Annotated in this window: 58 protein-coding genes and 1 other annotated feature (2 of these 59 cut by a window edge); of the genes, 11 read left to right on the plus strand and 47 right to left on the minus strand. The window is 37.8% G+C overall.

Annotated features, from left to right (window positions below; genetic code table 11):
- Positions 1-242, minus strand: the 5' portion of a protein-coding gene (gene zapA / locus C7B89_RS20240; protein ID WP_016991554.1) for a cell division protein ZapA. The gene continues 19 nt to the left of window position 1, outside the view; 242 of the gene's 261 nt are visible here — the first part of the coding sequence; its start codon is at positions 240-242; its stop codon lies off the left edge, out of view.
- Between the two features lie 135 nt (positions 243-377).
- Between zapA and rnhC the strand changes: the two genes are divergently transcribed.
- Positions 378-1,301, plus strand: coding sequence for a ribonuclease HIII (rnhC, locus tag C7B89_RS20245; RefSeq protein WP_115674477.1), 924 nt, complete (start codon positions 378-380; stop codon positions 1,299-1,301).
- A gap of 182 nt (positions 1,302-1,483) precedes the next feature.
- Here the strand turns inward: rnhC and pheT are convergent, their stop codons facing one another.
- The 3 genes from pheT to C7B89_RS20260 form a co-directional block, all read right to left on the minus strand.
- Complete coding sequence (gene pheT / locus C7B89_RS20250; protein ID WP_115674478.1) at positions 1,484-3,901, minus strand: phenylalanine--tRNA ligase subunit beta; 2,418 nt, start codon at positions 3,899-3,901, stop codon at positions 1,484-1,486.
- A 12-nt stretch (positions 3,902-3,913) separates the two neighbouring features.
- Positions 3,914-4,951 carry a phenylalanine--tRNA ligase subunit alpha gene (gene pheS / locus C7B89_RS20255; protein ID WP_004226385.1) on the minus strand — a complete coding sequence of 346 codons (1,038 nt, stop codon included), beginning with the start codon at positions 4,949-4,951 and terminating at the stop codon, positions 3,914-3,916.
- Positions 4,952-5,010: 59 nt separating this feature from the next.
- Positions 5,011-5,251, minus strand: a binding site (T-box leader).
- 90 nt (positions 5,252-5,341) lie between these two features.
- Entirely contained in the window at positions 5,342-6,106 is a 765-nt protein-coding gene (locus C7B89_RS20260) for a TrmH family RNA methyltransferase (RefSeq protein WP_048393656.1), read from the minus strand.
- A 172-nt stretch (positions 6,107-6,278) separates the two neighbouring features.
- Here C7B89_RS20260 and C7B89_RS20265 point away from each other — a divergent pair, with 172 nt between their 5' ends.
- Complete coding sequence (locus C7B89_RS20265) at positions 6,279-6,674, plus strand: (deoxy)nucleoside triphosphate pyrophosphohydrolase (RefSeq protein ID WP_048393654.1); 396 nt, start codon at positions 6,279-6,281, stop codon at positions 6,672-6,674.
- Positions 6,675-6,681: 7 nt separating this feature from the next.
- Here C7B89_RS20265 and C7B89_RS20270 read toward each other — a convergent pair whose 3' ends face one another.
- From C7B89_RS20270 to C7B89_RS20280, 3 genes are all read right to left on the minus strand, one after another.
- A complete protein-coding gene (locus C7B89_RS20270; RefSeq protein ID WP_115674479.1) occupies positions 6,682-7,659 on the minus strand; it encodes a sensor domain-containing diguanylate cyclase in 978 nt (325 codons plus the stop codon).
- Between the two features lie 24 nt (positions 7,660-7,683).
- On the minus strand, positions 7,684-8,475 hold the full coding sequence (locus C7B89_RS20275) for an alpha/beta fold hydrolase (RefSeq protein ID WP_048393651.1): 792 nt from the start codon (positions 8,473-8,475) through the stop codon (positions 7,684-7,686).
- A gap of 125 nt (positions 8,476-8,600) precedes the next feature.
- The gene (locus C7B89_RS20280; RefSeq protein ID WP_054549973.1) at positions 8,601-9,950 is read right to left on the minus strand and encodes an FAD-binding oxidoreductase; all 1,350 of its coding nucleotides are present in this window, start codon (positions 9,948-9,950) and stop codon (positions 8,601-8,603) included.
- A gap of 154 nt (positions 9,951-10,104) precedes the next feature.
- On the opposite strand from C7B89_RS20280, the gene C7B89_RS20285 reads away from it, so the two are divergent.
- From C7B89_RS20285 to C7B89_RS20295, 3 genes are all read left to right on the plus strand, one after another.
- A complete protein-coding gene (locus tag C7B89_RS20285) occupies positions 10,105-11,514 on the plus strand; it encodes a glycoside hydrolase family 18 protein (protein WP_066037533.1) in 1,410 nt (469 codons plus the stop codon).
- A 131-nt stretch (positions 11,515-11,645) separates the two neighbouring features.
- A complete protein-coding gene (locus C7B89_RS20290; protein ID WP_004226371.1) occupies positions 11,646-11,810 on the plus strand; it encodes a YfhD family protein in 165 nt (54 codons plus the stop codon).
- Between the two features lie 12 nt (positions 11,811-11,822).
- Positions 11,823-12,014: an H-type small acid-soluble spore protein gene (locus tag C7B89_RS20295; protein ID WP_004226369.1), complete on the plus strand. Its 192-nt coding sequence runs from the start codon at positions 11,823-11,825 to the stop codon at positions 12,012-12,014.
- Positions 12,015-12,059: 45 nt separating this feature from the next.
- On the opposite strand, the gene C7B89_RS20300 is transcribed toward C7B89_RS20295, so the two are convergent.
- Both C7B89_RS20300 and C7B89_RS20305 read right to left on the minus strand, forming a co-directional pair.
- The gene (locus C7B89_RS20300; protein WP_244205736.1) at positions 12,060-14,204 is read right to left on the minus strand and encodes a bifunctional diguanylate cyclase/phosphodiesterase; all 2,145 of its coding nucleotides are present in this window, start codon (positions 14,202-14,204) and stop codon (positions 12,060-12,062) included.
- A gap of 198 nt (positions 14,205-14,402) precedes the next feature.
- Positions 14,403-14,930, minus strand: a complete 528-nt coding sequence (locus tag C7B89_RS20305) for an RNA polymerase sigma factor (RefSeq protein WP_115674480.1) — start codon at positions 14,928-14,930, stop codon at positions 14,403-14,405.
- A gap of 238 nt (positions 14,931-15,168) precedes the next feature.
- Between C7B89_RS20305 and sspI the strand changes: the two genes are divergently transcribed.
- Positions 15,169-15,378 (plus strand): small acid-soluble spore protein SspI, encoded by a 210-nt coding sequence (sspI, locus tag C7B89_RS20310; protein WP_004226361.1) that lies wholly within the window; start codon positions 15,169-15,171, stop codon positions 15,376-15,378.
- A gap of 78 nt (positions 15,379-15,456) precedes the next feature.
- The gene (locus C7B89_RS20315; RefSeq protein ID WP_115674481.1) at positions 15,457-16,836 is read left to right on the plus strand and encodes an FAD-binding oxidoreductase; all 1,380 of its coding nucleotides are present in this window, start codon (positions 15,457-15,459) and stop codon (positions 16,834-16,836) included.
- A gap of 47 nt (positions 16,837-16,883) precedes the next feature.
- Here C7B89_RS20315 and C7B89_RS20320 read toward each other — a convergent pair whose 3' ends face one another.
- The 9 genes from C7B89_RS20320 to argF all read right to left on the minus strand — a co-directional run bounded on the left by C7B89_RS20320 (position 16,884) and on the right by argF (position 24,694).
- Entirely contained in the window at positions 16,884-17,396 is a 513-nt protein-coding gene (locus tag C7B89_RS20320; protein WP_009373866.1) for a GNAT family N-acetyltransferase, read from the minus strand.
- 15 nt (positions 17,397-17,411) lie between these two features.
- Positions 17,412-18,125, minus strand: a complete 714-nt coding sequence (locus C7B89_RS20325) for an amino acid ABC transporter permease (RefSeq protein ID WP_115674482.1) — start codon at positions 18,123-18,125, stop codon at positions 17,412-17,414.
- Positions 18,126-18,137: 12 nt separating this feature from the next.
- Positions 18,138-18,842 (minus strand): amino acid ABC transporter permease, encoded by a 705-nt coding sequence (locus C7B89_RS20330; RefSeq protein WP_048393635.1) that lies wholly within the window; start codon positions 18,840-18,842, stop codon positions 18,138-18,140.
- Positions 18,843-18,866: 24 nt separating this feature from the next.
- Entirely contained in the window at positions 18,867-19,691 is an 825-nt protein-coding gene (locus C7B89_RS20335) for a transporter substrate-binding domain-containing protein (RefSeq protein WP_115674483.1), read from the minus strand.
- 20 nt (positions 19,692-19,711) lie between these two features.
- Entirely contained in the window at positions 19,712-19,990 is a 279-nt protein-coding gene (locus tag C7B89_RS20340; protein ID WP_004226351.1) for a glutaredoxin family protein, read from the minus strand.
- 13 nt (positions 19,991-20,003) lie between these two features.
- Complete coding sequence (locus C7B89_RS20345) at positions 20,004-21,017, minus strand: LLM class flavin-dependent oxidoreductase (RefSeq protein WP_112116317.1); 1,014 nt, start codon at positions 21,015-21,017, stop codon at positions 20,004-20,006.
- A 45-nt stretch (positions 21,018-21,062) separates the two neighbouring features.
- Positions 21,063-22,391 carry an LLM class flavin-dependent oxidoreductase gene (locus tag C7B89_RS20350; protein WP_115674484.1) on the minus strand — a complete coding sequence of 443 codons (1,329 nt, stop codon included), beginning with the start codon at positions 22,389-22,391 and terminating at the stop codon, positions 21,063-21,065.
- 143 nt (positions 22,392-22,534) lie between these two features.
- Positions 22,535-23,431: a LysR family transcriptional regulator gene (locus C7B89_RS20355; protein ID WP_048393626.1), complete on the minus strand. Its 897-nt coding sequence runs from the start codon at positions 23,429-23,431 to the stop codon at positions 22,535-22,537.
- 297 nt (positions 23,432-23,728) lie between these two features.
- Entirely contained in the window at positions 23,729-24,694 is a 966-nt protein-coding gene (gene argF, locus C7B89_RS20360) for an ornithine carbamoyltransferase (RefSeq protein WP_048393624.1), read from the minus strand.
- A gap of 242 nt (positions 24,695-24,936) precedes the next feature.
- On the opposite strand from argF, the gene C7B89_RS20365 reads away from it, so the two are divergent.
- The gene (locus C7B89_RS20365) at positions 24,937-25,383 is read left to right on the plus strand and encodes a MarR family winged helix-turn-helix transcriptional regulator (RefSeq protein WP_115674485.1); all 447 of its coding nucleotides are present in this window, start codon (positions 24,937-24,939) and stop codon (positions 25,381-25,383) included.
- Between the two features lie 22 nt (positions 25,384-25,405).
- Positions 25,406-26,404: a serine hydrolase domain-containing protein gene (locus C7B89_RS20370; RefSeq protein ID WP_115674486.1), complete on the plus strand. Its 999-nt coding sequence runs from the start codon at positions 25,406-25,408 to the stop codon at positions 26,402-26,404.
- Positions 26,405-26,815: 411 nt separating this feature from the next.
- On the opposite strand, the gene C7B89_RS20375 is transcribed toward C7B89_RS20370, so the two are convergent.
- Positions 26,816-27,904, minus strand: a complete 1,089-nt coding sequence (locus C7B89_RS20375) for a M42 family metallopeptidase (protein ID WP_016994857.1) — start codon at positions 27,902-27,904, stop codon at positions 26,816-26,818.
- Between the two features lie 94 nt (positions 27,905-27,998).
- The gene (locus C7B89_RS20380; RefSeq protein ID WP_048393617.1) at positions 27,999-28,484 is read right to left on the minus strand and encodes a dUTP diphosphatase; all 486 of its coding nucleotides are present in this window, start codon (positions 28,482-28,484) and stop codon (positions 27,999-28,001) included.
- A 105-nt stretch (positions 28,485-28,589) separates the two neighbouring features.
- Here C7B89_RS20380 and C7B89_RS20385 point away from each other — a divergent pair, with 105 nt between their 5' ends.
- Positions 28,590-28,985, plus strand: coding sequence for a hypothetical protein (locus tag C7B89_RS20385; protein ID WP_004226335.1), 396 nt, complete (start codon positions 28,590-28,592; stop codon positions 28,983-28,985).
- A gap of 23 nt (positions 28,986-29,008) precedes the next feature.
- Here the strand turns inward: C7B89_RS20385 and C7B89_RS20390 are convergent, their stop codons facing one another.
- The 24 genes from C7B89_RS20390 to citZ all read right to left on the minus strand — a co-directional run bounded on the left by C7B89_RS20390 (position 29,009) and on the right by citZ (position 53,295).
- Complete coding sequence (locus C7B89_RS20390) at positions 29,009-29,272, minus strand: DUF1294 domain-containing protein (protein ID WP_048393614.1); 264 nt, start codon at positions 29,270-29,272, stop codon at positions 29,009-29,011.
- Positions 29,273-29,418: 146 nt separating this feature from the next.
- Entirely contained in the window at positions 29,419-29,778 is a 360-nt protein-coding gene (rplT, locus tag C7B89_RS20395) for a 50S ribosomal protein L20 (protein ID WP_004226314.1), read from the minus strand.
- 57 nt (positions 29,779-29,835) lie between these two features.
- Complete coding sequence (gene rpmI / locus C7B89_RS20400; protein WP_004226312.1) at positions 29,836-30,036, minus strand: 50S ribosomal protein L35; 201 nt, start codon at positions 30,034-30,036, stop codon at positions 29,836-29,838.
- Between the two features lie 31 nt (positions 30,037-30,067).
- Positions 30,068-30,571, minus strand: a complete 504-nt coding sequence (gene infC / locus C7B89_RS20405) for a translation initiation factor IF-3 (RefSeq protein ID WP_016994853.1) — start codon at positions 30,569-30,571, stop codon at positions 30,068-30,070.
- A gap of 415 nt (positions 30,572-30,986) precedes the next feature.
- Positions 30,987-32,918, minus strand: a complete 1,932-nt coding sequence (gene thrS / locus C7B89_RS20410; RefSeq protein WP_115674487.1) for a threonine--tRNA ligase — start codon at positions 32,916-32,918, stop codon at positions 30,987-30,989.
- Positions 32,919-33,472: 554 nt separating this feature from the next.
- Positions 33,473-34,402, minus strand: coding sequence for a primosomal protein DnaI (gene dnaI / locus C7B89_RS20415; protein ID WP_255349866.1), 930 nt, complete (start codon positions 34,400-34,402; stop codon positions 33,473-33,475).
- Positions 34,403-34,429: 27 nt separating this feature from the next.
- A complete protein-coding gene (locus C7B89_RS20420; RefSeq protein WP_244205738.1) occupies positions 34,430-35,794 on the minus strand; it encodes a replication initiation and membrane attachment family protein in 1,365 nt (454 codons plus the stop codon).
- 16 nt (positions 35,795-35,810) lie between these two features.
- A complete protein-coding gene (nrdR, locus tag C7B89_RS20425; protein WP_004226277.1) occupies positions 35,811-36,281 on the minus strand; it encodes a transcriptional regulator NrdR in 471 nt (156 codons plus the stop codon).
- 187 nt (positions 36,282-36,468) lie between these two features.
- Positions 36,469-37,491, minus strand: a complete 1,023-nt coding sequence (locus tag C7B89_RS20430) for a glyceraldehyde-3-phosphate dehydrogenase (RefSeq protein WP_004226274.1) — start codon at positions 37,489-37,491, stop codon at positions 36,469-36,471.
- A gap of 204 nt (positions 37,492-37,695) precedes the next feature.
- Positions 37,696-38,292: a dephospho-CoA kinase gene (coaE, locus tag C7B89_RS20435; RefSeq protein WP_115674489.1), complete on the minus strand. Its 597-nt coding sequence runs from the start codon at positions 38,290-38,292 to the stop codon at positions 37,696-37,698.
- Positions 38,293-38,305: 13 nt separating this feature from the next.
- On the minus strand, positions 38,306-39,178 hold the full coding sequence (gene mutM / locus C7B89_RS20440; protein ID WP_115674490.1) for a bifunctional DNA-formamidopyrimidine glycosylase/DNA-(apurinic or apyrimidinic site) lyase: 873 nt from the start codon (positions 39,176-39,178) through the stop codon (positions 38,306-38,308).
- A 12-nt stretch (positions 39,179-39,190) separates the two neighbouring features.
- On the minus strand, positions 39,191-41,818 hold the full coding sequence (polA, locus tag C7B89_RS20445) for a DNA polymerase I (RefSeq protein WP_115674491.1): 2,628 nt from the start codon (positions 41,816-41,818) through the stop codon (positions 39,191-39,193).
- 208 nt (positions 41,819-42,026) lie between these two features.
- Positions 42,027-42,386 carry a hypothetical protein gene (locus C7B89_RS20450; protein ID WP_048393597.1) on the minus strand — a complete coding sequence of 120 codons (360 nt, stop codon included), beginning with the start codon at positions 42,384-42,386 and terminating at the stop codon, positions 42,027-42,029.
- Between the two features lie 280 nt (positions 42,387-42,666).
- Entirely contained in the window at positions 42,667-43,083 is a 417-nt protein-coding gene (locus tag C7B89_RS20455; protein WP_048393595.1) for a hypothetical protein, read from the minus strand.
- A 185-nt stretch (positions 43,084-43,268) separates the two neighbouring features.
- Positions 43,269-44,279 carry a protease modulator HflC gene (gene hflC / locus C7B89_RS20460; RefSeq protein WP_048393593.1) on the minus strand — a complete coding sequence of 337 codons (1,011 nt, stop codon included), beginning with the start codon at positions 44,277-44,279 and terminating at the stop codon, positions 43,269-43,271.
- On the minus strand, positions 44,279-45,241 hold the full coding sequence (hflK, locus tag C7B89_RS20465; RefSeq protein WP_054549957.1) for an FtsH protease activity modulator HflK: 963 nt from the start codon (positions 45,239-45,241) through the stop codon (positions 44,279-44,281). The genes hflC and hflK overlap by 1 nt, the downstream gene beginning before the upstream one ends.
- A 150-nt stretch (positions 45,242-45,391) precedes the next feature.
- Entirely contained in the window at positions 45,392-46,105 is a 714-nt protein-coding gene (locus C7B89_RS20470) for an LrgB family protein (protein ID WP_004226253.1), read from the minus strand.
- A complete protein-coding gene (locus tag C7B89_RS20475) occupies positions 46,102-46,470 on the minus strand; it encodes a CidA/LrgA family holin-like protein (protein ID WP_048393586.1) in 369 nt (122 codons plus the stop codon). The genes C7B89_RS20470 and C7B89_RS20475 overlap by 4 nt, the downstream gene beginning before the upstream one ends.
- A 351-nt stretch (positions 46,471-46,821) precedes the next feature.
- On the minus strand, positions 46,822-48,357 hold the full coding sequence (gene pnpS / locus C7B89_RS20480; RefSeq protein ID WP_048393584.1) for a two-component system histidine kinase PnpS: 1,536 nt from the start codon (positions 48,355-48,357) through the stop codon (positions 46,822-46,824).
- Positions 48,354-49,070 carry a response regulator transcription factor gene (locus C7B89_RS20485; RefSeq protein WP_016993215.1) on the minus strand — a complete coding sequence of 239 codons (717 nt, stop codon included), beginning with the start codon at positions 49,068-49,070 and terminating at the stop codon, positions 48,354-48,356. The genes pnpS and C7B89_RS20485 overlap by 4 nt, the downstream gene beginning before the upstream one ends.
- 52 nt (positions 49,071-49,122) lie before the next feature.
- Entirely contained in the window at positions 49,123-49,563 is a 441-nt protein-coding gene (locus tag C7B89_RS20490) for a MaoC/PaaZ C-terminal domain-containing protein (RefSeq protein ID WP_115674492.1), read from the minus strand.
- Between the two features lie 157 nt (positions 49,564-49,720).
- Positions 49,721-50,659 (minus strand): malate dehydrogenase, encoded by a 939-nt coding sequence (gene mdh / locus C7B89_RS20495; RefSeq protein WP_048393582.1) that lies wholly within the window; start codon positions 50,657-50,659, stop codon positions 49,721-49,723.
- A 178-nt stretch (positions 50,660-50,837) separates the two neighbouring features.
- A complete protein-coding gene (gene icd, locus C7B89_RS20500; RefSeq protein WP_048393581.1) occupies positions 50,838-52,100 on the minus strand; it encodes an NADP-dependent isocitrate dehydrogenase in 1,263 nt (420 codons plus the stop codon).
- Between the two features lie 79 nt (positions 52,101-52,179).
- On the minus strand, positions 52,180-53,295 hold the full coding sequence (gene citZ, locus C7B89_RS20505; protein WP_048393579.1) for a citrate synthase: 1,116 nt from the start codon (positions 53,293-53,295) through the stop codon (positions 52,180-52,182).
- 250 nt (positions 53,296-53,545) lie between these two features.
- On the opposite strand from citZ, the gene C7B89_RS20510 reads away from it, so the two are divergent.
- Positions 53,546-54,511 carry an AI-2E family transporter gene (locus tag C7B89_RS20510; protein ID WP_208644746.1) on the plus strand — a complete coding sequence of 322 codons (966 nt, stop codon included), beginning with the start codon at positions 53,546-53,548 and terminating at the stop codon, positions 54,509-54,511.
- On the opposite strand, the gene C7B89_RS20515 is transcribed toward C7B89_RS20510, so the two are convergent.
- The 3 genes from C7B89_RS20515 to pfkA all read right to left on the minus strand — a co-directional run.
- Positions 54,495-54,884, minus strand: coding sequence for an FxsA family protein (locus tag C7B89_RS20515; RefSeq protein WP_048393577.1), 390 nt, complete (start codon positions 54,882-54,884; stop codon positions 54,495-54,497). The genes C7B89_RS20510 and C7B89_RS20515 overlap by 17 nt on opposite strands.
- A 202-nt stretch (positions 54,885-55,086) precedes the next feature.
- A complete protein-coding gene (pyk, locus tag C7B89_RS20520) occupies positions 55,087-56,847 on the minus strand; it encodes a pyruvate kinase (protein WP_048393575.1) in 1,761 nt (586 codons plus the stop codon).
- A gap of 26 nt (positions 56,848-56,873) precedes the next feature.
- A protein-coding gene (gene pfkA, locus C7B89_RS20525; RefSeq protein ID WP_048393573.1) for a 6-phosphofructokinase crosses the window boundary here: on the minus strand, positions 56,874-57,671 show its 3' portion. It continues 162 nt past the right edge of the window; only the last 798 of its 960 coding nucleotides appear in the window; the start codon falls outside the window, past its right edge; the stop codon is at positions 56,874-56,876.

Raw genomic sequence — 57,671 nt, forward strand, 5'->3', positions numbered from 1 at the left:
AATTCTTCTTCTAATTGCTCCATTCGTTCTTTTAATAGTAAATAATCATGAACTGTATTTACTGCTGTCAGAACAGCAAGTTTTGTGCTATCAAGTGAGGGATTATGTACGTTCATCTCGCGCATACGGTCATCAACAATCGAAGCAACAAGTCGCATATGGCCAATGGATTCAGAGCCGACCATTTTATATGTATGACCATATATTTCAACAGAAATTTTATTCTTTTCTTGTTTTTCCATAGTCGCACCCTCCTATAAATTCGATGCACACACGATTTTAGAGGCTTGTGAGCACCATCACACAAAAAAGCTATTTATTATCATACCATGAAAGGTATAAAATTGTGAACAACGAGGACAGAAAGGAACGATTAAATGGCAAATATTGTGCTTTCCATTTCAACAAATATTCAAAAAGAGGTGATGGCTTACTATGCATCGCACTTTATAGAACGAAAGGCTCCGGGAGTCATTTTTGCGGCAAAACTACCAGATACAGCCATAACTATGTATAAATCAGGCAAATTAATGTTTCAGGGGGGCGGTGCTGAACGTGAGGCAGCACGTTGGGGAACTGTTGAAAAAACTGCTACTCCACTCTCCACTATCGGGGCAAAAGGGGATGTACTGCCTAACAATTTCGCAACCATGTCTGTCTTAGGCTCAGACGAAACAGGCACAGGTGATTATTTTGGTCCAATCACTGTAGCAGCAGTATATGTGCCTCCTTCCAAAATCGAACTCATGAATGAGCTTGGCGTAAAAGATTCAAAAATGCTAACAGATGACTATATGAGGAAAATTGCACCTGATTTGCGTGCAGCCTGTGTCCATAGTGTTCTCGTCTTACGCAACGAGAAATATAACAACTTACAAGCGAAAGGCTATTCCCAAGGTAAAATGAAAGCCATGATGCATAACAAGGCACTACAAAACACACTATCAAAAATGGCACCTGAAAAACCTGAATTTATCTTAATCGACCAGTTTGCTGAACGTGGTGTCTATTACAATTATTTAAAAAATGAACGTGAACTTGTACAAGAGAATGTCTACTTTTCTACTAAAGCAGAACAATTACATGTAGCTGTGGCTACAGCATCTATTTTAGCTCGTGCTGCCTTTTTAAAGGAAATGGACCGTTTGAGTGACATTACAGGGCTTACATTAATGAAGGGCGCCTCTAACAAGGTAGATGTGCAAGCAGCCCGAATCTGGCGTAATCAGGGCGAAGAATTTCTACGCTCCATCACAAAATGGCATTTCGCCAACACTGATAAAGCACGGAAGATGAAGTAAATCATACTATTGGTTGCTTAAAAAAGCTTTTTTGGGGTTCCTGATGAGCGTGAGACGCATTAGGAACCTTTTTGAACGCTTTCCTCATTTTTTGGATCATTCTTTCTTCACCTTTTGGATCATCATCTTCACCATTCTCAAACAAAAAAAGACTGCCTCGTAAGACAGTCTTTTTTCATATATTAGCGTACTTCTGTGCCTGCAATCGTAGCAATGGCTTTTAACACTTTGTTATGTGCGGCCACTACTTCTTCGTCTGTTAAAGTACGTTCTGGATCAAAGTATGTGAGTGAGAAGGCAACCGATTTTTTACCTGCTTCCATTTTCTCCCCTTCGTAAACATCGAATACGCGGATATCTTTTAATAGTTTCACACCCGCTGCATCAATAGCTTCCATTACTTCGCCCGCTGTTGTTGTACGGTCCATTATAAGAGCGATATCGCGAGACATAGCTGGGAAACGAGGTACTGGTGTATAGGCAAGTGGTGCTTCTTGTGCCGTTGCACTTAATAGCGCCACTAAATTCATTTCCATTACATACGTGTCTTTTACACCCCATGCTTTTTGCTCTGCTGGGTGAAGTCCACCAATGATGCCGACTTGCTTGCCATCCAATAAAATGCTAGCCGTACGACCTGGATGTAAGCCATCCACTTGTGATTTCACAAATGTCATGCGATTTGCTAAGCCAAGTTTGCCAATGACACCTTCGATGATACCTTTTAGCACAAAGAAATCTACAGCTTTTTTCTCACCTTGCCAAGCATGGTCTAGCCATTTGCCAGTTAGTACTGCTGCCACATGCTCTTCCTCATATGGTTGCCCCTCATCTGATTGACCAAGGAACACGGAACCAATTTCATATAAAGCCACGCCTTCAGCTTGACGTGCAACATTATAAGCCGCCGCTTCGATTAAATGTGGAATAAGGCTTTGACGTAATGTAGAACGCTCCTCACTCATTGGCATAAGCAAGCGAGTTACCGGCTCTGCTTTCAAAGCAAAACGTTGTGACAATGCATCCGACGTTAACGAATAAGTTACCGCTTGATACAGGCCAGCCCCTTCCATGTAATGACGAACAACACGTCGATTTGCTTGGTAAGGTGATAAATTACCTACTTGTGTTGCACCCTCTGGTAATGTCATTGGAATTTCATCATAACCATAAAGACGAGCAATTTCCTCCACGATATCCTCTTCAATTTTAATATCTTGGCGACGTGTTGGTGCATCAATAATTAATAAACCATTTGCTGCCTCTACACCAAATTTTAAACGCTCTAAAATAGAAAGCATATCTTCTAATGCAATCTTCATACCTAAACGTTCATTAATAAAATCTGGGGAAACGACTACTCGCGCTGGTGTTTTATCTAACTCATCTACTAAACATGTACCTTCTAATACTTCGCCTCCTGCTAATTCAGCAAGTAGAGCGGCAGCACGTTCAGCAGCTGGTAAGACACGATTTGGGTCTACCCCTTTTTCGAAACGAGCCGATGCATCTGAACGTAGGCCAAGATGACGAGACGTTTGACGCACTGTTAAACCATCAAAATAGGCTGATTCAATGACTACAGTCGTTGTTGAATCTGTTACCTCTGAATTAGCACCACCCATTACACCAGCAATGGCTACTGGCTCTTTGCCATTTGTAATGACTAAATCTGAAGCTTTTAATGTACGTTCTTGGTCATCTAATGTTGTAATTTTTTCACCTTCTGTTGCTTTACGAACAACGATTTCATCCGTTGCTAGGCTATCATAGTCAAAAGCATGTAGAGGTTGACCATATTCCATTAATACATAGTTCGTTACATCTACGACATTATTGTGTGGACGTACTCCCGCAGCCATTAGACGATTTTGTAGCCACATTGGTGATTCACCGATTTTTACGTTTTTCACAACTTTTGCTACATACATAGGATTTGCTTGTAAATCTTCTACATGAAGCTTCAGGTAATCCTGTGCTTTTTCACTAGCAGTTTGATAGGAAATTTCTGGATATTTAATTTCCTCTGAAAGAATAGCACCTACTTCATACGCTACACCTAGCATTGAAAGAGCATCTGAGCGGTTTGGTGTTAGTCCTAACTCCAGCACTGTATCACGTAGGCCCAATATAGCCAGTGCATCTGCCCCTACTTCTGCATCTGCTGGTAGGACGAAGATACCTTCTGAATACGCCTTAGGAACAAGCTTTCCTTCGATTCCAAGCTCTTGTAAGGAACAAATCATTCCGTTCGATTCATGACCGCGAAGTTTTGCTTTTTTGATTTTAATGCCACCTGGTAAATGTGCACCTGGACGAGCAACAATGACTTTCTGACCAGCATCAACATTCGGTGCACCACAAATTATTTGTTGAGGCTCTGCTTCGCCAACGTCAACTTGGCAAATATTTAACTTATCAGCCTCTGGATGTTTCTCCTTAGAAACTACATAACCAACTACAACTTTATCCATAGCATTAGCACGATCAATTACTGCATCTACTTCGATCCCAGAGCGTGTAATTTTTTCTGCTAATAGCTCAGGTGCTAAGTCCTGCGTATTGATATAATCTTTTAACCATTCTAATGATACTAACATGTTTTATCCCCCTTACGCTTCTGTTCGCTCGAATTGTGATAAGAAGCGAGTGTCACTTGTATAGAAATGACGAATATCGTCAACACCATATTTCAACATCGCAATACGTTCTGCACCAATACCAAATGCAAATCCAGAAACTTTCTTTGGATCATAGCCAGCCATTTCTAATACGTTTGGATGCACCATACCTGCTCCTAGAATCTCAATCCAGCCAGTGCCCTTACATACGTTACAGCCTGCTCCACCACATTTGAAACAAGAGATATCCATCTCTACAGATGGCTCAGTAAATGGGAAGAAGCTCGGACGTAGTCGAATTTCGCGGTCTGCACCAAACATTTTTTTCGCTAACGTATCTAATGTTCCTTTTAGGTCACTCATGCGAATATTTTCGCCAATGACTAAACCTTCAATTTGCATAAACTGATGTGAATGTGTTGCATCATCATTATCACGTCGGAATACTTTACCAGGACAAATTATGCGAATCGATTCACCTTTTTTGGCTTCCATCGTACGAGCCTGTACTGGTGAAGTATGGGTACGTAATAATATTTCCTCGGAAATATAGAACGAATCTTGCATATCACGAGCTGGATGACCTTTTGGTAAATTTAGTGCTTCAAAGTTATAGTAATCCTTCTCCACTTCTGGACCTTCAGCAATTTCATAGCCCATTCCAATAAATAAATCTTCAATTTCTTCAATGACACGTGTTAAAGGGTGACGGTTCCCCACTTTAATTTCACGACCTGGTAAAGTGACATCAATCGACTCACTCGCTAATTTTTCAGCAATGGCTGCCTCTTCCAACACGGTAATCTTTGTTTCTAATACTGCCGTTACATTTTCACGAACATTATTCACTAAAGCACCCATTTTCGGACGTTCTTCAGCTGATAATTTGCCCATCCCTTTTAGTAAATCAGTGATAGGTCCTTTTTTTCCTAAATACGCAACACGTACTTCATTCAATTCTTTTAAATTTGCAGCTGCTTCAATTTTAGCAAGTGCTTCTTGCTCTAATTGTTTTAATTGCTCTTCCATGTTATAACCTCCTCAGAAAATAAATGCCTGCTTTTTAGGCATAAAAAAACTCGCCCCTAAAAAGGGACGAGGACATTTTCGCGGTACCACCCTAGTTATTGCAAAGCAAAGCCTTACAATCACTTCATTGACATAACGACTTGATAAAGCCGGCTTACCTTTACAGCAGTACACTGGTCCCGGTAGCTGCTCGCGGGCTGAATTCAAAACTGCATTGATACGGCGTTGGCTCTCAATCTCTGGCCTACGCTCCCTGTCGTCCATTCACAATCTTTACTACTTCCCGGTCAAAGCATTTATTATTTAAACATACATTTTAGAATAAATTATACAATAATGGACTGTAGCAAATCAAGAGACAACTGCCTCAATCCCACAATGAGCAATTAATTATTTGGCAAAGCCATATAAAACAATACCTGTTGCTACTGCGACGTTTAATGATTCGGCCTGTCCAAAAAGAGGAATGATCATATTTTGATCTGTCATCGCTAATAACTGAGGCTGAATGCCACTTCCTTCATTCCCCATAATAATCGCAAATGCACCCGTATGCTGAATATCACTATACGGCACCGCTTCCTCATCTAATGCAGTACCAAATACTGGTACACCTTGATCCTGTAATATATCTATCCATTCTGCTAAATCTCCACGCACTACCGGAATATGGAAATGCGAACCTTGAGCAGCACGTAGTGTTTTAGGGTTATAAAGATCGGCACAGCCTTTTCCTAAAATTACAGCATCTAAACCTGCAGCATCTGCTGTACGAATCATTGTTCCAATGTTACCAGGATCTTGGACAGCATCAATTAATAACACTTTTCGCCAAGTAGTCATCACATTATCCTCTAAGACGGGCTGTTTACATACAGCAAAAACACCTTGGGAAGTTTCTGTCTCCGCAAATTCCTTCGCTACCGCAGTCGATACCTCTACAATAGCTATATCATCGATTGGCCATAACATTGGCAAATCGATACCTTCACGCACTATAATTTGTAATACTTGGTTTTTATTTTTTAATGCTTCTTCAACAAGATGAAAGCCCTCTACTAGGAATTCACCCGAACGTTCACGCTCTTTTCTTGTTGTCGCTAACTTTTTCCAATATTTCACTAATGCATTTTGCGTAGATTCAATTCTCTTCATCGCTACCTCTTACCGCCTTTTTCCTATATATTGACCACTATTATACCCTACGAAATAGCAAATTTCATAACTAAGTAAGAAAACTGTTATTTTCCTGTGGTGGCAAGTGGCGTACAACTTAAACATGCTATAATCATACATATCTAACGAAGACACAAAGTGAGGTATATAAATGAAAAAAACAATACATGTAGTAGGGGCTATAATTGAAAATGAGCAACAAGAAATTTTCTGTGCTTTAAGAAACCCCCAAATGGTATTAGCAAATTATTGGGAATTCCCTGGCGGTAAAATAGAGCAGGGTGAAACACCAAAACAGGCACTTTCTCGAGAAATTCTTGAGGAATTTAACTGTACGATTCAAGTAGGTAAACAAGTGGCTGTAACACTCCATGAATACGAACAATTTTTCGTTCATTTAGAAACATACAAAGCTTCAATTATTAAAGGCACACCCCAAATTCTAGAACATGCTGAAGCAAGATGGGTTCCCCGCAACCAATTGCTTGACCTTCCATTTGCTCCAGCAGATCTTCCTTCTATTCAAAAATTAATGGCGGAATTGTAAAGGCTAGTCACTTTATCTCATGAAAATGAGTGACTTTGTTTCGTCCGTGCTCTTTCGATCCATACAATGCTTTATCTGCTTTTTTTATCAATGTCGTCTCTGTATCTTCTGAAGTTACTGTGGCAATTCCCATACTGATCGTAAGACTGCCTGTTGGCCAACCATCCTGCTCCACGGTGTGTCTAATTTTTTCGCCGATTTCTTTTGCCGCAGGTATCTCGGTCTCAGGTAGGATGATAATAAACTCCTCCCCACCATAACGAGCGACGATATCTTCTAGACGTACTTGTATTTGTAATAGTTGTGCCAATTGTACGAGGACATCGTCTCCAACTTGATGACCATATGTATCATTGACCTTTTTGAAATGATCGATATCTAAAATGCATAACGAAAAAGTTTCTGCTGTCTCATGAAAATGATTAAAATGTTTTTCGAGTTGTTCCTGGAAAAATCTCCTGTTTTTCAAGCCGGTCAGTTTATCAGTCATTGATAATTCTACTAAAGCAGCATTCATTTCCAATAATTTCGCCTGCTGATGTTCTATTTCTACATGAATTTGCTCCAAATTAGCTAATGCACGATCCTTTTCTTGATAGGCAGCCTCAAGTAGTTTTTTGGCTGATCGTAATTCTTGTTCATAATCTATGCGCTTTTTCATCTTTACTAAAATACAATCAATGCGCTCTACCAAATCCTCTTTGTACAATTTGGCATTCATTAAAAACGGAACCGACATTCCGTCCTTCTGTTTGAGATGAATGAATAATTCCTCTACTTGCCCCTCTAGATTAATCATAGGATAAAAATAAGAGTGAAAAATCATCTTATTGGGCGTAGATAGAAGAATTTCTAGATGCATATGTAATAATTCCTCTTGCTCATAGCCGATCCAATCTAGCAGGGTTCGATTGATTTCTGAAATAAGCCCTTCATGTGTGATGGAAAGAAATCCAAATGTTGCATTGTTGAGTCGTTTTTCCATTGTTGAAAATCCTTTCATTTTTCCCTACAAAAAATCTGCAATACATTGTATCGTTTCATTTGGGTGACTAATATGTGGATAATGACCTTTTGCTTCCATTAATTGTAACGTGCTATTTTTGAGATGCTGATGCAAATAATCTCCAACACTACTTGGCACAATACTATCTTCCGAGCATTGGATAATTAACGAAGGAACAGAGACCTTTGGTAATTCACTTCGATGATCAGATAAAAATGTGACCTCAGCAAATTCCTTTGCAATGATAGGGTCTGCTGCTATAAAGGTTTGCTTCAATTCCTGTGTTAATGCTGGCTGTTCAGGATTACTCATTGCAATAGGTGCCATATAGCTAGCCCAACCTGTAAAGTTCATTTCCATCATGTCTAGTAACTCTGCTATATCACTTCGCTCAAATCCCCCTCGATAACCATCATCATTTAAATAACAGGGAGAAGGACCAATCATAATCAATTTCTTAAAATAGTCAGGGTGCTGGATAGATGCGAGCAGTCCTATCATGGCACTAATGGAATGCCCTACAAAAATACTATTTTGTAATGATAGCGTTTCAATAATGTCCAATAAATCTTGTACATAGCCCTGTAACGATTGATATTTCTCTGATGAATAGGCATTTATATCTGAGTTACCTGAGCCTACATAATCGAATAATATAATCTTATATTTGTCCATAAATGCAGGCGTAATGAAACGCCACATATTTTGATCACAGCCAAATCCATGTGCAAAAATAAGCGGTTGGTCCCCTTGTCCGAGTATTGTTACATTATTACGAACAACAATATTTTCCATTCCAATCAATCCTTTTAGAAATATATGTAATAGTTTTATTGTGACCCCTTAAACAGTATTTATCAAGCTAAAACGTGAAAATCAAAAAGGAGCAGGAGTGCCGCTTCACCTGCTCCATTCTCCAGCTACAACCACTTCCTAATAGGTGGGATACTCTGCTGAAATTGAAATACATTATACGGATCATATTTTGTTTTCACTTCACGAAGCCTTCTAAAATTACGTCCGTAATAGGCTGTATGCCAGTCCTTAATATATCGATCTGGAAAATTCACATAATCACCAGACGTATAAGGTGATAAAGCTTGACGTAAATTTTCTACCCACTTAATATTTTGTTCTTCCTCTTTCGGTTTTTTCCAGGAAGTATTATATTCTTGAGCTATTATCGCATTGCGATAGTAATAGGCTGTATGCTGGGGAGCAATTTCACCTACTGCTCCTCTTAAAGACTGTTGCCATATTGTTGTATTTGAATTAGGTGCATGGGCTAAAAATTCTTTCATCCTCTGAATCGCCTTATATGGAAACGGTCTCTCCAAAAATGACCCTGATCTTTTTCGATAGGCAGGCTGATTACCGCTTGGTAAATCAAAAAATTCTATTGCCTTGCTATATGGCACTTCCTTTATCCAAATACTTGTTGGCAAGCCTGTTTTTCTAAGAGGGCGAAGCAATTTCTTTAATTCAGCTGCTGTTCCTATAAACTCACCTTGTGCGACTATCTCACCTACTTCCTTTGTTTTTAGCTCAATCTGTGAGGTTAGACGCTTATCTGTATAGGGAGCCCATTTTTGCCATGCATCAAAGGCCACTTCAAAGTCATCCCATCCCCATGTAATAGAGAACAGTGATACCTCATTAATCGCATGAAGCTTGAATGTCAAAGAAGTGACTATACCAAAATTGCCTCCTCCTCCACCACGACTTGCCCAAAACAAATCATGATGTTGTTGCTTATTCGCTCTGATTACCTGAGCACCCTCATGTTCACTAGCTACCACCGTTTCGATTTCAATAAGATTGTCACAAGTTAATCCAAATGGTCGTGATAGCATCCCAATCCCACCACCAAGGGTCAAACCGACCACCCCAACACTACTTTCTGTACCAGCAGGAATGGTAACACCATGCTCCCATAATGTACGGTATACGTTTCCCATATTAGCTCCAGCATCAATTCTAGCCGTCATTTCTGATAGATTTACCGAAATATCATTCATATCACTTACATCAATGACAAGCCCTTTATTTACTAAAGAAAAATTTTCATAGCTATGACGACCGCTTCGAATTCTGAAAGGCTCATTGTTTTCTCTAGCCCATTTTAAGGCATTAACCACATCTTTCGTTTTTTGACAAAACACAATGACACTCGGATATTTGGGATTATTTAAATTATTATTCGTTCTCGCTTGTTCATAATCCGAATCTTCAGGCGTGACGATTCTTCCTGTGAGCTTCGCCTTTTTCAACATCAAGCCCCTTTCTCACAATGATACTTATCCTATGCAACTCATTGAGAAAGAATTTGAAATTTCAGCTTTTTTCTAGAATCACACTAAAATACTCTTTTTCACACTTGAAACATATGATGCACTAATAACAACAACGTGTTGGAGGTGTTCTATGCTTATCCATGTGGTAAGTGCTGGCGAAACACTGTGGCAAATCGCTAATCGTTATGCTGTACCCGTTCAATCTATTAGCCAATTAAATGCATTAGCTACTCCTGATCAATTAGCCATCGGACAATCACTGGTTATCCCTTCTCCTTATACAATTTATACCGTTCAAAAAGGAGATACGTTATGGTCAATCGCACAGAAATTTAGCGTTCCCTTGCAATCTATCATATTAGAAAATCATCTAACGAATCCCGATCAATTAACACCAGGAACGAAATTAATTATTCCACCCATTGTTCATATCGTGCAGCCAGGAGAAACTTTATGGCAAATAGCACAGCGCTATGGTACGACCGTTCAAGCCATTGCTATAGAAAATAAACTAAACAATCCCAATATGCTTTATGTTGGTTCACAATTGATGATTCCAAGAAAATTACCAACGATTGAAGTCAATGCTTATTCCTACCAACCTTCAGATGAAGCTGTAGACTCCATTAATGCTATTGGTCATCTACTAACTTATTTTAGTCCTTTTGCTTATAAGATGAAGGAAGATGGGACATTACAGCCCATTAATGATGAAAATATGATAGCGGCAGCAAAGGCTAAACAAATTATCCCAATGTTAACGCTCACTAATTTTACTTCTACAGAAGAAGGCTCTAATTTAGCACATGTCGTCTTGTCCAGTCCAGAGTTAAGTAAAAAGGTCATGAATAATGTATTACAGGTGATGCAAGATAAAGGTTATCAAGTATTAAATATTGATTTTGAAAATGTTTTACCTGCTGATCGCGAAAATTTCAATGCCTTTATTCAATTGGCTGTGGATACCCTTCATCCAAAAGGCTATTTAGTTTCAACAGCGCTCGCACCTAAAACAAGTGCTTCACAAACTGGGACATTATATGAAGCGCATGATTACGAAGCACATGGGAGAATAGCAGATTTTGTTGTATTAATGACATATGAATGGGGCTATCGTCTTGGCCCTCCACAAGCTATTTCCCCAATTAATGAAATGCGAAGAGTCGTGGAGTATGCTTTAACTGAAATACCAGCTGATAAAATCTTATTGGGTTTTGAGTTGTATGCGCGTGATTGGCTCTTGCCTCATGTCAAAGGCCAAGAAGCCGAAACGTTTAGCCCGCAGGAAGCGCTCAATAGGGCCATCAAGTACGGGGCAACAATCCAATATGATCCAACGGCCCAATCTCCTTTTTATCGATATGTTGATGAGCAAGGAAGGCAACACGAGGTATGGTTTGAAGATGCGAGAAGTGCACAAGCCAAATTTGACATGACTAAACATTACAACTTACGTGGCATTAGTTATTGGGCATTAGGATTCCCGTTTCCTCAAAATTGGGTTTTATTAAACGATAATTTTTCTGTTAAAAAATCTTAATACTCATTATTGTTCGCAATAAACAAAGAGCTATGCGAATTTTTCCTTGTGAAGTGCGATCTGTGCTGACGGGATAAAAAGTTCATTTCAAAGCCATATTAATTTATATCAACAGGAAAGGAGCAACTCACATGGGAAGAGACAATAAACAAGGTCAAAGCAATAATAAAGGCTCATTACCTCAAACGCCAAAAAACCAAAAGATTGCACCAAACAAGGTGAGTGAGGAATTTTCTCAAGAGTTTATGGAGCTAATTAACACAGTCACACAAAATAAGAATAAGCAGAAAAAATAAGGGGGGCTTCAGTTGGATTTTCAACGTGCACAAGAAATTGTCGCCTCACCTTTAGAATTTGAAGTGAGCTATAATGGTGTTTCCATCTGGATCGATCAGCTCCACGATGATGAAAAAACAGCGACAGTTCACCTACGCCGTTCTTTAGAAGAGCGATCTGAAGTAGCTATATCCGAATTAAAAGAAGAATATCTCGTTCACTAAACAGCAAGAACCTGCTTACTCAATAGCAATAAGCAGGTTCTTTTTTTAAATACTATAATCTTCAATATATTGAAGTTGTGTTAATACTTCCTCCACACGATGATGTAAATCTTTATAGGTTTCCGTAATTTGCTGTGGGGATATTGGCTTACTGAATAGATAGCCCTGAATATAATCACAGCCACCATCTATTAGAAAAGATAATTGCTCCACTTCTTCAATGCCCTCTGCCACAACCTTCAAACGTAAATGTTTAGCCATCGAAATAATCATGGAAACAAGTGCTTCATCATTCGGATTATGTGGCACGTTTCTCACAAATGTTCGGTCAATTTTTAAACAATCAATTGGGAATTCCTTTAAATAAGATAGAGAGGAATAACCTGTTCCAAAATCATCTACAGCAATTTGGATGCCTAATGCCTTTAACTCATGTAATAGCTGTGTCATTTGATCAATATTCATCGTCATACTTTCTGTAATTTCTAATTGTAAAAATGACGGATCTAAATTGGTACGATGTAAAATATCTTGTACCATTTCTACTAAATCCTGTTGAAATAACTGGCCAAGTGATAAATTCACTGCCACTTTCATCGGAGGTAAGCCTTGTTTCTCCCATATTTTCGCTTGAGTGCATGCGTTTTCTAAAATCCATTTACCTAGCGGGATAATAAGGCCACATTCTTCAGCAATAGGAATAAAGATATCAGGTGGAACAAATCCCCGAGTTGGATGACGCCAACGAACCAAAGCTTCGACCGATTCAATGGTGCCTGTTTTTAAGTTGACCTGTGGTTGATAGTCTAAATAAAATTCATTATTGGCTAACGCATTATGTAAGTCTTGCTCTAACAATATTCGATCTGCAATACCTTTAGACATGTATGGTTTATAAAAAAGAAATCTTTGAGGTATTTGTCTAGCTTCTCGCATCGCTAACTGTGCATGCATTAATAGCTCTTCACCAGTCCATTGCTCCTCATAGAGAGCAATCCCAATATTTAGACTGCCATTCAATGAAAATAATTGGACCTGTAAAGGATCTGTCATGGCACTTTTAAGATTTAAGCAAAATTGTAGTAGTTCCTCAATCGTCTTTACATGGTCAATATAAATAACAAATTGTCCTTCACGCAGTTTAGTTGCAAAATAATGTGGAGGTACAATCGATTGAATTCGCTCTGCAACAAGCTTCATCATTTTATTAGAGTTACTAATCCCAATGGACGAACGAATCGCCGCAAAGCGATCAATTTCTATGGCAATGATAGCCTTTTGCGCTTTATGTTCATGTAAATTTTCTTTTAACGTCTTAAGTAAAAAATGTTCATTTGGCAACAATGTAATATCATCATGATAAGCTTGAAATCGAAGCTCCTGTTGAGATTGTTCAAGATCCTTTTTTATTTTCAACAGCTGCTGAAAGGGTTTTTCCACAGATGTATAATAAATCGCCTTTAGGAAAAAATAGAATGCTAAAAACTGATAGATCAGTGCTGAGAAATCCCATATCGCATTTTGATCTTGACTAACAATAAAGAAGACATCACTCACAATAAGGGAAATAGCTGCGCTAATTAGCCACATGGAACGTTTTGGTAATTTTTTTACATATGTACTAACAATAGCAATGGTTAAAATTTGAAGAATAATAGCAATTAAGTGTACCATATTATCAATCGTATCTAACCAATTTTTAGGCAATACTTTGGGCGAATAATAAGCCAGAAAAACGCTTCCTAGAACGAAAAGCATCGAACAACCATATGTCAGTATCCGATGATTCATGGTTAATCGCTTTTTAGGGTTTAAAATAATAAGTATAAATCCAATGGCTAAGTATAAACGTATTAATATATGTAGGGGCTCGTTCATAAAGTTCCATTCTCTAGATTGGCTAAAAAACAAGCTAACTAATTCTAATAAGGCAATAATGAAAAACATGTTTCCTATGTATAAAGTTTGATTGGATAATAAGTGTGAAAATACTAAATAGGATTGGATCGCAATTGCCATTGTAAAAACAATGATTAATATTTGTATCACCAATTTTATATCTTGATACATGTTACCTTGGAAAACACCATATATTTGATTGCTAAAGCTCAGTAATGGTATGACAAGTAATAAGGGTAATACCATGTACCAAATTTCTTTTTTCTCTATCTGATTAAACCATCTCTCCACTCCAAACCCTCCATACTACTATATAAACATTCACTAGGAAATTTTATCTATCTATATCGATTATTTAAATTTGAATTGTATATTTCTTTGACTTCTTACAAATCATAACACTTTTATCGGAATTTGTATGCACCTATGTGAAGTATGCTAATATTCATTTTATTTCAATATTAGCATACTTTTGATATTTTTAGTTCTTTATTCCACCCTGGAAAGTTGATGTTTCAATCTCTGGATGATTCTACCTCTTCTTTTTTTAATAGCAACAGCGGATAAGCCTAATGCATTAGCTATTTCTTGATCACTGTAACCTTCTACATAATAAAGTAGTAATATTTCTCTTTCTATCTGCTTAAGCTGAGACAACTTAATTTCAAGTAAGCTAGGATTTTTTTGATTGTCCCATCCCTCCAAGTCACTAAGAATAAAATTGAGTGTTTCACCATCAACAACCGTTATTCGCTCTGAATAGTTTTTTTCCTTAGATAATTCATTTAGAATCTCACCTTTTATCGAAGAATAAAGATAAGCAGAAAATTGTCCCTTTGCTGGATCTGCTTTTAGCCATGCCCTCCATACCGCAGTAGAAGCAATATGACGATAGTAATCAAAATCCTTGTAAATATGAAGCTGCGTAAAAATGGCTGTAATCATTGGTTGCACAGCCTCTAAAATTTCTTCAAACGATTGTGTTAATGAAAGTTTGCGATTGTTGCGAATGGACATACCACTCTTCCTGTCAACTGTGCACAGTTTAATATTCCTAGGTAACACAATCTTAGACTGTCATGTTGTTTGAGAGCTAATGCCCATTTTCAACATTTCAGCGCGCAGAAAGAATAAAATGCCTGGCATATTTAGTCATAATTCCTCCAAAGTTATTGCAAAAATTATCTATTTTCTTTGGTATTTCATACATATTTAAACGATAGTTGGACAAATTACTACTAAGGAGGCGATATAGATGAATTTTCAAATAAGAGATGCAATTACAGCGAATGTACATGGTCAATCTGCCGCAGAATTCAAAGACATTGTGGAAGATGCTATTAATCGTGGAGAAGAGCATTTACTACCAGGGCTTGGGGTGTTTTTTGAAAAATGGTGGAAGCAATCCAGTCCATCAGAACAAGATGAATTTGTTCAAAAACTAGAAAAAGTATTTGCTAACTGATTTTTAATGAACTGTGCATTCCATTTCCAATAAATGCGTGATAAAGTTTTACTTATCAGAAAATTTGGAGGGATTGGAATGACTGTTGCAGTAGAATTACTTGTCAATCAACTCAAACAGGTTTTATTAGAAGAACAAGTGTCAACAAACGAAACGGTACGACAGCTACATGGAAAGGATGAATCTCATCATATGATGAGATTACCTGATATCGTTGTCTTTCCCCGTTCCACAGCTGATGTCAGTGCCATCTTAAAAATTGCACATGCACAACGTGTACCAGTTGTACCATTCGGTGTTGGCTCCAGCTTAGAAGGAAACGCGATTCCTATTGCACATGGTATTTCTATTGATTTCTCTGAAATGAATAAGATTTTAGAAGTTCGACCTGACGACCTTCTTGTAAAAGTTCAGCCTGGCGTCACGCGCTCTCAACTGAATAAGGAGTTAAAAAAACACGGTCTACAATTCACAGTGGATCCAGGTGCAGATGCAACACTAGGTGGCATGGCTGCGACGAATGCTAGTGGTACGACTGCTGTGCGTTACGGTGTTATGCGTGATCAGGTTCGTGATTTAGAGGTTGTCCTTGCAGATGGCTCTGTCATCCATACAGGTAATTTAGCCGCGAAATCCTCTTCTGGTTATCATTTAAATGGTCTATTTGTCGGCTCTGAAGGAACACTTGGCTGCTTTACGGAGTTAACGTTAAAAGTGTATGGTATACCTGAATTTGTGACAGCGGGGCAAGCTGTTTTTGACACAGTTGGAGATGCTGTTAGTGCTGTTACCGCCTTATTACAGGCTGGTATTTCAATTGGTCGAGTGGAATTGGTCGATGAATCCTCTATGAAGCAGGCCAATGTCTATAACGATACATCCTTTAGCGAAAAACCAACATTGTTTTTAGAATTCCACGGAAACGAAGCGGGTATGCATGCGGACATCGCATTTGCTACAGAAATTTTTGAGGACTACAGCTGTCTATCCGTCGAATTCGAGCAAGATAATGCTGCTCGTAATAAGCTTTGGGAAGCACGACATTCTTTAGCCTATGCATATATTCATGCTTATCCTGGTAAGAAGCTCATGTCAACGGATGTCTGTGTACCAATCTCTGTGCTTGCTGAAACCATTTTATATGCACGAGAACAGCTTGATCATGTTGGACTCGCAGGTGGGCTTGTGGGCCACGTGGGCGATGGAAATTTCCATGCACTTTTAATGTTAAATCCAAATGACGCCGAGGAACAGGCAAAAGCGGATCGCTTCAATGAACAAATCGTGCAATATGCATTACTTCGAGGTGGCACATGTACGGGCGAGCATGGTGTTGGCATTGGCAAAATGAAATACCAAGCCACTGAGCATGGTACCTCTTTAGTCATCATGAAAAGCATAAAAGCAGCGCTTGATCCACTTAACATTATGAATCCAGGAAAGATTTTCACACTATAATTAACATTAAAACCCGCTGATTGACTAGAGCATCAGCGGGTTTATCATTATAAATCATAACGGAAGCTCTTGACTAATATATCTCCCTTGTAAAATTCCTTCGACTCATCTCGCACAAAACCTAATGATAAGTAAAGATTTATGGCAGCCTGCATCATATCACCTGAGTGTAAATAAAGTGCCTGATCCTGTCTCTTTCTAGCAAAGGCAAAACTTTCATTTAATAATTTCTTAGCAACCCCTTGTCCTCTTCCTTTTGGATGCACACCTAATAAGCGCACAATCGTCGATTGAATATTTAGCTCTGGCAAGCCATACGCTTTCCCTGCATCTGTAAATAGTTGTAATCCACCTAATATGTCATCTCCGCGTTTTGCAATTAGAATTGTTTCTGCATTCGGATTACCAACCGAAGCACGGATATCACTTAAATATGATTGCCAGCGCTCTGGGTCTTCATAGTCCTTTTCATATTGCGCATAGCTCTCAACTAAAACTTCAAGATAGCTTGCATAATCTTCCTCTTGTAAATGTTCAATCACAATGTTCGCTACTGTCACTCTAATTTCCCCTTTCTATGATGAAAAACCGCCTTTACTATAGGCTGTTACTCTTTTTTCAATACGGTGTGAAACCCATTCTACTATGATTGAAATTCCCCAATAAATAAGACCAACAGCAATAAATGACTCTAAAAACTTTAAGTTCATGGAAGCAATAATATTTGCCACACCGGTCAATTCTTTAATGGATAAGAAAAATGCTAATGATGTAGCATGTAAAAAACCAATAAAAACATTCGTCAAGTTGGGAATAGATTGCCCAAATGCTTGTGGTAAAATATAACGTCGCATCGCTTGAGGAAATGTTAATCCAATCGCATATGCTGCTTCTAATTGTCCTTTAGGTACAGCTAATATCCCTGAACGAATAATTTCTGAGACATAAGCCCCTGCACTAAGTGTTAAGGCTAGTATGACAAAAAATAAAATAGGAATAGAATTTGATTGTATCTTTAAATGAAGCAAATTAGCTACACTATCAACTAGCATTGGCAAGCCAAAATAAACGAGCATGATATGCATAATGATAGGTGTTCCTCTGAAAAATGAAACATAAAAATTAAGTACAGATGAGACTATTTTTATCTGTTGAATGCGCACGAAAGCTACAATTATGCCAATAACGATTCCTAATAAAACAGGTGTAATAGTCATGAATAAGGTTAACGGTATTACTTTACTAATTTCTCGTAATGCTTCTACTATAAAAGCGATATCAATGGTCATAGCATATTCCCCCTATTGTGAAGCAAGCTCCTTTGGCATATAGCGATTAAAATAGCGTTCATTAAATTTAAATACTTTTTCAAGGATTATCACGATGACATAGTAAACAATTGACAAAGCTACATAGATTTCAAACGCTCGTGTCGTAGAAGCAATCAAGGTTTCTCCCCTCCCCACCATATCCATTACACCGATGGAGAATGCTAACGATGTATCTTTTAATGAACTAATCATTGTATTTGCTATATTTGGAAAAGCAACACGTATTGCCTGTGGAAAAACAATTCGCATAAAAGCCTGTGATCCACTTAAGCCTACTGAATAGGCCGCCTCCATTTGACCCCGATCAACGGTTAAAATTGCTGCACGAAATATTTCGGCAAAGGCTGCCGCATTGCTGAATGTGTACGTAATAATAACAAAATACATTGCATCCATTCGTGTCACATCAATATGAATGAGCTTTAACAATGCGGGTATACCGTAAAATACTAAGAACAACTGCACTAAAATGGGTGTACCACGAATAAAGGATATATAGATTGTAATAATTTGCTTCAATATCGGTATGTGAAGTAGCTTTGGTATGGCTAGCACAATCCCAAGCATCATACCAAAAAGTATGGAGAATACTAGAATCTCGAAAGTTATGGGTAAATACTGAAGCAATGTTGGAAGTACTCTCGCAATTAGCACGACATCAAAGTTATTTTCCATACTGCCATCTTCCTTTCCTGTTCATTAGAAGTCTACTGTATAATCATCACCCAACCACTTTTTACTAAGCTCACTCACTACCCCCTCATTCTTTAATTCAACGATCGCTTCATCTAAGCGCTCCTGTAACTTCACTTCATCTTTATTGAGTAAAAAGTAGACCTTTGAATTTAATAATGCATCACCTACAACCTTTTGCTGCGCCTCATTGCTTTCGTTATAGTATCGAACAGCAAACGGTGTGGTAATAATGGCATCAATTCGTCCCGTTGCAAGTTGATTATTAACATCGACAGAGCCAGAAGAATAAACGATATTTGCTCCTAAATTATGCTCTTTATTATACTTTTCAATAAAAACAGCAGAATTACTTGTTGGTGAAACACTCACATTTTTCCCTTTTAAATCCTCAATGGATTGAATTGCATTATTTTTCTCGTTGACTGTCACCTTTAATGGGAAAACATTATACGGCTCTTTATTAAATAAAAACTTCTCTTCACGCTCACTATTAACTTCCATTTGATGGGCAATAAAATCTATTTTTCTTGTTTCTAAACTTAGTAATAAATTGGAGAATTCCATTGTTTTAAATTCAAACTCATATTCTGGTAGCTTCTCATCAATTGCACTAACAAGCTCTACATCATAACCAGTTAAATTTCCCTTGTCATCTAAAAAACAGATGTTTGGAAACTGAGTTCCCGTACCAACTATAATTTTTTGAACATCCTTGCCACTCTGTGCTGTTTTTTGAGCACTTGCGTCACCAACTGTTTTTTCTGAGTTTGCACACGCAGTTAATAGCGCTGCTAGCACAAGTAGCAAATAAAATGATATTTTTTTCATAAGATTCCTCTCTCCTTCTGTCATGCATATGAGGGTAGATTCACAGCAAGTGCCTTCTGTAGATGCTCTAAACCAATTGCTGTTACGGCTCTATAGATACCTGTTTCACTTGAACCAATTTCTACAACGGGTACATGTCGAACACCATACTTTATATCAAGGATGTCTCTAAAATTATCATTAGACGTGACATCAACTGTTTTGTAGGAAATATGTCGTTCTTGTAGATATGCTTTTATTTCCTCGCAATAACTACAACCTTGCTTCGACCAAATGATTATATCTAAACTTTTTGTCATATCATGACCTCCCTTAGATTACCTTCACCTTTTGCTGTAACTGCAAATGGACAGGACTTAAAAGCTCAAACGAACGTTGACGTTCAAATTCCTTCAAGATGGGCGTATGCAAAATAAATTCATCAATTTGGAATCGTACATGGTAGTCATCTAAATTGGCTCTAATGTCTTCTGCTGTACCGTATAAAATATCAGCCTCATACTGCTCCACCGTGTATTCCTCTCCAGATTCCTGACCAAATTTCTCTGCTAGCTCTACTGATTGTAGCGTCAGGCTTCTGCCACTTGCTAAATGCACCTTTGTAATTTTTTGATCTCCTATTAGCTTTTTCGCTTCCTCTTTACTTGGAGCAGCAAGTGCAGCAATGGAAATTGCAAAAGTACCGTTTGGATGATGACTGCGATAGATTGTAGCCGCTTGCGCCAAAACATCATTATCACTATTAATAAATCGAGCAAAGACAAATGCAATGCCGAGTTTTCCTGCAAGAGCAGCACTTTCAGGGCTAGCGCCAAGTAAAAATAATGTCGGCTTTGCCTTTGGAATCGGCGTTGCTTGTATGCCATATAATTCGTGCTCTTTTGGTATGGATTGCTCAATTAATTGCTGTAAAAATATTAGTCTCTCTTCAAAATCTTCCCCTTGATTGAGTGTGCCATATTGTAGAGCCTTCGTGGAAAGTGGCAAGCCACCAGGGGCTTTACCGATTCCTAAGTCTACACGTCCTGGCTCCAATGATGCTAGAACATGGAAATTTTCCGCTACTTTATAGGGGCTATAATGCTGTAGCATAACCCCACCTGATCCAATTTGAATGGATTTGGTTTTGGCAAGTAAATAAGAAACCAATACTTCTGGAGAAGAACCTGCTAATGACTCTGTATGATGATGCTCCGATACCCAAAAACGTGTATAGCCTAACTGCTCAGCTCGTTGTGCTAAAGCCACCGTTTTTTGTAATGTTTGTTCATTGCTTGCTCCTTCAATAATAGGGCTTTGATCTAATATGCCTAATGTATAACTCATACAACCCCTCCTAATTTCTTTTATTCAAATAAATTTACTAGGTTTTTAGACAGACTGTTTAACATAGCGACTTTCCTTGAATGGTAAACCTAAATTCCCACGCAAAGTATCTGCCTCATAATCTTTACGATATAGCCCTCTTGCTTGTAAAATTGGCACTACTTTATCAACAAAATCTTCAAGAGCACCAGGTACTGTCACGCCAATAATAAAACCATCTGCTGCTTCCTTTTCAAACCATTCTTGTACAAGATCTGCTACTTGCTCAGCTGTCCCAAAAAAGGCTGTTTTTGGTGTCGCCTCGCGTAAAGCGACTTGACGTAATGTCAGACCCTCCTGCTTAGCATAACGTTTAATATAATCGGTTGTGCTTCTAAAGCTATTGGCTCCAATATCCCCTAGATCAGGAAACGGTGCATCCACATCGTATTGGGTAAAATCATGATGGTCAAAGTAACGTCCAAGATAAGCAAGAGCACGGTCTATGGAAACTAACTCAACAATTTCTTGATATTTCGCCTCTGCTTCCTCCACCGTATCGCCAATAATTGGTGATATACCTGGAAAAATCTTTACTTCTTCGGGATTTCGTCCAAATGTTGCCACCTCTTTTTTTACTCTCGAGTAAAATTTCTGTGCCTCTTCAATAGATGCCCCATGTGTGAAAATGGCATCTGCATCTTTTGCAGCTAATCGAATGCCCGCATCAGACGACCCAGCCTGGAAAATAACGGGCTGGCCTTGCTTTGTTCGACCAATATTGAGTGGTCCTTGGACTGAAAAATATCGCCCTTTATGATGTAATGTGTGTAATTTTTCTGGATCAAAAAATTGATCTTTGTTGACATCTGCAATAAACGCATCATCATCCCACGAGTCCCATAAGCCTTGGACAACCTCTAAGTATTCTTCCGCAATGAGATAGCGTTCTGCATGGCTAGGATGTTGGTCGATTGTTTTGTTATAGTTCAAAGCAGTACTTTCTAATGGTGTCGTTACAACATTCCATCCAGCACGCCCAGCACTAATATGATCTAATGAAGCGAATTGGCGTGCTACTGTAAATGGTTCGCTATAGGAAGTTGAGACTGTTCCAACTAACCCAATGTTTTTCGTCGCTACTGCTAAAGCCGATAAGATTGTAATAGGTTCAAATCGATTTAAAAAATGAGGGATGGATTTTTCGTTAATAAATAAACCATCCGCAATAAATGCTACATCAAATTTTCCCTGCTCTGCTTTCTGAGCCTGCTGAATATAGAAAGGTAAGCTTACACTTTGATTGCTCGCCACCTTTGGATGACGCCAACCAGAAATATTTCCTCCTACCCCATGAATAATTGCTCCAAATCGAATTTTATCCTGTCTAGCCATGTCAATTCCTCCTCAATCTTTATTTTACTAAACATAGTGGTTAAGTATGTTTTGTTGGATTGAGAATGATATTACCGTTCCTTTAGACTATATGCAATAGGTACAGTAATAGAAAAAATTTTATGTGGTGATAAAATTTTTTATCAATACGTGTCTCCTATGCTTTCAAAATGCTTAGCTGTTTCACAAATTGTCTGCCAAAAGGCAGATGGCAACGTCTCTTTCTCTTTATAGGTTAAAAATATATGTTGATTCATATCCAGCAAATGCTTAACGTCTATCTCCACAAATTCACCGCTTTCCAGTTCCTTTTTAATGCATAGATGGGGTAAAAAGCTTAGATAGTCTTTTGTCCGAATAAACTCTTTGGCAACTTCTAAATGATCTGTTCGTACCTCAATATTGGCTGCTACTCCCTCTACCTCGAACATTTTATGCACATAATTCCAATCAAACGCGCCACATTCAAAAAACACCATTTTCTGTTGAGCTAATTCTTTTGCTTGAATAAGTTCATTTAGTTGTAATGGGTGATCACGGTGTTTGACAAGTTTCACTGTATTGTTTAATAAAAGCTCGTTCTCAATGTCATCCCCATGTACATATTGAATAAAGCCTAGATGAATTTGGTGGCTTTGTAGCTTTTCTAAAATGTTTGTTGTGGAACCTGTAAATAATTGAAAACGCAAATAAGGAAATTGCTCTTTCCATTTAGGCAATGCATAGGCTAAAAAATACTGGGCTGTTACACCGTTTGCACCAATACATACCTCATCGGTCTCCTGCGTTTCTTCTAATTGCTTCTTTCCTTGCTGAAATGTTTGCACAATTTGCGTGGCAAATGGTAAAAAATCTTTCCCTTTCTCTGATACGCTCACACTTCTTCCATCTCGGTAAAATAACTCAACACCTAGCTCTCGTTCTAATGACTTAATACGTGCAGTTACAGTCGGCTGTGAAAGAAATAATGCATTGGCTGCTTTATGGATACTTTTGTAATGGACAACATATAAAAATGCCTCGATATGGTCTATATTCACGAGGAGTTCACTCCTTCATTACTTATTTAACCTATTATATAAATAATCCCTTATATTCTCTATAACTTATAAGAAAACTTTGTTTTATATTTTTGACAAAGAAAAAAAGTAACCCAGCGTCTCCCAGGTTACTTTACTATGTAGCGATGTAGCCATCCATCTTGACAACAAACATCGCACGTGGTGAACATCCCTCTGTCTGCCTACCACTTTTATGTTATTCACATGAACACCCTCTGTTGTCCATGTAAACTCTATCTATCGTACTTCTCAACTCGAGAAAGCATATGTCTCAATTTAAGCTAAAATCGATGCTAATACAGCTTTTTGAGCATGCAATCTATTTTCGGCTTGCTCAAAGATGTAAGAATTAGGTCCGTCAATAACTGAAGTCGCAACCTCTTCCTCACGATGTGCTGGTAAGCAATGTAAGAACATATAATTTGGTTTTGCATAGGCTACTAGCTCATCATTAATTTGATAGCCAGCAAAATCTTGTAAACGTTTTGCTGTTTCTTCCTCTTGACCCATAGATGTCCAAACATCAGCATAGACGACATCTGCATTTAATACTGCTTCAACAGGATCATTCGTGATCATAATCGTACTGCCATTTGCTGCCGCAATGGCCTGTGCTTTAGCGATGACTTCCCCATCACATTCATACCCTACAGGTGTCGCAACAGCTACATTCATGCCAACGTGTGCTGAAGCTACTACGAGTGAGTGTGCTACATTGTTGCCATCACCTACATAGGCAATTTTAAGTCCTTTTAACATGCCTTTATTTTCTGCAATCGTCTCTAAATCAGCTAATGCCTGGCAGGGATGATAAATATCCGTTAATCCATTGATGACAGGGATTGCTGCATGCTCTGCAAGCTCTTTGACCATTTTGTGAGAGTTTGCGCGAATCATAATGCCATCTAAATAGCCAGATAATACATGCGCTGTATCGTAAATTGATTCACCACGACCAATTTGCAAATCACGCGCATGCATAAACATGCTTTTCCCACCTAATTGATTCATACCAACTTCAAATGAAATACGTGTACGAGTTGAATGTTTCTCAAAAATCATGCCAAGCGTTTTACCTTCTAGTAATCTTGGACATTTCCCCTCTTTTGTAATCATCTTAAGCTGTGTTGCTAATTCAATAAGATCCTGGACCTCTTGACTTGTATAGTCTAGCAAAGTTAGTAAATCTTTTCCCTTTAAACTAGACACTAACTTTAACTGTACTTCTTCGAGTAATTTCATAGCCTTCGCTCCTTATATCGTTGCTGTTGAAATTAGTATAACATGCATAAATATAAAATCAACTGAATTTTTATAATTAATCTTAATTATTATTCATTTGTTATTAAATGTGTCAAAAATTCGTCAAAGCGAATATTTATACATGTTTTCTTTTTTACTAAACATTCATATTCTTAAATAATTGCATTATAGTTTATATATATTTATAATTAATATGCATTAACTATTGAGGCGGTGAAAAAATGGAAAAAGATCTGATACAGCTGGTCAAAGAGCTGAACCATGTAGAATATGAAACAAATGTGATGCTAACAGAAGAATTCTCCACCCTATTAGATGAAACATTAACTACAAAGCAGGCACTATTTTTAAGTCTTCTTCAAACACATGGCCCTTTGCAAACCTTCGAATTAGCAAAGTTGATGGGGACATCTGCTAGTGCTGTAAGTCAATTAGTAGGAAGATTAGAACAGGAGAGCTTTATAAAAAGAACCATAAATAAAAAGGACCGTAGAGAAATCATCATCGAGTTAGATACGCGGGGCTTTGATTATTTTCAAAAACAGGAAGAAATTGAACTAGCCATTATCAATAAATACTATTCACAGCTCTCTAAAGAGGATTTACTGCAATTAAAAGAAATATACACGAAACTCCATGCTATCGTCTCTAGCGATCAAAAAAATTAGAGATTGAAAAGGAGGAATATTTGTGGATTTAAATGATTTAAAAAAGGATATTTTTAAAATTGCTTATCCTTACGTAAAGACTCGTCCGAATGTAATCCTATCCATTGGTGTTATTTGTCGTAATCTAGATGCTGCTTTTATATTCAACGGCTCAAATGTCACATATGATAAAAAACCCTATGTCTATGAAATTGGGTCAATCTCTAAAGTTTTAACAACATCCATGTTTGGGGAAATGATTCAAGAAGGAATCGTGAAGATAGAAGATTCTATCGCCAAATACTTTTCTGAAATTCCAGATAATCACCCTGTAACTTTGAGGCATTTGGCAAATCACACATCTGGTCTACCGGGAATTGGTGTACTGAAGAACATCTATAATCTTTTTGATAGCCAAACGCCTCGTGACCCCTTTTGTCCCTACTCATTGAATGAGGTAATACAGTATTTTAAAACCCATACCCAGGAGCCTAAAGTTAAGTTTAGATATTCTAATGTAGGAATGGGCCTTTTAGGATATTTATTAGCAAATGAACTTCACACTGACTTTGAAACAGCCATTACTCGTAGAATCGTAGAACCTTTAAATTTAACGAATACCTTTATTTCTATCCCCCCCTCTAAAGAAAATACCGTATTGAAGGGATATTCTGTTCGGGGACATAACAAGCCCCCACTTGAAATGAATGAATTTATGGCAGCTGGCGCTATACGATCCACTGTTGATGATTTATTAAAATTTTTAAAAATACACATTGGCAATCAAAATTCAGGCTATCTATTAACACATCAAGCTACTCATACTATTTCAAAAGATGTAAGGATCGGATTAGGATGGGTACTTGAAGACGATATTATTTGGCATAACGGATCAACGAAAGGCTTCTCTAGTTATCTAGGATTTAATAAAAAACAGCAAACAGGTGTCGTGATTCTATCCAATTATCGATCCTCTATACTAGCAACAAACCCTCTTGAAATGGGGAAAAATATTCTACAGCTTTTGCAAAATTCTTTATAGCGAAAATGGGGTGTTTCTTGAATGGTATAAACGGGAATACCCTATTCTTCACAAGAACTACTTGTAGCTCCTATACATAGCTTGAAACCTGTCAACCTTTACTCATTCTTAATAGTTCTATGCTTGTTAAACGCTTCTAGAAGCTAGCAATGATTCTTGTCATAAGCTAACTTAACATGGGCTGTTGCTCAGCACAGCAACAATCAATTTACTTGCAGATATTTTCCATTAACCTACAAATTAATACTTCTCTATATTTTGATTTCTATAAGAGTCTTACTCACTAATAAGAATGGGACTTGTGTTTATAATTACTATTCATATTAGCAAGTCTAATTGTCTTGGAATGAGTAAAAAAGCCTCCTAACATTTTGTTAGAAGGCAAAATCATGCTATATCTATTTAGCAGTATCAGTCAAAAGTAATTTTATTGACTGCATCACGGTCTAATTTTTTAATGACTTCTACCATTAATTTAACGGCATTATCATAATCATCACGATGTAGGATACCTGCATGTGAATGAATATAGCGTGTTGCAATACCGATTGATAGTGCTGGTACACCATTTGCTGTTACGTGGATGGAGCCAGCATCTGTACCACCGCCAGCCATCGCTTCAAATTGATATGGAATATTGTGCTCATCTGCTACATCTAATACGAATTCACGTAAGCCACGATGTGAAACCATAGATGCATCATACACAACGATTTGAGGGCCTGCACCCATCTTACTCGTTGATTCTTTTGCTGTAACTCCAGGAGTATCTCCTGCTACACCTACGTCCACTGCAAATCCAATATCTGGTTGGATTTTATGTGTAGCAGTTTTTGCACCGCGAAGTCCAACTTCTTCTTGTACATTCCCTACAGAATAAAGAATATTAGGGTGCTTTTCATTTTGTAACGCTTTCATAACATCAATCGCGATTGCACAGCCGATACGGTTATCCCAAGCTTTAGCTAATAGATACTTATCATTTTTCATTACATTAAATTCAAAGTACGGTGTTACCATATCGCCAGGACGTACGCCCCACTCAAGTACTTCATCTTTAGAAGCTGCACCAATATCAATAAACATATCTTTAATGTCTACTACCTTATTACGTACATCCGCAGGTAAAATATGAGGTGGCTTTGAACCAATAACCCCAATCACTTCATCGCCCTTACGTGTAGTAATCGTTACACGCTGTGCAAGCATAACTTGGCTCCACCAGCCACCCACTGTTTGGAATTTGATAAAGCCTTTGTCATCAATTTGTGTAACCATGAAGCCTACTTCATCTAAATGTCCTGCTACAACAATTTTAGGACCGTTTTCATCGCCAACTTTTTTAGCAATGACACTACCTAAGTTATCTGTTTCTACAGTATCTGCATATGGTGCAATGTATTTTTTCATGACCTCACGCGGTGCACGTTCATTACCTGCGATACCATTCGCATCTGTTAAATCTTTAAACATTTGTAATGTTGGATCTAGTTGTGTCATCCTTTTGCCTCCTACTTCTTGTATCTATTTTATTATACTTCGTTTACCGAAATATTCCTAGCTTAATCGTCTGAAAATTGGTGTATTTCTTAATTTAATAACCTGAACGCTGCCGATGATAATTTTCTTGATTTTTTTCAAGATAAGCACCAACTACATCCTCAAATGTAAAACCGAGATTATACGCTAGTAATCCATAGTATTGCCAAATAGCTAAATAACGCTCCTCTGTAGGTTGATGAATAAATGCTAAAATAACACTTTGTGTTTCTAAAAAAGTAGCTGTTAAATCTTTGTTTTCTTCTACGAAAGGCCACATGTCAATCGATGTATAGCCCTTTAATAAGCCAAGAGATAAGATAAAATGAATCGAATCTACATATTCTTCTAAAATGACTTCACGTGCTGATGGTCCCTTTGTGCTCCAAAATTTAAAGCAACGTGTTTCATTAGCAAGCTCAGCTAGTTCCACTAGTAAGGCTAAGCCCTTTTCCTGAAACACATCTTGCTGAATATTTTGTGTTTGCTCGATAAAATCATCAAGCTCTTTTTGCATGGTAAACAATTGTTGTAAATTCATTTTTTTCTCCTAAATTTCTAAAAAATTTTTTATAAAAAGTGAAACTATTTGACCCTTCTAATCGTATAGGAAAGAATAACCTTTCTTCAAGGGGGAAATTTAAACATGTTGCCGTTACTAATTCGACTTGCTGTAATAGCGCTTATTATCTATGTATTTTACAAAGCGATTCGTTATATAACTGATCCTAAACGCAAACTTGATGAAGCCTATGAAAAAGGCCAGTATTATTTCTATGATGACGTTAAAAATGTCCGAAAAAATTTCTTTATTTCCTATAAGGGTGCTCTTTTTGAAGGTGAAAAATACCTAGGCACAACAGAGGATGCATTTGAGGTTGTAACCATTTTCGTCGGTGCGCGCGATGCTGCAACATTACAAGGCTTCAGCAAAAGCGACTTTGAATATTTGCAGCAAGAAATATTATTGAACTATCCAAGCGCCAAAATCAATTGGAAGCAGCCCATTGAACAGCTTATGCGAAACACATCCCCATCATGAGGATGTGTTTTAATTATTCTCATTTATGTCCAGAGCTGCACAATGATAAAAATTTGTATGGCTGCTAGTAGGGGAAAACCAAATGCAAAACGATTATGACGTGTTTTGTGGCGGAATAAATACATACCCAATACACCCCCAGCTGCCCCTCCTGCTATGGCTAGTGTAAATAATGTACGCTCTGCTATACGCCATTCATGATTCTTTGCGCGTGATTTATCCATCCCCATTAAAATGAGCAATACAATTGATACAATGCTCATATAAGCTAATAATGCTTGTCCCATTTCTTACTCCTTTAAAACCGTGATACTATTAATCTAACACAAAAAAGACTGATGGAAAAACCCATCAGTCTTTTTATTGCACTTATGATATTTTACACCTGTCGCTAAGCTTTCGGTGCAGAAATAATAGTGAATGTTGTCAGCTATTATTTAGCTACTGCTTTTTTAGCAGCGTCTGCTAATTGAGTGAATGCTGCAGCATCAGTTACTGCAAGGTCAGCTAACATTTTACGGTTAACTTCAATACCAGCAACTTTTAAACCGTGCATTAAACGGCTATAAGAAAGACCGTTCATACGAGCAGCTGCGTTGATACGAGTGATCCATAATTTACGGAAATCACGTTTTTTCTGACGACGGTCACGGTATGCATATTGACCTGATTTCATTACTGCTTGGTTAGCAACTTTGTATAATGTATGTTTTGAACCATAGTAACCTTTAGCTAATTTCAATACTTTTTTACGACGTTTGCGCGTCACTGTTCCGCCTTTTACGCGTGGCATATGAATTACCTCCTGCTTTTCATTAAAAAATGAATGTTAGTATTTTTTTGTAGTCAATTACTTCATGTAAACAAGTAAAGATTTGATGCGTTTGAAGTCACCAGATGATACGATGTTCGCTTTACGTAGGTGACGTTTTTGTTTCGTAGATTTGTTTGCGAATAAGTGGCTTCCATAAGCACGGTCGTATTTTAATTTACCTGAACCCGTTTTTTTGAAACGTTTCGCAGCTCCACGGTGAGTTTTCATTTTTGGCATGTCGAATTCCTCCTAAACTGTTCGTCTAATATTATTTCTCGTTCTTTGGTTGAAGAACTAAGAACATGCTTCGGCCTTCCATCTTCGGTTTTTGTTCTACCGTTGATACTTCAGCACAAGCTTCAGCAAAACGATCTAACACACGTTGACCAATCTCTTTGTGTGTGATCGCACGACCTTTGAAACGTAGGCTACATTTTACTTTATCGCCTTTTTCAAGGAATTTAATCGCATTACGTAACTTCGTTTGGAAATCATGCTCATCGATTGTTGGGCTCAAACGAACCTCTTTCATTACGATGACCTTTTGATTCTTACGAATTTCACGGTCTTTCTTTTGCTGTTCAAACTTAAATTTACCATAGTCCATGATACGAGCGACTGGCGGCTTGGCTTGAGGGGCCACAAGGACAAGATCCAAGTTTACACGAGCGGCGATTTCTAGCGCTTCATTACGTGTCTTTACACCAAGCTGGTCACCATTGTGATCGATTAATCGAAGTTCACGTGCGCGAATGCCTTCGTTTACATACATGTCTTTGCTAATAGTAATCCACCTCCAAGTAGTTGTCGCGAATACATGGTTTGGGCAAAGCCTTGCCCGGTTGAACGGTACATCCTCTCGTCATGTCCATAAAAAAAGGACGGACATTTTTGAAGATGTCCGCCCGCTATATGTGCATGCGCAAGTCTACGCAAAACAATTCAACGTGTCATACCTGTTCACAGCCTTTAAAGCGTTGTATCAGGTGAGAAGCGGGCAGCCTCTACTTCAACCACAAACTTTGTATTCATTAACCTTAATTATATTAGCATGTATATGATAAGCTGTCAAATATTTATTTTCTTATCAGTGCTAACATAACCAAAATGAAGCTATTCTATACAAATGCAAGATTTATTTTATACAGAAACCCTCACTTTGGCAAGCGAGGGTTTCTAGTTAAAGCTTATTTTGTAATTTCTGTTTTTATAGCTGCTAGGAAATCCTCAAAGCTAATTGTTTCGGAATCTTTCGAGCCATAACGTCGAACATTTACGCCATTTGCCTCAACCTCTTTATCCCCGATAACAAGCATATAAGGAATCTTTTTCATTTGTGCCTCACGGATTTTATAGCCTAATTTCTCTTCACGATCATCCATTTCCACACGTAAACCAGCCGCTGTAAGTTGCTCTTCAATTTGCTTTGCATAGTCGAAGTGAGCTTCATTCGATACTGGAATAACTTCAACTTGTACCGGTGCTAACCAAGTTGGGAATGCTCCTTTGTATTCTTCAATTAAGAAGGCAACAAAACGTTCCATTGTTGATACAACACCACGGTGGATAACAACTGGACGATGAGGCTTACCATCTTCCCCAACATAAGTTAGGTCGAAGCGTTCTGGTAATAAGAAGTCTAATTGAACTGTAGATAAAGTCTCTTCTTTACCAATCGCTGTTTTTACTTGAACGTCAAGTTTAGGACCATAGAATGCAGCCTCACCTTCCGCTTCAAAGTAGTCTAAGCCAAGTTCATCCATTGCTTCTTTTAGCATACTTTGTGCTTTTTCCCACATTGCATCATCATCGAAGTATTTCTCAGTATCTGCTGGGTCGCGATAAGATAAACGGAATGAGTAATCATTAAGGTCGAAATCTTTATAAACCTCTAAAATTAACTGTACTACTTTTTGGAATTCCGCTTTAATTTGATCTGGGCGAACAAAAATATGGGCATCATTTAATGTCATCCCACGAACACGTTGTAAGCCTGAAACAGCCCCTGACATTTCGTAACGGTGCATAGTGCCAAGCTCTGCAATACGCAATGGTAGGTTACGATATGAATGCATGCTGTTTTTGTACACCATCATATGGTGAGGACAGTTCATTGGACGCATAATTAATGTTTCATTATCCATTTCCATTGGTGGGAAAATTGAATCTTGATAATGATCCCAGTGACCAGAAGTTTGATAAAGCTCTTTAGAACCTAATACTGGTGTATAAACGTGCTTATAGCCAAGTGATAATTCTTTATCGACAATATAACGTTCAATAACACGACGAATTGTTGCACCATTTGGTAACCAAAGTGGTAAACCTTGGCCAACTTTTTGGGAAGTTGTAAACAGTTCTAGTTCTTTTCCGATTTTACGGTGATCACGTTCTTTTGCTTCTTCTAGCATTTGAAGGTGGTGTTTTAATTCCTCTTTTTTGAAGAACGCTGTACCATAAATACGTTGTAACATTTTGTTATCAGAGTTCCCTCTCCAGTAAGCACCCGCTAATGATAAAAGCTTGAATTCACGAAGTTTACCCGTAGATGGTACGTGGATACCACGGCAAAGATCAAAAAACTCGCCTTGATAATAAATAGATACTTGCTCATCTGCAGGAATTGCTTCAAGTAATTCTAATTTATACTCATCGCCAATTTCTTCATAAAGGGCTTGTGCTTCTGCACGGCTTACATTTTTGCGTTCTACCTCAAGGTTTTCAGCAATAATTTTCTTCATTTCTTTTTCAATGGCTGGTAGATCTTCAGCAGTGATTGGTGTTGGTGAGTCAATATCATAGTAGAAACCACCTTCAATTACTGGACCAATACCAAGCTTTACATCTGGGAATAGACGTTTAATAGCTTGCGCTGTTAAATGGGCAGTTGAGTGACGTAAAATTTCAAGTGCTGCCTCATCATCTTGTGTAATGATTGCAATTGTTGAATCCTCTTCAATTGGTGTTTTTAAATCTACTAACACACCATTAATTTTACCTGCATACGCTTTTTTCCGTAAGCCAGGGCTAATAGATAATGCTACGTCATCAGTTGATGTGCCTTTTGCAAATTCCTTTACAGCGCCATCTGGGAAAGTTAATTTAATCATTTCTGACATATCCTTTGCACTCCTTTGTTTTTGATAAATACATAATGCTTGATGATTGGCTGGAGCAATGTTTGTGTGACTCTACGGCTTGGTTTGAGCGGAGTCATTGCTTTTTTAAGCATTTCTCTGTTCAATCGGAGCGGCATCTTCATGTTTCTGAGCGGTTTCTTACTCTCTATGAGCGAATTTACCACTTTCGCGAGCGACTTATCTCCCTATATGAGCGGAGCCACCACTATTTCAATGAAATCTAAGAAAAATAAAAAAAGCTCCATCCCTCACAAAAGGGACGAAGCGTATGCTCGTGGTTCCACCCTTCTTCCTTCCGACTTACATAAAGTCAGACGAAGCTCAAGGCTAGCTAACGGGCTAGGGACCGGCGAAAGATTATCCCTTTCGCTGCTCAGTAGGTAGTAAATAATGTGCCCATACTAGGAAGTTTTCAGCCGATGACTTCCCTCTCTAAAAGCTGATACACAAAATTCATGTCCTCATCAATGCATATTGATATTAAGTATATGAGTCAGTATACGCTCGATTGTCGAAAAATGCAACTATCAATGTTACATCCGACGATTTTTGCCTCGCATTTCGATCGGCACTGTTAGGGCTTTAATTCGCTCCATAATTCGTCCCGCTTTAACAACCTCAATATCACCTTTTTGTGACTGAGCTAAGTGATGCTCTAATTCTTCATAGTTAAAATTAGACGTAATAAAAGTTGGCAATTGCTCTGCCATCCGATAATGGAAAATAGTCCCCAATATTTCATCACGTGTCCAGGCAGTCATTGTCTCCGCACCTAAATCATCTAGCATTAAGACAGGAGCCTTTTTAATATAATCTATTTTCTCATTCAATGTATTATCGCCAATGGCATTTTTCATTTCTCGTAAAAATTCTGGAACGAAAACTACCACAGAGCGGATTTTAATAGATGCTAATTCATTGGCCAATGCACCAAGTACAAAGGATTTCCCTACACCAAATTTACCATATAGGTAAAAACCTTTTGCAGGTAATTGACCAGTTTCTTTTGTTATTTTAACAAATTGAGCTGCTTTTTGTGCAATCGCCACACGTGATTCATCATCAATACTTAAATCATGAATTGTTGCTTGTAGCACATCTTTTGGCATATGCATACTTGCAATCATATTCGCAACATCTCGGCGTTCTTCTTCCCTAATCTTTTGCTCACAGCGCACATAGTCCATTTCAATAGAATTCCGAACAACCCTTAATGTCGGGATGAATCCTTTTAAATAGTTTGTACAATGTTCGGTATTATCACACCCACAGCACTCAGTAGATTGACTAATAAACTCATGCAGTTTAGGTAAATTTCGCTCAACATTGTCATAGTTTAATTCATCTGCATGCTGCGCTAAAAATTCCTGCACATGCGGGTGCTCTAAAATTTCACGTCGCATGGCTTCATAGCGTTCTTGGAACGAGGGTACATTAATTGCTCGCTTTAGTGGTCCATTTATAGGTTCGATTACTGCTCACCTTCTTTACTATTCGCTTTTTCCTAGCATCTCTAATATTTTTTGTCGCTCTTTTTCAAAATCTATAGTACTAGAGGTAGATTCCTCTTGATTGTCATTTCGTTTATAGAACCATTCAGGCACTTTTTCTTCACGTTGATATCTTGAACGTCCTTTAGTCTGTTGACTCGTTTTATTGGACGTTTGCGGCTTGTTTTTCCAAGCTGTATATTTATCATGCTCTTGACGTGCAAGTTCCATTGCTTCCTTAGCGGTCTGGACATTTTTTCGTACCCAATGATCAGCAATCGTTTCCACATATTTTTTAGGGAGCTTCATATCTGTTGTTAGCATAACGTATTCTAACAATGCATTAACCACTCCAATTGGCATGCCATGTTGAACGATTAAATTTTCTGCAAGTTGGACTGAGGTTTGTAATGGTTCTTTACCATTATTTATATCTCTTAAAACTTGGACAGGTGCCGTTGTTTCTAAATAGTGTTGAAGTTCCTGATCCTTGGTTTTTTGTCCCGCTTCTGCTACTGGTAGAGGATTGGTGACACGGGCAAGTTTTGGCGGCTCCTTGGATACGGTTAATTTATAAAAATCAGCAGCAGCCTTTCGTAAACGTTCCTGAGAAATTCCTAAATCATCATCTAAAGCAAGTATGACTACTTTTTGCATATCAAGGGCTGTTAAATGATATAAAAATGCCAACTTGGCTATAGCTTCACGCACTTCAAATGTCAACAAATTGGAAGGTACCAATTGCTCAGACAAACCAGCTTGCAATAAATCAAAATCGAATTGCTCCAAATAAAAAGGATATACTTTTTGTTGTTTATCCTTATGACTCGTATCCACTTGTAAATCTGATGGGATATTGGCATGAACAGGCTTATAGACATCAATAAAAGCACGAGATACATCCTTAAACGCCGAGTCCTTTACAGGTGACATAAAGCGCTGACGTAAGTTGCGATAAGCCTGCTCTCCAATTTTACTAAACAAAAACATCGACAGCAGCGGGTCTTTCATAAAGCTATCTGCATCTAATGGGCGCTGTAGCTCATATAAAAAACTACGCTCACCAGCATTTTCTTTTTTCCATGTACGCAGCAAACCAATAGCTTCTAAAGCAATACGAGCCTCAAACACTTTACCAATTGGTAGCCCTAGCACATTCATTAAATAATAATGTGTCATTTGCTGCTTTGGCATTTGCTCTGCTTCTGCCCATAATGTTAAATAGAGGCTAACTGGCTCTGATCCCGTTAATGGTTGATAAAATAATGTAACTAATTGACGCTCTTGTGTAGAAAATGCATGAGGTAGACGAATGTCGAAAGGATCGCCAGGCTGCAATTCCTTATATAAATGAATCAACGTCATTCATCCTCTCTGTTTGCTATGATTTCTTCTCCGTTTGACGTTGAATAATGTCCTTTATTTCTTCAATAAAGACATTGATATCTTTAAACTGACGGTAGACCGACGCAAAACGCACATAGGCAACCTCATCAATTTTGGCTAAGCGGTCCATGACCATTTCGCCAACATCTTCTGAGCGTACTTCCGAATTTCCAATACGACGAAGATCTTTTTCAATGGACAGAACAAGTTCTTCCAGCACATCAAGTGCCACTGGACGTTTTTCACAAGCACGAATAAGCCCACGAAGTACCTTCTCACGGCTAAACTCTTCTCGTGAACCTTCCTTTTTCACAACGACTAATGGTGTCTCTTCAATTTTTTCAAACGTTGTAAAACGGAAGCCACATGACTCACATTCACGACGTCTACGAATTTCTTTATTATCATCTACTGGCCTCGAATCCACAACACGCGTTCCGTTAAATTGGCAAGATGGACATCTCATATAATTACTCTCCTGGTTTACAACAATTTAATATATCTATTATAACAAATTTCCTACATGTAAGAAAAGTGCATTCACGTTTGTGGGCTCATGATAAATCTAAAGCACCTGAAGTACAAGAAAAGTTTCTGTAAAAAAAGAGCACATTGAAACCTTTTCGATTTCAATGTGCTATCTATAGAAATTATTACGCGTTTACCGTTTCTAAAGCATTTGCCACTTTTTTCACAAGGTCAACAACGCGTGCAGAGTAGCCCCACTCGTTATCATACCAAGCAAGTACTTTTACTTTGCGGTTGCCTAACACCATTGTAGAAAGTCCATCAACTGTTGAAGAATAAGTTGTTGTATTGTAATCAGAAGATACTAATGGCTCAACAGAGAAATTAAGGATACCCTTCATTGGACCTTCTGTTGCCGCTTTTACAAATGCTGCATTAACTGCATCAACTGTTACATCTGTATTTAAATCTACTACAAGGTCAACTAAAGATACGTTTGGTGTTGGAACACGAAGTGCCATACCATGAATTTTACCTTCTAATTCAGGTAACACTAATTTTAAGGCTTTCGCTGCACCTGTAGATGTTGGGATAATGGATTGGGCGCATCCACGTGCACGACGTAGATCTTTATGCGGATTGTCTAAGTTCTTTTGGTCATTTGTATAAGCATGAACTGTTGTCATTAAACCATTCTCAATACCAAACGTGTCATTCAATACTTTTGCTACTGGTGCTAAGCAGTTTGTTGTACAAGAAGCATTTGAAATAACATCATGTTTCGCAATATCCAATTTGTCATCATTTACACCTAAAACAATTGTGACATCCTCGTTTTTACCTGGTGCTGTTAAGATTACTTTTTTCGCTCCTGCTGCTAAGTGCATTGCTGCTTTATCACGTTCATTAAATTTTCCTGTAGCTTCAATAACGATATCTACACCCATTGTAGACCAAGGTAATTTTAAAGGATCACGTTCACTAATAATTTGAACTCGTTTACCATTTACAACTAAAGCATCGCCTGCTGGTTCTACCGTACCTTCAAATGTTCCGTGATTTGTGTCATACTTAATCAAATGTGCTAACGTTTCTGCAGGATAGCTAGCGTTAATTGCAACGATGTTTAAATCTTGTTGTACGATAGCCTGGCGGAAAACCATACGTCCGATACGCCCGAAACCATTAATAGCAATTGATACTGTCATTTATAATATCCTCCTGTGAGTACATACTCAGATTAATTAATTATATACTTTATGGTGATTAGTATAACACAATTTTAAAAAAGATGAACATTATATATTGAGAATATAAAAGTTCTTATTTTCTGAAAAATTATTCTTTATTATGGCGTTTCCCCATAAAAAAATGCGTAGCAAGGTCAGCTTGCTACGCATTTATAAAAGAACTCATGAAATAACACCCCAATAATGCAGGATTTTTTTTAATTGTTCTTCTGTACTTTCTATATTTTCATTATTATAAATGACCGCATGTGCACCCTTTTCTTTGACAGACATCGGCAGTTGAGAGTGCATACGTGCCAATGCATCTTCTTTAGATAAATTATTACGTTCCATTAAACGTCGAAGCTGAACTTCTTCACTGACCGATACCACAATGATACGTTCTACAAAATGTTGAAGCTTACTCTCAAATAACAAAGGAATGTCCATCACAACATGTTCATGTCCTGCTTCTAAATAAGCATCACGCTGACGTAACATTTCTTTTCTGATTGCTGGATGCATGATATCATTTAACGTTTTGCGTTTGGCAGGCTCATGAAATATGATATCTCCCAGCATAGTTCGATTTAAATTGCCGTCCTCAAGCAAGATAGCTTGTCCGAAGCTTTCAGCAATCAATGCTAATGTCTCAGTTCCAGGTTCTACGACATCTCGTGCTACAACATCTGCATCAACAATCGGTAAACCCAGTTCGCTCATCATTTTAGCTACTGTACTTTTTCCACTTGCAATACTTCCTGTTAGTCCGATAATCATTGCTAAATCCCCTTTAATGTTGACAATTTGGGCAATAGACAGAGGTACGCCCTCCAATTGTCATTTGACTTGTTGCCGTTTCACATGCTGGACATACCTTTTTCCCATACATTTTTAATCGATTCTGCATACTCCCTGCTTCCCCATTAATATTCCGATAATCAGAAATAGTTGAACCACCCGCTTCAATGCTTTGACGTAGGACAGCAACAATCTCCTCAAATAATGCTCGCTTCCGCTTTTCACTAATGCTGCTCATTTTGCGTGCAGGGTGAATTTTCTGAGCAAACAATGCCTCTGTTGCATAAATATTGCCACAGCCCGAAATGACTTGCCCATCCATAATTACTTCTTTTACGGCTTTATTTTCATATTTCGGTAGCTTAGATTTTGTTATAAAAAAATCACATGCATGCTCATCAAATGGCTCTGGTGCCATTTTTGTCAATGGTGCATGATCTTCAATTTTTGTCAGAAAACGAAGTTCACCGAATCGACGAATATCTGAATAAATCAAGTATCCCCCATCTGCCATTTCAAATGTCGCATGGATATGCTTTTGAAATTTCGCCTCATTGATTTCCTCGGGTGAATTCACAACAAACCAAGCACCTGTCATCCCTAAGTGACTAACAAGAACATATGGAACATCATCCTTCAGCAAATGAAAGAAAATATATTTTGCTCTTCGTTCAATTTTGGTAATGGTCATCTGGGACAAAGTACTTTCAAATGCATCAGGCGCTGCTTGTTTGACAATACATTGTTTACCCTCACTAAAAGAGAAATGTACTCGTTCAGAAAGCTGAACCTGTTGAATGGTACGTCCTTCAACTGTTGGCTTCAATGCCTGGACGACACCCTCTACCTCTGGTAATTCAGGCATTTGAATCCCTCCTCATTTTGCCTCGTACCAAGTTGAGCCATGGTTAAAATCTACTTTAAGCGGTACAGCAAGCTCAATAGCGTTTTCCATGACTTCTGGTACAATTTTTTCGAGTAAGGCAATCTCTTCCTTTGGTGCCTCAAAGATTAGCTCATCATGCACTTGAAGTAGCAGTTTTGCCTGCATCTTTTCTTTTTTCAATCGAGCATCCATATCAATCATTGCCTTTTTAATGATATCAGCTGCACTACCTTGAATTGGCGTATTCATCGCTGTACGCTCAGCAAAGCTTCTTAAATTAAAGTTTGAGCTTGTTATATCCGGTAAATAACGGCGTCTATTTAATATCGTTGTCACATAACCATTAAATTTCGCATTTTGTACAATGTCATCCATGTACTGTTTTACACCAGGGAAACTTGCGAAATACTTTTCAATAAAATTAGCCGCTTCCTTACGTGTAATATCTAAGTTTTGTGATAGACCATAATCACTAATACCGTAGACTATTCCAAAGTTAACAGCTTTCGCTGCGCGACGCATATTACTATCAACCTCATCTTCTGACACATGAAATACATCCATAGCTGTACGTGTATGAACGTCCATTCCTTCACGGAAAGCCTCAACAAGGTTTTTATCTTCTGACATATGTGCAAGAACGCGTAATTCAATTTGCGAATAGTCAGCAGAAAATAATATCCAATCCTCTTTTGAAGGTACAAAGGCTTGACGAATTTTGCGGCCCTCCTCCAAACGAATTGGGATGTTTTGTAAATTCGGATCTGTTGAGCTTAAACGCCCTGTTGCAGTTAAAGCTTGCTGGAAGCGCGTATGCACTTTACTATCTGATACATGAATCTCCTTTAGTAAGCCTTCAATATATGTGGATTGTAATTTTCCAAGTTGGCGATACAACAGAATATGTTCGATGATAGCATGCTCTGACTGTAATTTTTCTAGGACATCTGCAGCAGTTGAATAGCCTGTCTTAGTCTTTTTAATCACAGGTAGCCCTAGCTTATCGAATAGAATCACACCTAATTGTTTTGGTGAATTAATATTAAAGGTTTCTCCAGCTTCTGCATAAATTTCTTGCTCAATTACTACAAGTTTATCATTAAGCTCTTGCCCCATTTTCTCTAACGTAGCGCGGTTAACCGTAATCCCTTCGCTTTCCATTTCACCTAAAATTCCTGCCAATGGTAGCTCTAGGTTTTTATAAAGATCGAATTGTTCATTTTCCTTTAATAAGGCTTCCAGTTTCGGCTGTAATGACCATACTGCAAAAGCTTTACGGCTAACATGCTGTGCAAGTTGGTCCAAATCAGGTATTGCACGCTTGGCACCTTTTCCATATACCGCTTCATCTGCTTGGACATCATAGTAGCCTAATTCCCTTGCAAGTGTTGCGATATCATCGCCACTTAATGCTGGATTATTAATATAAGAGGCAAGTAGCAAATCAAAGTCAACGCCAGCTAATTGAATCCCAGCTCGCTTTAATGATGCTTGAGCTGCCTTAGAATCGGACATATATTTTATTTTTGTGGCATCTTCAAGCCAACGACGGAGAATATCTGATTTTGCTGCTTTATCAAATGGAATATATTGCGTCTTTACGCCATCTGATAAGGCAATTCCCAGCTGCTGACAAGTATGATAGTGCTCGTTTTCAAGCTCTACATGCACAGCCATCACGTCTTTTAAATCCTCAGGTCGAACTTCCTGGACTAGGTCATAATCGAGAGGCGCCTGTTCTTCTTCTTGCACTGTAAAGTCACTTTTATCAAGCAGCGATTTAAAGCCAAGCTCACGCCACACATTGATTAATTCATCTTCTTTTGGCCCATTATATGCAAGATCAGCCAGTGAAATGGTGATTGGAGCATCCGTATAAATCGTTGCCAGCTTCTTACTCATGATGGCTTGCTCTTCATTAGCTACAAGCTTTTCCTTCATTTTAGAAGCTTTCAATGTATCCATTGCTTCATAAAGTGCTTCAACGGAGCCATGCTCTTTTAATAATTTTACAGCCGTTTTTTCCCCGACGCCTGGTACACCAGGAATATTATCGGAGGAATCCCCCATCAAGCCTTTCATATCAATAATTTGGAGCGGCGTTAACCCATACTTTTCCGCAATAAAGGCTGGTGTATTTTTCTCTATTTCCGTAATACCTTTTTTCGTTATATAAACGGTTACTTGCTCTGTCGCCAGCTGAGTTAAATCACGGTCTCCAGAAACGATGATAACATCCATATCCTGCGACGAAGCCTCTTTAGCAAGCGTTCCGATAATATCATCCGCTTCATATAACTCCTGCTCATATTGCTTAATACCATACGCATCAATGAGCTTTCGTAAATAAGGAAATTGCTCTGATAATTCTGGTGGTGTCTTTTGACGTCCTCCTTTATATTCTGTAAAGGTTTCATGGCGGAATGTTGTTTTCCCAGCATCAAAAGCAACCAATATTTTGGTTGGCTGTTCTTCCTCTAATATTCTTTGTAGCATTGTTGTAAAGCCGTATACAGCATTAGTATGAATGCCACTATCATTCGTTAGCAATGGCAACGCAAAAAACGCGCGATACGCTAAACTATTACCGTCCAATAATAGTAATTTTTCCTTGGTCATGATTTTATCCTCCTGCGTTGTCTTCTTCTTCTACTTTATCATAACAATACATTTCAAGTAAAAAAGCAGGCGTCCATCCTCTAGGTTATCCATTATTTTTAATGGTTTATCCACCACTTTTAGACTTTATCCGCTACTTTAGCATTCCTATTCATTCAAAAAAGCCAACCGCGCGCAGCGGTTGACTTGTTTAAAATATTTTAACTCCTTAACGCATATTACCTATAATAGATGAACGACTATCCTGCATTTTTTTTACAAAATTAGTCATTACATCAAAAGCCTCATTTCGTTTACTATTCATGCTTTGTAAACGGAGCATATCCATTTGACCTTGCTGTGCATTCAAATCAGCTAGCTGTTGATTTCGTTGTTGAACATCCTCTAGTTGATCCTTAAGCTGATTTTCTAACAGCTGTGCTCGCTGTGATTGGACTGCCTGTAATGCTGATTCTAGATCCATGCCTTGAATATCAATTGGTTGAATTAGGCTATTAGCAGAGGATTGCCCTGCCCCACTAAATAATAATCCGACTGCTAAAGCACTTCCAAACACGACCTTTTTCATCTTTATTACCTCCTATTAAAATGAATCTTTGCTTATCATACATACTAAAGGTTAAAACTAGGTTAAAAAATTCAATATGGTATGTATGCATCTGCCTATCAAGTTTAGTCATTGACTATTCTCAATAACTTGACTGTACTACAGATTAAATAAGGGCAATACTGACAAATGTTAATAATTTTCGTATTAACAAGGCATAAGACGTATTACATCCATTACTAAAAAGCAAAAACTTTCATTCAAGGACAAGTCTCCTGTAAATGAAAGTTCTTAATAGTTGTTATTGATTTGAAGTACGATAAAAAACTTCTTCATAGATGACAGTTAATATAAATGCATTCATAAAAGCAAACACAAGAAATAACGGCATGCCGCCTAATTGTGGATATGTTAGCTCTTGATTAAATACCATTACTGTACTAATTTGTGCCAAAAAGAAGATTAAGCCAATTCCAACTTGCCAAATAGGACGCTTGACCTTTCTTTTTTCATACCAAAATAATTTCTTAAAAAGGTTTCTTACATCATCTGCAATAATGATACTGATTAAAAAGATACAAACAAAAAATACTGGTATATGATAAACACTTTTCGTCACCCACGAAAAATCGGATAGACGGTAGAAAAGTGTTAATATCGAAGCTATACTACAAGCAATCCCTAAATTTTGGAGCCATTTGCTAATTTGTAATTTCAAAGCCCTTACCCCCAACTATTCTTTTTTAAACATTATCATTCTATCAAATTATAGTTGATTCGGGAATACAAACTTATAAATTTCTATTATTTTCATACTATAATAATTCGATTTCATGGATAGTTATAATTCTAGTGCAACAAAAAAGTCGTCTCCTTCAAGACAGAGACGACTTTAAACTGCGTTTATTTAATATAACCAGACAAGATGTTGGCATATGGTGAAGTAGCTGGCAAGATAATAACCGTATCTTCCCCAACCGTTTTCTTATAGGATTCTAATGTGCGGTATAAAGAATAAAATTCAGGATCTTGAGAGAAAGATTTATTGTAAATCTTTGCAGCCTCTGCTTCTCCTTCAGCTTGAATTAAAGCAGCTTCTTTACTTGCTTTAGCAAGCATTTCTTGTACGTGTTGATCCGTTTGTGCCTCAATACGACGTTTCTGTGCATCTCCCTCTGAAAGATACTTTTGTGCAATTGATTCACGATCTGAAATCATATTCGTAAAAACGGATTGTTCATTTTCAGTCGGTAAATCAATGCGACGTATACGTACATCTACTACTTCAATACCATAGTTATCGTTGGAAAGAAGTTCATTAACACGTTCAGTTACTTGATCGTTTATGCTGCCTCGAGAAGAATCCTCATCATTTATAATCTCCGTATAGTTAATTCGGCCAAGTTCAGAGCGAATAACAGAATAAATGAACTCTTCCATACGTGATTCAACTTTTTCTATCGTACCAGCATTCGAAATCAATAGCTTAGGATCTGTAATACGCCATACAGCATAATTATCAATAATAATTCGTTTTTTATCCTTTGTATTAATCTCTTCTTCCGAAATCTCATATGTCATTTGGTTTTTTGGTAACTTTGTAACACTTTGAATAAAAGGAATTTTCATATTTAAACCTGGTTCACGCTCAAATTTAACAACCTCTCCAAACTGCCGAACAACAGCATACTCTGATTCTTTAACTATATAAATATTCGTTAATAAAGTAATCACTAGAGCGAATATGACCGTTAAGGTTACAGCTAGAGAGATATATTTTTTAGGATTCTTCGGTCCTTTCTTCGACATTTTAACTACATTGTCTCCCGAATCACCTTCTGAAGGAGCAGCTTTTTTACTTTTGCCAGATAAGAAATTGAGGAATTTTTCTAGATCCTTATTTTTTTGGTCCATTAGTTACCGCTCCCCTCTTTTTTCTCTGTTTGTGTCTGTTGAGGCTGTAGTTGCTGAAGTGGTAAATACTTCATCGTACTACCATCATCATTCATAATGTAAATTTGTGCTTTCGGTAGGACATTTTCAAGCGTCTCTATAATTAACCGCTCTCGTGTAATTTGCTGATTGCCCTTGTATTGCTCATACATTTTATTAAAGACCGCTACATCCCCTTGTGCTTGCTCGATACGGGCTGTTTTAGTTCCTTTTGCTTTCGACATAATAGCATCACGTTCGCCTTCAGCTTCACTAATGCGTTGGTTTTCATATTTTTCAGCTTCATTTATTTTTGTATTTTTCATTTCACGTGCATCTGTTACAGCAGTGAATGCTGCACGCACATCTTTATTTGGCAATTCTACATCTTGCAATTTCACACCTAAAACGCTTATTCCAATATCGTATTTTTCAATAAGAGAAACTAATAATTGGCGAGTATTTGCTTCGATGTCAGCTTTACCTTCTGTTAACGCTGCATCGATAGAAGAGCTTCCGATTATAGAACGAATGGCACTCGATGTCGCGCTATGTAATATTCTTTCTGGATCCTGCGAATTAAATAAAAACTTATTAGGCTCTGTAATTTTCCATTGAACAACAAGGTCTGTTAAGACAATATTTTCATCCCCCGTAATCATTTTTGTTTCGGCATCGTATGCCTCTAACTCACCTGCTTTATTTTGCTTATAACCAAATTGCAGACTAAACGTTTCTTTTGACAAAATTTCTACGGATTGGACGGGCCAAGGTAATTTAAAATGAAGACCTGGATTTGTTACTGTATCATCGGCACGACCAAATGTAATAACCACAGCTTGCTCTGATTCATCTACCGTGTACCATGAAGTAAAAACTGTAATAAGTGCAATAATTCCAAATATTCCAAGTCCAACAATCATTAGTGTCCTTTTCACACTCATGTCTGTTCCTCCTTTTGCTTAGTACTATTGTTTACGGTGAACCCTTATAAAAAGTTTCAAAATATTTTCATATAATGATTGTAAAGGACAGAATCCTCTGTATCTAACTCTTAATAAAAGCTTATGAATGCAAAAAAATCCTGTTACCTTTTAGGGCAACAGGATATTGATAACCAGATGTTCAAATACTGGGAAAATGGTAGTGGATAATACAATACTAATTAATGCAGCAACGATCATCGCTAGACTAGCAAATGTGCCTTCTAGCTCTCCAAATTCAAATGCTTTTGATGTACCCGTTCCATGAGCACCCATACCAAGCATTAATCCTCTAGATGAAGGTCTGTGAAAACGACATACTTTGATAACGATTGGTGCTAACAAGCTTCCTAAAATACCAGTCGTCATAACGAAAACAGCTGTAAGCGTAGGAGAACCACCAATCATATTAGAAATATCCATCGCAATAGGTGTTGTTACAGAACGTGGCACTAAACTATGCACCAACTCATCATTTAAGCCCACCAATAGAGCCATCATAAAGGATGACACAATAGCAACCGCTGAACCAACAGCAATGCTGATGAAAATTTCAAATGCGTGTTTTTTTAATAGGTTGACATTTTTATATATAGGAACGGCAAACGCAACGGTTGCTGGTCCTAGTAAATTTGTTAAGACACTCGCTCCAGAATTGTAGGATTTATAAGATATACCTGTCAGTAGTAAAATACCTATAATGACTAAAGGTGTAATCAGCATAGGTGTCAGCCATTCTTTTTTATATTTTTTATAAAACATTTTACAAATATAAAAAATAGCAACGGTCCCAAGTAAGCTGACAATGGCGATTAATAAAGTCATATCGCATCACCCTTCTTTCGCTGCTCTAGCCATTGTGCTGTATACCCCGTTACAAACATTACCACAATGGCACTCACAACAATGACCAGCACAACCTTCATTCCCTGCACACCAAATAAGGCATGATAATCAATAACACCAATGGCAGATGGAATAAAGAATAATAAGAGTTCACTTAATAGTACGGCTGCTCCTAATTCAATCCATTCAAGCTTGATTATATGAAACTGTAACAGTAAAAATAATAGGACAAGTCCTATTATACTCCCTGGAATCGGCAAGTGAAGTAGGCGTGCAATAGTATTTCCGATTAATAATAGGATATAAAGATAGCCGATTTGCACGATACTTTTGACGATTTTCATGGTCATCCTTCTCTCATTTTTTTCTCTGCCTCAACAGTCAGGAAAACACGATTCGAATGATAAGAAGGTTGATTCACTGACTGTCAAAGCGTTCGTCTAACAGACAATCGCGGGTAAGATGGTTGTTAAACTTTATGCTACTATACTTTACACCTATTTACGTTCCCTGTAAAACAGAAAAAGAACCTAGTGTCTAAAAAACACTAAATTCTTTCTGTGGGGAATATAAAGCAGTTAAAAATCTTCTATTAGATTTTTATGGTCATCGTCTTAACAATCATATAGGGGGTTTCTAGAAATAAGTATAGTGCCCAAATATGAATGTAACATGTTGTTCATGTAAAGGATTTGTTAATTTTTCGGAATCATGACAATCATTTTAGTTCCTATGCCGACTTCACTCTCTACTTGAATTCGGCCATGATGCGCCTCGACTAAATGCTTAACAATCGCTAAGCCTAAGCCTGTTCCACCAGAATTACGACTTCTCGCTCGATCCACCCGATAAAATCTTTCAAAAACGCGCGCTATTTCATGTTTTTCAATACCAATTCCTTGATCCTCTATTTCGATAATGCCATGTGTTTCATTTTCCTTTAATCGAATAGAAACAGTCGTGTTTTCAGGTGAATATGTAATCGCATTGGTAATTAAATTCGTCACAATCTGAATGATACGATTGGCATCCCCCATAACCTGGACATCTCGTTCGATATCCACCTGGAAGCTCATATTTTTTTCATCCAATCGCGGAGCTGTCAATTCTGCTCCACGAATTAGAACATCCTGTAAGCCCATCGGCATAATATTGACAGTAAAACCATGCTGCTCGATCTTTGAGAGCTCTAGTAAATCTTGAATCAGCATTTGAAGTCGATTACTTTCTTTATATATAATCTCCAAAAAGGAAATCAGCATTTTTTCGTCTTTATAGGCCCCATCCAATAAAGTTTCTGAAAAGCCTTTAATAGATGTAATAGGTGTGCGTAATTCATGTGATACATTCGCAACAAAGTCTTTCCGAATTTGTTCTAATCGAACTAGTTCCGTTATATCATGCATAACGATAACAACGCCTAGCCATCGTCCGTGGTCCCCGATGACCGGTGCCCCATAAACTTCTTTGTTATAAAGTTCTTGCTGTACTTCCATTTTAATTTGTTGTCGATAAGGCATTTCTGTCAGAAAAACATGATCGATAAATTGTTCTAATGATTTAGGTAAGCCTATTGTACGAAAAACCTTTCCTTGTACATCATCAAGCTGCATTCCAAAGCGCTCCAGAAATACTCGATTTACAATGGAAATATTCCCCTCACGACCAATCATCATAAGGGAGCTCCCCATATTTTCAATTAAGGTTTTCAGTCTTTCTTCCTCTACTTCACGTATCGTTGTAATATCTTGCAAATTCCGTGCCAATATGTTTATGGAATGACTCAGTGGTATCATCCGTTCATGCTCATTTTCTTGAGCACGTGCACGATAGTTACCCTTTGCAAGCTCAAGGGCAGTGTCTGTCACATTATCAATCGGTGCAGTAAAGTTACGTATCATATAACGACTTATAATTGCTATTAATATCAACGTGATGGTAAAGAGAATAGCCAGTACTCCGTAAAGGCGAGCACGCACATAGTTCAATAATGATTCGTCTCGTTCCATAGCCTGAGCTGCGTACAAAGCTTCCTGATCTTCCTTCGTTAAATCCATTTTGCGTTCATCGATTACTTGGTCCATTGATGTCCGTATCTCAGTGGTTGCTTGCTCGTTATATTGCTCGATATAAACAGGAAAAAGCTGACCTATAACAATCATTAGGACAGCTAGTATCGTTCCAAGTAAAAGCATGAATGTCAAGAATAAGCGGTTGCTCATCGATTTCATGTCGTTTTCGGCTCCTCAAATTTATAACCAAGACCTCTAATTGTTTTTATAAACATCGGCTTACGGCTATTTTCTTCAATTTTATCGCGAAGGTGGCTAATGTGTACATCCACAATTCGAGTATCGCCAGCAAAATCATATTTCCATACAGCACTTAATAGCTGATCACGTGTTAATACACGATTTTTATTTTCAAGTAAATAGATGAGTAGCTCAAACTCTTTTGGTGTAAATTCCAGTGCCTCATCCTGTAAAAATACTTCAAATCGCTCTGGGTACACTCGCAGTTGTCCAAACTCATACATTTTTTCCTGCGCCTCATCCTTATCATCTGCGACTACGTTTTGCGTGAAACGTCTTAATACAGCCTTGACACGCGCTAAAACTTCACGAGGACTAAAAGGCTTTGTCATGTAATCATCTGCTCCCAACTCAAGACCAAGAACTTTATCAAATTCGTCATCTTTAGCAGTTAGCATAATAATTGGCGTATTCATACGTTGCTGTCGTATTTGTTTACAGACCTCCATGCCATCTAGTTTTGGAAGCATCAAATCTAAAAGAATTAAATTTGGCTGTAAGTCGATTGCTTTTTCAAGCCCTTCCTGACCATCAGCAGCCGTTTCCACTACATAGCCTGCCTGTTCTAAATTATATTTCAATAATGTTGCAATCGAAAATTCATCTTCAATTACTAAAATCGTTTTTGTCATGTCTAATGCCTCCGTTAGTGATTTGAAACCCCCATTTCAAATCTCAAGACGTCTATAGCGCAAGTGGTGGAGTCACAAGCAATAAACCTTCAATTACAAGCTGCTTCTGCTCATTATATGAGTGGACAGATACAGTGATGGTATTGTCATATTTATTGATTGCTGTAACCTCTAATAGCGTATCGAACAATTCATAATGATAGAGAGGTCCTAAATATTTCAAATGTTGCTCAATAATTCGTGCACCTGGTCCTGGAATATACTTTGACACAGCTGATGTAATAATACCATTTAACATAATTGTCGGCACAATTGGCTTTTGAAAATGTGTCATAGCCGCATAATCATGTTGAATATAAAGCGGGTTACTATCGTTTGTAAGGCCTAAATAAAGCAATAGATCCCTATCTTCAATTTTTTCAGTGATATGGATTTTCTCGCCAACTGTAATTTCATCGATTGTGAGACCAAGTTTACTATTTTTTTGAAGCAAAGATACGCCAACCCCTTTTCTATCATACTACATTCATAGTATCAATTTTATGCTAAAAGTACAATGAAAAGCAGAAGAACCTTACCTTTCTCAACCCTGGAAATATAAAAAACGAGCAGGAACATTCCCTACTCGTTTTAAGATTTAGACTGATATTCTACACTAAAATTTTCATCACATTACGAACTGCTTCTGCCGATTGATCTAAAGCTGCTTTTTCTTTGTCCGTTAATTCTAGCTCAAAGATTTTTTCAATACCGTTTTCGCCAAGTAATGTAGGAACACCTAAGTATAAATCATGATAGCCGTACTCGCCTTCTAAATAAGCAATAGATGGTAAAATACGTTTTTGGTCTTTTACAATAGCTTCAGCCATCTCTATTAGTGCCGCAGCAGGCGCATAATAGGCAGAGCCGTTACCAAGTAAGTTGACAATTTCTGCTCCACCATTACGCGTTCGGTCAACAATTTCTTCTAAACGTTCAGCAGAAATAAGTGATTCTAACGGAATACCACCAGCAAATGAATAACGTGTTAACGGTACCATTGTGTCACCGTGACCACCTAATACAAAACCAGTAATATCTTTCACTGAAATCTTAAGTTCTTCTGCCACAAATGCACAGAAACGAGCCGTATCAAGAACACCTGATTGACCAATTACACGGTTTTTAGGGAAGCCAGTTTCTTTGTATACTGTGTATGTCATGGCATCAACTGGGTTTGTCAGTACAAGGATTGTAGCATTTGGTGAATGCGTAGCAATCTCTTTTGAAACAGTTTTCATAACACTCTGATTGATTTGAACAAGGTCATCACGGCTCATACCTGGTTTACGTGCAACACCAGCGGTAATGATCACTACGTCAGAATTCGCCGTATCTGCATAATTGGAAGTACCTTGCACATAAGAGTCAAACCCTTGTATTGGTGCTGCCTCCCACATATCTAGCGCCTTACCCTTTGTAGGGTTTTCTGCTTGTGGAATATCCACTAATACGACGTCACCAAGTTCTTTCTGAGCTGCTAAAAATGCTGCAGTAGCGCCTGTAAAACCGCCACCGATAACTGAGATTTTTTTTCGTTTCAGAGACATTTGAATACGCTCCTTTAAAATTAGGTTATATATTTTAAAAGAGGGAGGAGACTTCCATCTCACTCCCTCAATTAAACAAGTTTATCGTAAATATTCAATTAAAATTTACTGTCACCCTAATTATATCGGCAGAAAAAAGCATCCGCTTTAGCGATAAATTCTATTGTAGAATAGAAAATTATAGGTTTTTGATTAACTCATTAGCGAATTCTGAACATTTCACTTCTGTAGCGCCGTCCATTAAACGTGCGAAGTCATAAGTAACAACTTTAGAAGAAATTGTTTTCTCAACAGATTGAGTGATCATGTCAGCAGCTTCTTGCCATCCTAAGTGTTCAAGCATTAATACACCTGAAAGTAATACTGAAGATGGGTTTACTTTATCTAAACCAGCATATTTTGGAGCTGTACCGTGAGTAGCTTCGAAGATCGCATGGCCAGTAACATAGTTAATGTTAGCTCCTGGAGCGATACCGATACCACCAACTTGTGCAGCTAAAGCATCAGAAATATAGTCACCATTTAAGTTCATTGTAGCTACTACATCGAACTCAGTTGGACGAGTTAAGATTTGTTGTAAGAAGATATCAGCGATAGAATCTTTCACTAAGATTTTGCCAGCTGCTAAAGCATCAGATTGAGCTTTGTTTGCTGCTTCTTCACCTTGTTCAGCTTTGATAGCATCGTATTGGTTCCAAGTGAAAGTTTGATCAGCAAATTCTTTTTCTGCTAATTCATAACCCCATTTTTTGAATCCACCTTCAGTGAATTTCATGATGTTACCTTTATGAACTAAAGTAACAGATGGGCGTTTATGTTTAATTGCGTATTCGATAGCAGAACGTACTAAACGCTCAGTACCTTCTTTAGATACAGGTTTAACACCGATACCAGAAGTTTCTGGGAAACGGATTTGATTTACACCAAATTCAGATTGTAGGAAGTTGATGATTTTTTGAGCTTGTTCTGAACCAGATTCGAATTCAATACCAGCGTAGATGTCTTCAGTGTTCTCACGGAAGATAACCATATCAACGTCTTCTGGGCGTTTAACTGGAGAAGGCACTCCATCAAAGTGACGTACTGGGCGTAAGCATACATATAAGTCAAGTTGTTGACGTAATGCTACGTTAAGAGAGCGGATACCACCACCGATTGGTGTAGTAAGAGGACCTTTGATTGCAATTAAGTATTCATTAATTTTGTCTAAAGTTTCTTGTGGTAACCATTCACCAGTTTGGTTAAATGCTTTTTCACCAGCTAAAACTTCTAACCATTCAATTTTCTTTTCACCGTTATAAGCTTTTTCTACTGCTGCGTCAATTACGCGTGATGCTGCTGCCCAGATATCTGGACCAATTCCATCACCTTCGATGAAAGGAATTACTGGATTGTTTGGTACATTAAGTACGCCATTTTCAACTACAATTTTGTTTGACATTCTGTTGCCTCCTAAATTCATAATCATAGGACTGTGTTAGTGATAACACAGTCCCAAACATTCTAGCATATTTTCCAAATTAGCGCTCGCTGATTGGAACATATTTTTGCATGCCTGGTCCAACATACTCAGCACGTGGACGGATTAGGCGGTTATTAGCATATTGCTCAAGGATATGTGCCACCCAACCTGAAGTACGTGATACTGCGAAAATTGGTGTGAACAGGTCATGATCAATACCTAAAGAATCATACACTGACGCAGAGAAGAAATCTACGTTTGCAGGTAATTTCTTTTGTTCTACGATCATGTCATGGATTTTAACTGACATTTCGTAAAGCTCTGGTTTACCAGTTAGCTCAGTTAATTTTTTAGACATTACGCGTAAATGCGGAGCACGAGGGTCGCCTTTACGATATACACGGTGACCGAAGCCCATGATTTTTTCTTTGTTGTCTAATTTATTTTGAATATAAGATTCAACATTTTCAAGTGAGCCAATTTCAGTTAACATTTTCATAACTTGCTCATTTGCTCCACCGTGAAGTGGTCCTTTTAATGCACCGATCGCTGCAGTTACACCTGAATAAACGTCAGATAATGTAGCTACACATACACGTGCAGTGAATGTAGATGCATTTAACTCATGGTCAGCATGTAATACTAATGCTTTGTCAAATGCTTCAATTTCAATATCTGCTGGCTCTTCGCCTTTAAGCATGTATAAGAAGTTTGCCGCATATCCTAGTTCAGGTTTTGGTGAAACTGGTTCTAAACCTTTACGAACACGTGCAAAAGCAGTTACTACTGTAGCAATTTTAGCTTGAAGACGAATTGCTTTACGGTAGTTTGCTTCTGGATCCATAACATCCGCTTCTTCATCGAATACACCAAGTAAAGATACTGCAGTACGCAATGCAGCCATTGGATGTACAGTTGAAAGTGGGTATGTTTTAAATTGGTCGACAATCGCTTGCGGAATTGACATGTTGTCTGCCAATTGTTGTTTTAATTCAGCTAGCTCGTCCTCTTTTGGTAAACGAGTATGCCATAACAGGTAAATTACCTCTTCGAATGACGCATTTTCTGCTAAATCATCAATGTTGTAACCAACATATGTAAGTGTGTCATCGATAATTGAACTGATTTTAGATTCCGCTGCTACGATACCTTCTAAACCTTTAGTTGCTGACATAAATTATCGCTCCCTCATACTTATTTTTTTGTTGCAAATGCGTTTTTTATGTTGCATTTACGAATTTTGCTCATATGAACCATTAAGTAAATCGCTTACATTGCTATTATAATCATTTTTGACAGCTTTGTGAATGAAAATCCTCCAAATAAAGAAAAAGACGTCCGAACGACTATATAATTGTCCTAAAGAGATTTTTTTGTATATTTTGACATTAATTTATCAATTGGTTTGGGGTGAATTTGTAAAAATGAGGAATTTAAAGTATTTTTCATACGAAAGAACTACGAGCGTTTTGCTATTTATTTTTTATTTAGTCATACTTTGGTTTGTATTACCTGTGTCACTCGCAATTTTTTTATCATTTTCGACGTATCCTATCATAAATTTTTTACACAAATATTGTAGGATTGCGTATTGGATTGCAGCAATTATTGTGGAAGTATTAATATTAACCTGTATTTTTCTACTAGTTGTCATATCTATTAACAGTATTATCGTCATTTTCCCAGAAATTCGAGAGACTTTACAAAATTTCCCGCTTTTCAGTGAATATGAATCCATGTTTGTACAAATTTTAAAAGAAAAATCACTGTCCATTTTCGATTCCATCATCGTATATACAGCAGATCTTTTCCAATTATTAATGAAGCATGTCATTGAGGTTTTCATCTTTTTAGTCGCTTATTACTTTGCGCTTCTAGAAACACGTAAATCACGCTATTGGTTCTTTCAATATGTGCCTAAAAAATATCGTCAAGAGTGGCAATCTCATTTTGCAAAAATCATGCAACTTTTTCATTATTTCTTATTTGTAGAGTTTCAATTATTTACGATTACCCTACTCATTCTTTGTGCTGGCTTTATGATCCTTCAATTTGAACAAGCCATTATTAAAGCATTTATTGTAGCATTTGCAGATGTACTACCGTTTTTCGGAATTGGCGTTTTTCTTGTGCCAATGAGCATTTATTTTTATTTCAATGGCAATACCTTTTTATGTGTGGCCATTTTACTACTCTATTTATTTGTACAATTAACAAGGCAGCTAGCCGATTCGATGCTTTGGTCCAATACGCTTCAGCTACGCACATTCCATACATTCTTTATCAGCGCTGCCTCTATTCTATTATTTGGCTTTTATGGTATATTACTGAGCCCTATCTTTTTATTTCTAGCTGTAAAACTGAAAGAAAACTCTATCTTTGAACGATGATGAATTGACCTTTTTTCATTTTTTTACGCATCCAGTAATAGACAATGGGTTGGAACATTTTTCGAGAAAATGGCATGAGTAGGAATAAACCTAGGATATCTGTTAAAAATCCAGGTAACGCTAAAAGCAAACCACCACCAAAAGTTAAGAAAGTATCCACTAATGCAGCTCCTGGCGCTTCTCCGCGTGCCAATGTATTTTTCACATTTTGAACAGAGTTCATACCTTTATTTTTCATGACATAAATCCCAATCACACTCGTAGCAATAATGAGCAATAATGTACTTAAAACACCAATATTTTGTCCAATGACTATTAATAACGTCAATTCGGCTAATGTGTAGACAATGAAACCAAGAAAAATTTTTCGCATATTTTTCTCCTTTCTACTTGAAAAGCTATACCTTTTATACGTTATTATAGCCCGTTTAGTTTCATAAAAAAATGAATAGACCTATTCTATGAGAAAGCAACTTCTGTTAAAGGAAGGAATTAATAGTTTCCATAAAGTGTGTGTACAACCTTTATGGAAAAGCTCTAGTACAACAAACCGCACTAGAGGTTTTTGTTAATTATTAAAGAACGCTTGCATGTCCTTTGTAAATCACACCTGTTTCAGCGTCCATTGTAATTTCTTGACCATGACGGATTAATGTAGTTGCTTCCTTTACACCAACGATTACTGGAATACCTAGGCTTAACCCTACAACTGCTGCATGGCTAGTAAGTCCACCTTCTTCAGTAATTAGGCCAATACAATTTTCTAAAGCAGGCATCATATCACGATCTGAACCGACTGTAACAAGAATGCATCCGTCTGTATCGTAGGCAAGTGCCTCAGCAGCATTTTTAGCAACCACTGTTTTACCAACAACTGATGCTTTTCCGATCCCTTGTCCGCGTGCAAGTAAATCTCCAATAATGTGAACTTTCATTAAGTTTGTTGTACCCGCTTCACCTACAGGTACACCTGCTGTAATGACAACTGCGTCTCCATGTGTAACAAAACCATGCTTCAAGCTTTCATCCACAGCTAGTTCTAAAATTTCATCTGTTGTTGTCACACGTTGACACACAATTGGGTATACGCCCCATACTAGTGTTAATGTATGAGCTGTATTTGTAGAGCCTGTTACGGCAACAATTGGCACTCCTGGTCGATATTTCGCAATCATTCTCGCTGTATTACCACTTTCAGTTGGAGCTAATACGGCTTTCACCCCTAAGTTGATAGAAGTATAAGCTACAGCTTGTGAAATTGCCTCTGTCATATTTGCTTCTTTCTCACGACTACGTGTAGAAACAATTGATCGATAATCTAATGAATTTTCAGTACGTTGTGCAATTTTATTCATCGTTTGTACCGATTCAACTGGATAAAGACCTGCGGCAGTTTCACCAGATAACATGATAGCATCTGTTCCATCAATAATTGCGTTGGCTACATCACTTGCTTCTGCACGTGTTGGTCGTGGGTTACGCTGCATGGAATCTAACATTTGAGTTGCCGTAATTACCGGTTTACCAACTTGATTACATTTTAGAATTAATTTCTTTTGTACAAGTGGTACTTCTTCTGCTGGAATTTCAACACCAAGATCTCCACGAGCAACCATTAAACCGTCAGATACCAGGATGATTTCATCGATGTTATCGACACCCTCTTGGTTTTCAATTTTGGGGATGATCTGAATATGACTACCACCATTTTGTTCAAGCAATTCACGAATTTCAAGAACATCTTTTGCACGACGAACAAATGAAGCAGCAATAAAATCAACACCTTGTTCGATACCAAATAAAATATCTTGTGCGTCTTTTTCTGTGATACCTGGTAGTTGTACAGAAACACCTGGTACGTTAACACCCTTTTTATTTTTTAGTACGCCAGCATTTTCAACAATTGTATGAATTAATCCTTTTTCCATATCCGTTGCTAATACACGTAGTTGAATTAGTCCATCATCAAGTAAAATAATTGAATTTTGCTCAACGTCTTCAATTAAGCGCTCATATGTGACAGAAAAGCTCGTCTCAGTACCTTCTACTTCTGTCATTGAAATATCAATTACTTGACCTGCTGACAAATGAAGCTCGCCATTTTTCATGTTATGTGTACGAATTTCTGGTCCCTTTGTATCAAGTAAAATTCCCACTGGTTTATTTAATTTTTGTGCCACTTCACGAATTAAATGAATACGCCCTGCATGTTCCTCATGTGATCCGTGTGAAAAATTCAAGCGGGCTACATTCATACCTGCTTCGATTAATTTTTCTAAAATTTCTGGTGACTCACTTGCAGGTCCAATTGTACATACGATTTTTGTTTTTCTCATTTTTGCCCACTCCGTTTTATAACAAATTATATTGATAGTTCTTTCATTAGTGTATATAGGCTTACATCAGCCTCATGATTCTTTTCAAAAGCCTCTGGCATATCATAATCAATGACTTGATGATTGCGAATACCTACTGCTCGACCAGCCTTGCCTTCCATAAGTAATTCAACTGCATGTGCGCCAAACTGACTCGCTAATACGCGATCTCTTGCTGTAGGTGATCCACCACGTTGGATATGACCTAATACTGAAACACGTGTTTCTTTTCCTGTTTTTTCTTTTAACAGTTTTGCCAGCTCACTTCCTGACATAACACCCTCTGCCACAATAATAATACTATGCTTTTTACCACGTGCAGCACCACGATCTAAGCGTGCGACAATATCATCTAAATTATAATCTTCTTCTGGAATTAAAACTGTTTCAGCACCAGCAGCAAGACCTGCCCATAAAGCGATATCTCCTGCATCACGTCCCATTACCTCTACAATGAAAGAATTTTCATGAGATGTAGCAGTATCTCGGATTTTATCAATGGATTCTACTACTGTATTTAGGGCTGTATCAAAGCCAATCGTATATTCAGTTCCAGGAATATCATTGTCAATTGTTCCAGGTACCCCTACAACAGGGAAGCCTTTTTTCACCAAATCCATGGCACCTCGATAAGATCCATCACCACCAATGACAACAAGTCCTTCAATACCAGCAGCTCGTAAATTCTCAATACCTCGTTGCTGAACAGCATCTTCTTTAAATTCTGGGCATCTTGCCGAATTCAAATGCGTGCCACCGCGTTGGATAATACCACCAACTGCACC

The organism is Lysinibacillus capsici (assembly GCF_003367505.1).
In the GTDB taxonomy this organism is placed as follows: Bacteria; Bacillota; Bacilli; order Bacillales_A; family Planococcaceae; genus Lysinibacillus; species Lysinibacillus capsici.

What these genes read in the sequence shown, in the direction of transcription:
- rnhC (WP_115674477.1), top strand. Translation starts at nt 378, where the DNA reads ATGGCAAATATTGTGCTTTCCATTTCAACAAATATTCAAAAAGAGGTG.
- pheT (WP_115674478.1), bottom strand. Translation starts at nt 3,901, where the DNA reads ATGTTAGTATCATTAGAATGGTTAAAAGATTATATCAATACGCAGGAC.
- pheS (WP_004226385.1), bottom strand. Translation starts at nt 4,951, where the DNA reads ATGGAAGAGCAATTAAAACAATTAGAGCAAGAAGCACTTGCTAAAATT.
- C7B89_RS20260 (WP_048393656.1), bottom strand. Translation starts at nt 6,106, where the DNA reads ATGAAGAGAATTGAATCTACGCAAAATGCATTAGTGAAATATTGGAAA.
- C7B89_RS20265 (WP_048393654.1), top strand. Translation starts at nt 6,279, where the DNA reads ATGAAAAAAACAATACATGTAGTAGGGGCTATAATTGAAAATGAGCAA.
- C7B89_RS20270 (WP_115674479.1), bottom strand. Translation starts at nt 7,659, where the DNA reads ATGGAAAAACGACTCAACAATGCAACATTTGGATTTCTTTCCATCACA.
- C7B89_RS20275 (WP_048393651.1), bottom strand. Translation starts at nt 8,475, where the DNA reads ATGGAAAATATTGTTGTTCGTAATAATGTAACAATACTCGGACAAGGG.
- C7B89_RS20285 (WP_066037533.1), top strand. Translation starts at nt 10,105, where the DNA reads ATGCTTATCCATGTGGTAAGTGCTGGCGAAACACTGTGGCAAATCGCT.
- C7B89_RS20290 (WP_004226371.1), top strand. Translation starts at nt 11,646, where the DNA reads ATGGGAAGAGACAATAAACAAGGTCAAAGCAATAATAAAGGCTCATTA.
- C7B89_RS20305 (WP_115674480.1), bottom strand. Translation starts at nt 14,930, where the DNA reads ATGTCCATTCGCAACAATCGCAAACTTTCATTAACACAATCGTTTGAA.
- sspI (WP_004226361.1), top strand. Translation starts at nt 15,169, where the DNA reads ATGAATTTTCAAATAAGAGATGCAATTACAGCGAATGTACATGGTCAA.
- C7B89_RS20315 (WP_115674481.1), top strand. Translation starts at nt 15,457, where the DNA reads ATGACTGTTGCAGTAGAATTACTTGTCAATCAACTCAAACAGGTTTTA.
- C7B89_RS20325 (WP_115674482.1), bottom strand. Translation starts at nt 18,125, where the DNA reads ATGACCATTGATATCGCTTTTATAGTAGAAGCATTACGAGAAATTAGT.
- C7B89_RS20330 (WP_048393635.1), bottom strand. Translation starts at nt 18,842, where the DNA reads ATGGAAAATAACTTTGATGTCGTGCTAATTGCGAGAGTACTTCCAACA.
- C7B89_RS20335 (WP_115674483.1), bottom strand. Translation starts at nt 19,691, where the DNA reads ATGAAAAAAATATCATTTTATTTGCTACTTGTGCTAGCAGCGCTATTA.
- C7B89_RS20340 (WP_004226351.1), bottom strand. Translation starts at nt 19,990, where the DNA reads ATGACAAAAAGTTTAGATATAATCATTTGGTCGAAGCAAGGTTGTAGT.
- C7B89_RS20345 (WP_112116317.1), bottom strand. Translation starts at nt 21,017, where the DNA reads ATGAGTTATACATTAGGCATATTAGATCAAAGCCCTATTATTGAAGGA.
- C7B89_RS20350 (WP_115674484.1), bottom strand. Translation starts at nt 22,391, where the DNA reads ATGGCTAGACAGGATAAAATTCGATTTGGAGCAATTATTCATGGGGTA.
- argF (WP_048393624.1), bottom strand. Translation starts at nt 24,694, where the DNA reads ATGAAATTACTCGAAGAAGTACAGTTAAAGTTAGTGTCTAGTTTAAAG.
- C7B89_RS20365 (WP_115674485.1), top strand. Translation starts at nt 24,937, where the DNA reads ATGGAAAAAGATCTGATACAGCTGGTCAAAGAGCTGAACCATGTAGAA.
- C7B89_RS20375 (WP_016994857.1), bottom strand. Translation starts at nt 27,904, where the DNA reads ATGACACAACTAGATCCAACATTACAAATGTTTAAAGATTTAACAGAT.
- C7B89_RS20380 (WP_048393617.1), bottom strand. Translation starts at nt 28,484, where the DNA reads ATGAATTTACAACAATTGTTTACCATGCAAAAAGAGCTTGATGATTTT.
- C7B89_RS20385 (WP_004226335.1), top strand. Translation starts at nt 28,590, where the DNA reads ATGTTGCCGTTACTAATTCGACTTGCTGTAATAGCGCTTATTATCTAT.
- C7B89_RS20390 (WP_048393614.1), bottom strand. Translation starts at nt 29,272, where the DNA reads ATGGGACAAGCATTATTAGCTTATATGAGCATTGTATCAATTGTATTG.
- rplT (WP_004226314.1), bottom strand. Translation starts at nt 29,778, where the DNA reads ATGCCACGCGTAAAAGGCGGAACAGTGACGCGCAAACGTCGTAAAAAA.
- rpmI (WP_004226312.1), bottom strand. Translation starts at nt 30,036, where the DNA reads ATGCCAAAAATGAAAACTCACCGTGGAGCTGCGAAACGTTTCAAAAAA.
- infC (WP_016994853.1), bottom strand. Translation starts at nt 30,571, where the DNA reads ATGTATGTAAACGAAGGCATTCGCGCACGTGAACTTCGATTAATCGAT.
- thrS (WP_115674487.1), bottom strand. Translation starts at nt 32,918, where the DNA reads ATGTCAGAAATGATTAAATTAACTTTCCCAGATGGCGCTGTAAAGGAA.
- C7B89_RS20420 (WP_244205738.1), bottom strand. Translation starts at nt 35,794, where the DNA reads ATGACGTTGATTCATTTATATAAGGAATTGCAGCCTGGCGATCCTTTC.
- nrdR (WP_004226277.1), bottom strand. Translation starts at nt 36,281, where the DNA reads ATGAGATGTCCATCTTGCCAATTTAACGGAACGCGTGTTGTGGATTCG.
- C7B89_RS20430 (WP_004226274.1), bottom strand. Translation starts at nt 37,491, where the DNA reads ATGACAGTATCAATTGCTATTAATGGTTTCGGGCGTATCGGACGTATG.
- coaE (WP_115674489.1), bottom strand. Translation starts at nt 38,292, where the DNA reads ATGATTATCGGACTAACAGGAAGTATTGCAAGTGGAAAAAGTACAGTA.
- mutM (WP_115674490.1), bottom strand. Translation starts at nt 39,178, where the DNA reads ATGCCTGAATTACCAGAGGTAGAGGGTGTCGTCCAGGCATTGAAGCCA.
- polA (WP_115674491.1), bottom strand. Translation starts at nt 41,818, where the DNA reads ATGACCAAGGAAAAATTACTATTATTGGACGGTAATAGTTTAGCGTAT.
- C7B89_RS20450 (WP_048393597.1), bottom strand. Translation starts at nt 42,386, where the DNA reads ATGAAAAAGGTCGTGTTTGGAAGTGCTTTAGCAGTCGGATTATTATTT.
- hflC (WP_048393593.1), bottom strand. Translation starts at nt 44,279, where the DNA reads ATGGACCAAAAAAATAAGGATCTAGAAAAATTCCTCAATTTCTTATCT.
- hflK (WP_054549957.1), bottom strand. Translation starts at nt 45,241, where the DNA reads ATGAGTGTGAAAAGGACACTAATGATTGTTGGACTTGGAATATTTGGA.
- C7B89_RS20470 (WP_004226253.1), bottom strand. Translation starts at nt 46,105, where the DNA reads ATGACTTTATTAATCGCCATTGTCAGCTTACTTGGGACCGTTGCTATT.
- C7B89_RS20475 (WP_048393586.1), bottom strand. Translation starts at nt 46,470, where the DNA reads ATGAAAATCGTCAAAAGTATCGTGCAAATCGGCTATCTTTATATCCTA.
- pnpS (WP_048393584.1), bottom strand. Translation starts at nt 48,357, where the DNA reads ATGAAATCGATGAGCAACCGCTTATTCTTGACATTCATGCTTTTACTT.
- C7B89_RS20485 (WP_016993215.1), bottom strand. Translation starts at nt 49,070, where the DNA reads ATGACAAAAACGATTTTAGTAATTGAAGATGAATTTTCGATTGCAACA.
- mdh (WP_048393582.1), bottom strand. Translation starts at nt 50,659, where the DNA reads ATGTCTCTGAAACGAAAAAAAATCTCAGTTATCGGTGGCGGTTTTACA.
- icd (WP_048393581.1), bottom strand. Translation starts at nt 52,100, where the DNA reads ATGTCAAACAAAATTGTAGTTGAAAATGGCGTACTTAATGTACCAAAC.
- citZ (WP_048393579.1), bottom strand. Translation starts at nt 53,295, where the DNA reads ATGTCAGCAACTAAAGGTTTAGAAGGTATCGTAGCAGCGGAATCTAAA.
- C7B89_RS20510 (WP_208644746.1), top strand. Translation starts at nt 53,546, where the DNA reads ATGAGGAATTTAAAGTATTTTTCATACGAAAGAACTACGAGCGTTTTG.
- C7B89_RS20515 (WP_048393577.1), bottom strand. Translation starts at nt 54,884, where the DNA reads ATGCGAAAAATTTTTCTTGGTTTCATTGTCTACACATTAGCCGAATTG.
- pyk (WP_048393575.1), bottom strand. Translation starts at nt 56,847, where the DNA reads ATGAGAAAAACAAAAATCGTATGTACAATTGGACCTGCAAGTGAGTCA.